The sequence below is a fragment of the Reyranella sp. genome (genome assembly GCF_017305915.1).
Lineage (GTDB): Bacteria > Pseudomonadota > Alphaproteobacteria > Reyranellales > Reyranellaceae > Reyranella.
The window spans coordinates 54,176-109,582 of record NZ_JAFKJN010000015.1 but is presented as its reverse complement, the minus strand read 5'-3'; the positions used below and the strand labels follow the sequence as shown (position 1 = coordinate 109,582).

54 protein-coding genes, 1 tRNA gene and 1 pseudogene (2 of these 56 only partly in view) are annotated in these 55,407 nt (G+C 67.1%); 33 read left to right on the top strand and 23 right to left on the bottom strand.

What is annotated here, in order from left to right:
* Both J0J01_RS13990 and J0J01_RS13985 read left to right on the top strand, forming a co-directional pair.
* On the top strand, positions 1-437 hold the 3' portion of the coding sequence (locus J0J01_RS13990) for a LysR family transcriptional regulator (RefSeq protein WP_296381534.1). It extends 499 nt beyond the left edge of the window; 437 of the gene's 936 nt are visible here — the last part of the coding sequence; the start codon falls outside the window, past its left edge; its stop codon occupies positions 435-437.
* Between the two features lie 41 nt (positions 438-478).
* Positions 479-1,069 carry a nitroreductase gene (locus J0J01_RS13985; protein WP_296381532.1) on the top strand — a complete coding sequence of 197 codons (591 nt, stop codon included), beginning with the start codon at positions 479-481 and terminating at the stop codon, positions 1,067-1,069.
* Positions 1,070-1,339: 270 nt separating this feature from the next.
* Here the strand turns inward: J0J01_RS13985 and yghU are convergent, their stop codons facing one another.
* Complete coding sequence (yghU, locus tag J0J01_RS13980) at positions 1,340-2,224, bottom strand: glutathione-dependent disulfide-bond oxidoreductase (RefSeq protein WP_296381530.1); 885 nt, start codon at positions 2,222-2,224, stop codon at positions 1,340-1,342.
* A 78-nt stretch (positions 2,225-2,302) separates the two neighbouring features.
* Between yghU and J0J01_RS32715 the strand changes: the two are divergent.
* Both J0J01_RS32715 and J0J01_RS13965 read left to right on the top strand, forming a co-directional pair.
* Positions 2,303-3,408, top strand: a pseudogene (locus J0J01_RS32715) (glycoside hydrolase family 172 protein).
* A 23-nt stretch (positions 3,409-3,431) separates the two neighbouring features.
* Positions 3,432-3,887 (top strand): metallophosphoesterase family protein, encoded by a 456-nt coding sequence (locus tag J0J01_RS13965; protein ID WP_296381528.1) that lies wholly within the window; start codon positions 3,432-3,434, stop codon positions 3,885-3,887.
* 7 nt (positions 3,888-3,894) lie between these two features.
* Here the strand turns inward: J0J01_RS13965 and J0J01_RS13960 are convergent, their stop codons facing one another.
* The 4 genes from J0J01_RS13960 to J0J01_RS13945 all read right to left on the bottom strand — a co-directional run bounded on the left by J0J01_RS13960 (position 3,895) and on the right by J0J01_RS13945 (position 8,309).
* Positions 3,895-5,055, bottom strand: a complete 1,161-nt coding sequence (locus J0J01_RS13960; RefSeq protein WP_296381526.1) for a hypothetical protein — start codon at positions 5,053-5,055, stop codon at positions 3,895-3,897.
* A gap of 123 nt (positions 5,056-5,178) precedes the next feature.
* Entirely contained in the window at positions 5,179-5,613 is a 435-nt protein-coding gene (locus J0J01_RS13955) for a cupin domain-containing protein (RefSeq protein ID WP_296381524.1), read from the bottom strand.
* Positions 5,614-5,634: 21 nt separating this feature from the next.
* A complete protein-coding gene (locus J0J01_RS13950; protein WP_296381522.1) occupies positions 5,635-6,627 on the bottom strand; it encodes a tripartite tricarboxylate transporter substrate binding protein in 993 nt (330 codons plus the stop codon).
* 608 nt (positions 6,628-7,235) lie between these two features.
* Entirely contained in the window at positions 7,236-8,309 is a 1,074-nt protein-coding gene (locus J0J01_RS13945; RefSeq protein ID WP_296381521.1) for a DUF917 domain-containing protein, read from the bottom strand.
* 62 nt (positions 8,310-8,371) lie between these two features.
* On the opposite strand from J0J01_RS13945, the gene J0J01_RS13940 reads away from it, so the two are divergent.
* On the top strand, positions 8,372-9,148 hold the full coding sequence (locus J0J01_RS13940; RefSeq protein WP_296381520.1) for an SDR family oxidoreductase: 777 nt from the start codon (positions 8,372-8,374) through the stop codon (positions 9,146-9,148).
* A gap of 120 nt (positions 9,149-9,268) precedes the next feature.
* Here the strand turns inward: J0J01_RS13940 and J0J01_RS13935 are convergent, their stop codons facing one another.
* The gene (locus J0J01_RS13935; RefSeq protein WP_296381517.1) at positions 9,269-10,240 is read right to left on the bottom strand and encodes a hydroxyacid dehydrogenase; all 972 of its coding nucleotides are present in this window, start codon (positions 10,238-10,240) and stop codon (positions 9,269-9,271) included.
* A gap of 63 nt (positions 10,241-10,303) precedes the next feature.
* Here J0J01_RS13935 and J0J01_RS13930 point away from each other — a divergent pair, with 63 nt between their 5' ends.
* Positions 10,304-10,864 (top strand): hypothetical protein, encoded by a 561-nt coding sequence (locus J0J01_RS13930; protein WP_296381515.1) that lies wholly within the window; start codon positions 10,304-10,306, stop codon positions 10,862-10,864.
* Between the two features lie 4 nt (positions 10,865-10,868).
* Here J0J01_RS13930 and J0J01_RS13925 read toward each other — a convergent pair whose 3' ends face one another.
* From J0J01_RS13925 to J0J01_RS13915, 3 genes are all read right to left on the bottom strand, one after another.
* Positions 10,869-11,342, bottom strand: a complete 474-nt coding sequence (locus J0J01_RS13925) for a DUF6644 family protein (RefSeq protein WP_296381740.1) — start codon at positions 11,340-11,342, stop codon at positions 10,869-10,871.
* Positions 11,339-11,728 (bottom strand): DUF6152 family protein, encoded by a 390-nt coding sequence (locus tag J0J01_RS13920; RefSeq protein WP_296381513.1) that lies wholly within the window; start codon positions 11,726-11,728, stop codon positions 11,339-11,341. The genes J0J01_RS13925 and J0J01_RS13920 overlap by 4 nt, the downstream gene beginning before the upstream one ends.
* A gap of 307 nt (positions 11,729-12,035) precedes the next feature.
* Positions 12,036-12,170, bottom strand: coding sequence for a hypothetical protein (locus J0J01_RS13915; protein WP_296381512.1), 135 nt, complete (start codon positions 12,168-12,170; stop codon positions 12,036-12,038).
* A gap of 107 nt (positions 12,171-12,277) precedes the next feature.
* Here J0J01_RS13915 and J0J01_RS13910 point away from each other — a divergent pair, with 107 nt between their 5' ends.
* From J0J01_RS13910 to J0J01_RS13880, 7 genes are all read left to right on the top strand, one after another.
* Positions 12,278-13,186: a LysR family transcriptional regulator gene (locus tag J0J01_RS13910; RefSeq protein WP_296381510.1), complete on the top strand. Its 909-nt coding sequence runs from the start codon at positions 12,278-12,280 to the stop codon at positions 13,184-13,186.
* 50 nt (positions 13,187-13,236) lie between these two features.
* A complete protein-coding gene (locus J0J01_RS13905; RefSeq protein WP_296381507.1) occupies positions 13,237-13,614 on the top strand; it encodes a hypothetical protein in 378 nt (125 codons plus the stop codon).
* A 131-nt stretch (positions 13,615-13,745) separates the two neighbouring features.
* Complete coding sequence (locus tag J0J01_RS13900; RefSeq protein WP_296381506.1) at positions 13,746-14,468, top strand: TMEM165/GDT1 family protein; 723 nt, start codon at positions 13,746-13,748, stop codon at positions 14,466-14,468.
* Positions 14,465-14,671 (top strand): hypothetical protein, encoded by a 207-nt coding sequence (locus tag J0J01_RS13895; RefSeq protein ID WP_296381504.1) that lies wholly within the window; start codon positions 14,465-14,467, stop codon positions 14,669-14,671. The genes J0J01_RS13900 and J0J01_RS13895 overlap by 4 nt, the downstream gene beginning before the upstream one ends.
* 103 nt (positions 14,672-14,774) lie before the next feature.
* Positions 14,775-15,032: a hypothetical protein gene (locus J0J01_RS13890; protein ID WP_296381502.1), complete on the top strand. Its 258-nt coding sequence runs from the start codon at positions 14,775-14,777 to the stop codon at positions 15,030-15,032.
* Positions 15,029-18,199, top strand: coding sequence for an efflux RND transporter permease subunit (locus J0J01_RS13885; RefSeq protein ID WP_296381501.1), 3,171 nt, complete (start codon positions 15,029-15,031; stop codon positions 18,197-18,199). Before J0J01_RS13890 ends, J0J01_RS13885 begins: the two co-directional genes overlap by 4 nt.
* An 11-nt stretch (positions 18,200-18,210) precedes the next feature.
* Positions 18,211-19,362: an efflux RND transporter periplasmic adaptor subunit gene (locus J0J01_RS13880; RefSeq protein ID WP_296381499.1), complete on the top strand. Its 1,152-nt coding sequence runs from the start codon at positions 18,211-18,213 to the stop codon at positions 19,360-19,362.
* 21 nt (positions 19,363-19,383) lie between these two features.
* Here the strand turns inward: J0J01_RS13880 and J0J01_RS13875 are convergent, their stop codons facing one another.
* From J0J01_RS13875 to J0J01_RS13865, 3 genes are read right to left on the bottom strand one after another with little or no spacing between them, the layout of a single operon-like run.
* Positions 19,384-19,731, bottom strand: a complete 348-nt coding sequence (locus J0J01_RS13875) for a class I SAM-dependent methyltransferase (protein ID WP_296381498.1) — start codon at positions 19,729-19,731, stop codon at positions 19,384-19,386.
* Complete coding sequence (locus tag J0J01_RS13870) at positions 19,721-20,614, bottom strand: class I SAM-dependent methyltransferase (RefSeq protein WP_296381496.1); 894 nt, start codon at positions 20,612-20,614, stop codon at positions 19,721-19,723. Before J0J01_RS13870 ends, J0J01_RS13875 begins: the two co-directional genes overlap by 11 nt.
* 56 nt (positions 20,615-20,670) lie before the next feature.
* Complete coding sequence (locus J0J01_RS13865; protein WP_296381495.1) at positions 20,671-21,654, bottom strand: tripartite tricarboxylate transporter substrate-binding protein; 984 nt, start codon at positions 21,652-21,654, stop codon at positions 20,671-20,673.
* Between the two features lie 111 nt (positions 21,655-21,765).
* On the opposite strand from J0J01_RS13865, the gene J0J01_RS13860 reads away from it, so the two are divergent.
* Positions 21,766-22,656: a LysR family transcriptional regulator gene (locus tag J0J01_RS13860; RefSeq protein WP_296381493.1), complete on the top strand. Its 891-nt coding sequence runs from the start codon at positions 21,766-21,768 to the stop codon at positions 22,654-22,656.
* Between the two features lie 45 nt (positions 22,657-22,701).
* Here J0J01_RS13860 and J0J01_RS13855 read toward each other — a convergent pair whose 3' ends face one another.
* Positions 22,702-22,926 (bottom strand): hypothetical protein, encoded by a 225-nt coding sequence (locus J0J01_RS13855; RefSeq protein WP_296381491.1) that lies wholly within the window; start codon positions 22,924-22,926, stop codon positions 22,702-22,704.
* 228 nt (positions 22,927-23,154) lie between these two features.
* On the opposite strand from J0J01_RS13855, the gene J0J01_RS13850 reads away from it, so the two are divergent.
* From J0J01_RS13850 to J0J01_RS13815, 8 genes are all read left to right on the top strand, one after another.
* Positions 23,155-23,439 carry a metal/formaldehyde-sensitive transcriptional repressor gene (locus tag J0J01_RS13850; RefSeq protein ID WP_296381490.1) on the top strand — a complete coding sequence of 95 codons (285 nt, stop codon included), beginning with the start codon at positions 23,155-23,157 and terminating at the stop codon, positions 23,437-23,439.
* 8 nt (positions 23,440-23,447) lie between these two features.
* A complete protein-coding gene (gene dmeF / locus J0J01_RS13845) occupies positions 23,448-24,572 on the top strand; it encodes a CDF family Co(II)/Ni(II) efflux transporter DmeF (RefSeq protein ID WP_296381488.1) in 1,125 nt (374 codons plus the stop codon).
* A 278-nt stretch (positions 24,573-24,850) separates the two neighbouring features.
* Entirely contained in the window at positions 24,851-25,621 is a 771-nt protein-coding gene (locus J0J01_RS13840; RefSeq protein ID WP_296381486.1) for a hypothetical protein, read from the top strand.
* Between the two features lie 517 nt (positions 25,622-26,138).
* Positions 26,139-27,047, top strand: a complete 909-nt coding sequence (locus tag J0J01_RS13835) for an adenylate/guanylate cyclase domain-containing protein (protein WP_296381484.1) — start codon at positions 26,139-26,141, stop codon at positions 27,045-27,047.
* Positions 27,048-27,375: 328 nt separating this feature from the next.
* Complete coding sequence (locus J0J01_RS13830) at positions 27,376-28,824, top strand: efflux RND transporter periplasmic adaptor subunit (RefSeq protein WP_296381482.1); 1,449 nt, start codon at positions 27,376-27,378, stop codon at positions 28,822-28,824.
* On the top strand, positions 28,821-31,964 hold the full coding sequence (locus J0J01_RS13825) for a CusA/CzcA family heavy metal efflux RND transporter (protein WP_296381480.1): 3,144 nt from the start codon (positions 28,821-28,823) through the stop codon (positions 31,962-31,964). Before J0J01_RS13830 ends, J0J01_RS13825 begins: the two co-directional genes overlap by 4 nt.
* Positions 31,961-32,137 carry a hypothetical protein gene (locus tag J0J01_RS13820; RefSeq protein WP_296381479.1) on the top strand — a complete coding sequence of 59 codons (177 nt, stop codon included), beginning with the start codon at positions 31,961-31,963 and terminating at the stop codon, positions 32,135-32,137. Before J0J01_RS13825 ends, J0J01_RS13820 begins: the two co-directional genes overlap by 4 nt.
* Complete coding sequence (locus J0J01_RS13815) at positions 32,134-33,567, top strand: TolC family protein (protein WP_296381477.1); 1,434 nt, start codon at positions 32,134-32,136, stop codon at positions 33,565-33,567. Before J0J01_RS13820 ends, J0J01_RS13815 begins: the two co-directional genes overlap by 4 nt.
* Positions 33,568-33,737: 170 nt before the next feature.
* Here the strand turns inward: J0J01_RS13815 and J0J01_RS13810 are convergent.
* Positions 33,738-33,824, bottom strand: a tRNA-Leu gene (locus J0J01_RS13810).
* A gap of 347 nt (positions 33,825-34,171) precedes the next feature.
* Here J0J01_RS13810 and J0J01_RS13805 point away from each other — a divergent pair.
* From J0J01_RS13805 to tldD, 5 genes are all read left to right on the top strand, one after another.
* The gene (locus J0J01_RS13805; RefSeq protein ID WP_296381475.1) at positions 34,172-35,488 is read left to right on the top strand and encodes a sorbosone dehydrogenase family protein; all 1,317 of its coding nucleotides are present in this window, start codon (positions 34,172-34,174) and stop codon (positions 35,486-35,488) included.
* Between the two features lie 41 nt (positions 35,489-35,529).
* A complete protein-coding gene (locus J0J01_RS13800) occupies positions 35,530-37,068 on the top strand; it encodes an AMP-binding protein (RefSeq protein ID WP_296381473.1) in 1,539 nt (512 codons plus the stop codon).
* A complete protein-coding gene (locus J0J01_RS13795; RefSeq protein ID WP_296381471.1) occupies positions 37,068-38,303 on the top strand; it encodes an MFS transporter in 1,236 nt (411 codons plus the stop codon). The genes J0J01_RS13800 and J0J01_RS13795 overlap by 1 nt, the downstream gene beginning before the upstream one ends.
* Positions 38,304-38,425: 122 nt before the next feature.
* Entirely contained in the window at positions 38,426-39,394 is a 969-nt protein-coding gene (locus J0J01_RS13790) for a zinc-binding dehydrogenase (protein ID WP_296381469.1), read from the top strand.
* A 241-nt stretch (positions 39,395-39,635) separates the two neighbouring features.
* Positions 39,636-41,096 (top strand): metalloprotease TldD, encoded by a 1,461-nt coding sequence (gene tldD, locus J0J01_RS13785; RefSeq protein WP_296381467.1) that lies wholly within the window; start codon positions 39,636-39,638, stop codon positions 41,094-41,096.
* A gap of 40 nt (positions 41,097-41,136) precedes the next feature.
* Here tldD and J0J01_RS13780 read toward each other — a convergent pair whose 3' ends face one another.
* The 3 genes from J0J01_RS13780 to J0J01_RS13770 form a co-directional block, all read right to left on the bottom strand.
* On the bottom strand, positions 41,137-41,691 hold the full coding sequence (locus tag J0J01_RS13780; RefSeq protein WP_296381465.1) for a hypothetical protein: 555 nt from the start codon (positions 41,689-41,691) through the stop codon (positions 41,137-41,139).
* Positions 41,692-41,859: 168 nt separating this feature from the next.
* Positions 41,860-43,446 (bottom strand): ABC transporter substrate-binding protein, encoded by a 1,587-nt coding sequence (locus J0J01_RS13775; RefSeq protein ID WP_296381463.1) that lies wholly within the window; start codon positions 43,444-43,446, stop codon positions 41,860-41,862.
* A gap of 95 nt (positions 43,447-43,541) precedes the next feature.
* The gene (locus J0J01_RS13770) at positions 43,542-44,528 is read right to left on the bottom strand and encodes a 2-dehydropantoate 2-reductase (RefSeq protein WP_296381461.1); all 987 of its coding nucleotides are present in this window, start codon (positions 44,526-44,528) and stop codon (positions 43,542-43,544) included.
* Between the two features lie 50 nt (positions 44,529-44,578).
* Here J0J01_RS13770 and J0J01_RS13765 point away from each other — a divergent pair, with 50 nt between their 5' ends.
* Positions 44,579-45,634 (top strand): amidohydrolase family protein, encoded by a 1,056-nt coding sequence (locus tag J0J01_RS13765; RefSeq protein ID WP_296381459.1) that lies wholly within the window; start codon positions 44,579-44,581, stop codon positions 45,632-45,634.
* Positions 45,635-45,708: 74 nt separating this feature from the next.
* Here J0J01_RS13765 and J0J01_RS13760 read toward each other — a convergent pair whose 3' ends face one another.
* From J0J01_RS13760 to J0J01_RS13750, 3 genes are all read right to left on the bottom strand, one after another.
* A complete protein-coding gene (locus tag J0J01_RS13760; RefSeq protein ID WP_296381457.1) occupies positions 45,709-46,281 on the bottom strand; it encodes a hypothetical protein in 573 nt (190 codons plus the stop codon).
* 72 nt (positions 46,282-46,353) lie between these two features.
* On the bottom strand, positions 46,354-47,718 hold the full coding sequence (locus J0J01_RS13755; protein WP_296381456.1) for a glutamate--cysteine ligase: 1,365 nt from the start codon (positions 47,716-47,718) through the stop codon (positions 46,354-46,356).
* Between the two features lie 142 nt (positions 47,719-47,860).
* Positions 47,861-48,649: a 16S rRNA (uracil(1498)-N(3))-methyltransferase gene (locus J0J01_RS13750; RefSeq protein ID WP_296381452.1), complete on the bottom strand. Its 789-nt coding sequence runs from the start codon at positions 48,647-48,649 to the stop codon at positions 47,861-47,863.
* 18 nt (positions 48,650-48,667) lie between these two features.
* Between J0J01_RS13750 and ubiA the strand changes: the two genes are divergently transcribed.
* From ubiA to J0J01_RS13730, 4 genes are all read left to right on the top strand, one after another.
* Positions 48,668-49,594, top strand: a complete 927-nt coding sequence (gene ubiA / locus J0J01_RS13745) for a 4-hydroxybenzoate octaprenyltransferase (protein WP_296381451.1) — start codon at positions 48,668-48,670, stop codon at positions 49,592-49,594.
* Complete coding sequence (locus tag J0J01_RS13740) at positions 49,594-50,283, top strand: 50S ribosomal protein L11 methyltransferase (RefSeq protein ID WP_296381448.1); 690 nt, start codon at positions 49,594-49,596, stop codon at positions 50,281-50,283. Before ubiA ends, J0J01_RS13740 begins: the two co-directional genes overlap by 1 nt.
* Positions 50,284-50,319: 36 nt before the next feature.
* Positions 50,320-51,072, top strand: a complete 753-nt coding sequence (locus J0J01_RS13735; RefSeq protein WP_296381446.1) for a hypothetical protein — start codon at positions 50,320-50,322, stop codon at positions 51,070-51,072.
* A gap of 181 nt (positions 51,073-51,253) precedes the next feature.
* Positions 51,254-51,709 carry a CreA family protein gene (locus tag J0J01_RS13730; RefSeq protein ID WP_296381444.1) on the top strand — a complete coding sequence of 152 codons (456 nt, stop codon included), beginning with the start codon at positions 51,254-51,256 and terminating at the stop codon, positions 51,707-51,709.
* Positions 51,710-51,740: 31 nt separating this feature from the next.
* On the opposite strand, the gene J0J01_RS13725 is transcribed toward J0J01_RS13730, so the two are convergent.
* On the bottom strand, positions 51,741-52,493 hold the full coding sequence (locus J0J01_RS13725) for a hypothetical protein (RefSeq protein WP_296381442.1): 753 nt from the start codon (positions 52,491-52,493) through the stop codon (positions 51,741-51,743).
* A gap of 14 nt (positions 52,494-52,507) precedes the next feature.
* On the bottom strand, positions 52,508-53,245 hold the full coding sequence (locus J0J01_RS13720; protein WP_296381440.1) for a hypothetical protein: 738 nt from the start codon (positions 53,243-53,245) through the stop codon (positions 52,508-52,510).
* A gap of 54 nt (positions 53,246-53,299) precedes the next feature.
* Between J0J01_RS13720 and J0J01_RS13715 the strand changes: the two genes are divergently transcribed.
* Entirely contained in the window at positions 53,300-54,817 is a 1,518-nt protein-coding gene (locus J0J01_RS13715) for a UbiD family decarboxylase (protein WP_296381438.1), read from the top strand.
* Positions 54,818-54,942: 125 nt separating this feature from the next.
* Here J0J01_RS13715 and J0J01_RS13710 read toward each other — a convergent pair whose 3' ends face one another.
* Positions 54,943-55,407, bottom strand: partial view of an LLM class flavin-dependent oxidoreductase gene (locus J0J01_RS13710; RefSeq protein WP_296381436.1) — the 3' end only. It continues 603 nt past the right edge of the window; 465 of the gene's 1,068 nt are visible here — the last part of the coding sequence; the start codon falls outside the window, past its right edge; its stop codon occupies positions 54,943-54,945.

Genomic DNA, 55,407 nt, shown 5'->3' with positions numbered 1-55,407 from the left:
AGCACTCCAAGTCGGTGCACTCGCTGGAGCTCGCGAAGGACCGCATGGTGTGCGTCATGCGCAGGGGCCATCCGGCCGCCGCGGCCAACCGGCTGACGACGCGCGCCTTTCTCGGGCTGAGGCATCTGCGCATCGTGCAGTCGGCCGGCGACGTGCGCTTCGTCGAGGAAGCGCTGTTCAAGAACGGCCTGCAACGCAAGGTCATGGCAACGACGCCGCACTGGCTCGCCGCCTCCTATCTGGTGGAGACCAGCGACCTGGTGACCGCCCTGCCCGAAAGCATGGTGCGACGGCTGAACGTCGACGGCCGCTTCGCCGTCCGGCCGCTGCCGGTCGGAGGGGCTGAGTTTTCGTGGCGGCTGTACTGGCATCGCCGCTTCGATGCTCGGCCGGGCCATCGCTGGATCCGCAGCCTATTCGAGCAAATCCGCAAATGATAATCACTTGCATCTGACGAAACGGCACCCATAATCAGGGAATGGACCATACCCTCGAACGGCCGGTCGCCTCGTCGACGGCCCTGCACCTTTTATTGAGTCGGCAATCGTCGGGCGCGCTGGTGGAGCCGGCCCCGTCCGGCGCCGATCTCGACCTCATCCTCGACGCCGGCTTGCGTGCGCCCGATCACGGGCGCCTGCGGCCCTGGCGCTTCGTCATCATCCGGGACGACGCCAAACCGGCGTGGGCCGAGCGGGTCGCCGAGGCGATCGAACTGCGCGATCCCGAGAACGCCCCGGCGATGATCGAGAAGTATCGCGCCTGGGTGCAGCGCACTCCGCTGATCGTGGCACTCGGCGCGGAGATCCAGGCCAATCACAAGATCCCCGAGATCGAGCAGCTCCTGTCGGCCGGTGCCGCGGCGATGAACATGCTGAACGCCGCCCATTTCCTGGGCTACGGCGGCATGTGGGTGACCGGCGCCAATGCCTACGATCCGCGCGTCGCATCGGCGCTGGGCTTCGAGGCGCCGAGCCGCCTGGTCGGCTTCCTCGCGCTCGGCACGCCGCGGCCGGGGCCGAGCCTCGCGCGGCCCTCGCGCGACGTTCATGTCAGGGAGTGGCGCGGCTAGCTCACGACGACGCATCGGCCTTGCGCGACGCCAGCGCCATGGCGATCCCCCCGACTTTGCCCGGCGTCCCAATGATCATTTCGCCACCGGGAGGCCGCGAGAGCGATCAACGTCAAGAGGCAGGCAGGTGCCTTCATTCGAGGCTGGAACGCGTCTGTCGTCCTCACCCGTCATCCTGGGGACGATGACAGACGCGTTCCCGAGCCTCCTGTCCCCGGACTATCTTGCCCGTCCCAAATGCAGGGCTCCTGCCGCAAGGAAGTGGCGCCGCTAGGACGCCGCTTTGTTCGCGGCCGCTTCCAGCTTGTCCTGGGTGCGCAGCTCGAAGTCCGACGCGTCGTGGCGCTCGCGCAGCTGCTGGCTGGGATCGCCCTGCATGCGGTTGACGATGCGGCCGCGCTTGACCGTCGGACGTGCGCCGATCGCATCGGCCCAGCGATTGACGTTCTTGTACTCGTGGACGGCGAGGAACTCGGCCGAACCGTAGAGCAAGCCCTTGGCGAGGCCGCCGTACCACGGCCATACGGCGATGTCGGCGATGGTGTAGTCGTCGCCGGAGAGGTACTTGGTCTCGGCCAGCCGCCGGTCGAGCACGTCGAGCTGCCGCTTGGTCTCCATCGCGAAGCGGTCGATCGCATACTCGATCTTGCTCGGCGCGTAGGCATAGAAGTGGCCGAAGCCGCCGCCGAGATAGGGCGCGCTGCCCATCTGCCAGAACAGCCATGACAGGCACTCGGCGCGCGCCTCGCCCTCCTTCGGCAGGAAGGCGCCGAACTTCTCGGCCAGCCACACCAGGATCGCGCCCGATTCGAACACGCGGATCGGCTTCGATCCGCTGCGGTCGACCAGTGCCGGGATCTTGGAGTTGGGATTGGCGGCGATGAAGCCCGAACCGAACTGGTCGCCCTCGCCGATCCTGATGATCCAGGCGTCGTACTCGGCGCCCTTGTGGCCGAGCGCCAGCAGCTCCTCGAGCATGATGGTGACCTTCTGGCCGTTCGGCGTGCCGAGCGAATAGAGCTGCATCGGATGCTTGCCGACCGGCAGCTCCTTGTCGTGCGTGGGGCCGGCGATCGGACGGTTGATGTTGGCGAAGCGGCCGCCGTTGGCCTTGTTCCAGGTCCAGACCTTCGGCGGCGCGTAATCGGTGCTCATGGTCGAATTCCTTTGCCTGAGACTGAGTTGACCGCACTATGGCCCGCGCGGTGACGCCTGTTCAAATAGGGAGAACGAATGACGTCATTCAATGGGCTCGGGCTGCATCTCGGCATCCTGTCGCGCCTGTCGAACGCGAAAACCCGTTCGATCAGTCCGGAGAATTTCACCGGCGAACCCGGCCAGGGCGGCCGGGCGACCGAGGGCACCGGCGCCCTCCCGGCGCGCTCGCTCGGCCAGGGCTGGAAGGTGTCGCCGTCGATCGACATCGCCCCCGGCACCACCGCGGTGCTGGCCGATATCGAGGGGCCCGGCGCGCTGCAGCACATCTGGATGACCATCCGCGGCGGGCGCTGGCGCTTTCTCATCCTGCGCATGTTCTGGGACGACCAGACGGTGCCGTCGGTCGAATGTCCGGTCGGCGACTTCTTCGCCAACGGCTGGGAGCGCTATGCGCCGGTCAACTCGCTGGCCGTCTGCGTCAATCCGGGGCGCGCCTTCAACTGCTACTGGGAGATGCCGTTCCGCCGCCGCTGCCGGATCACGCTCACCAACATCGACGAGGTCGAGACGCGCCTCTACTACCAGGTCGACTACACGCTGACCGACGTGCCGGACGACGCGGCGTATTCCACGCAAGCTTCCGCCGCTCCAATCCGCTGCCCAACAAGACCGACCACACCATCATCGACGGCATCCGGGGCACGGGCCACTACGTCGGCACCTACATGGCATGGGGCAGCAACAACACAGGCTGGTGGGGCGAAGGCGAGGTCAAGTTCTTCATCGACGACGACCGGCAGTTCCCGACGATCTGCGGCACCGGCACCGAGGACTATTTCTGCGGCGCCTACAACTTCGACATCGGCGTCTGCGAGCCCGACCAGCCGCACGCCTACACCGAATTCTCGACCGCCTATGCCGGCCTCTGCCAGGTGATCCGCCCCGACGGCGTCTACAGATCGCAACAGCGCTTCGGCCTGTACCGATGGCACATCATGGACCCGGTCCGCTTCGACAACGAACTGTGCGTCACCATCCAGGCCCTCGGCTGGCGCCCCGACCGCGAGCGCCGCTACCTGCCTTTGCAGGACGACATCGCCTCCGTCGCCTTCTGGTACCAGACGCTGCCGAGTCAGCCGCTGAAGCCGCTGCCCGACCGCGATTATCTCGAAGTCATCTAGGCTGGGAGCGTTACGGGCCGACCATGATGATCGGCATCATCTCGGATACCCATGGTCTTCTCCGCCCCGAGGCGTGCGCGCGACTCGCGGGCGTCGACCATATCATCCATGCCGGCGACATTGGCCGCCCCGAGGTGATCTCAGGCCTCCGTGAACTCGCGCCGACAACAGCGATAAGAGGAAACGTCGACAAGGGTAAGTGGGCGGACGACCACGCGCACACCGAATGGCTCACGCTTGGCGGCCGGGTCATCTATGTGCTTCACAACCTCAACGAACTGGACCTCGATCCGGCGGCTGCCGGCATCGACGTCGTCGTCTCAGGTCATTCCCATCGTCCGAAGATCGAGACCGTCGCCGGCGTGCTCTACCTCAATCCCGGAAGTGCCGGGCCTCGCCGGTTCACCCTGCCGATTGCCCTCGCGACCCTCGAACTGACCGGCGATGCGCTGCGGCCGCACATTCATCACCTTGGCTGAGCGCTCGTCACGGCGCGCGGATAATCGCGAGGCCCGCCTTGCCTTCCCAGCGGTCGGCGTCCCCGAACCGGCCCATGTAGAGGTTGCCGTGCGAATCGCGCACGTCGCTTCCGGCGTAGAGGGCCGGTTCCAGTCGGCCCACGAGGGCGACCGAGCCGGTGGCGATCTCGTAGGCGTAGAGATTCGCGTCCTTCGAACGGTGCTGGCGAGGCACCCCGTAGATCTTCTTCTCATCGTTGGAGAGGGTGATGCCGTACAGCTGGTCGATGCGCTCGCCGGCGTCGTATTCGGCCTTGGGCAGCAAGTGCCCGAGATGTGTGATGACGTCGCTGCCGGTGTCGAGCCGGTAGAGCTCGCCGTTGACGGTGGAGAGATAGATCGTTTCGCCGTCACGGCTGCGGGTCTGCCCGTTCCAGAAGCCACCGGTGGCGCTGTAGGGCGTCGGTTTGTGGGTACCCGCCTTCAGATCGTAGACCCAGATGCTGTGGCTCTCCGCCCGCTGCGCCGGATCCTCCGTGCCGCGATAGGTGAAGATCTTTCCCTGCCTGGTCGCGACGATCTCCCGGCTCAGCGGATTGCCGAGGCGCCACGGAATCCCGGGCACGGTCCTTTCCACCCGTCCTTGCGCGTAGTCGAAGAGAACGATGTCACTCGTGGGATGGGCCAGCCCTGCCAGCAGCCCGTACCCGGGCACGGCGGCAAGGGCGACGATTCCGGTGTGCCTGGTCAGCACGCCCCCCGGGAGAAAACGGCTCTCCTCCTCCAGGGCATCGGCTGCCACGTCGTAGGCATAAAGATGCGCGCCGCGATACGTCGCAAGCGCGTCGATTGGCCCCTTCAAATCGTGGAAGCCCTGCGAGGCCATGTAGATCTTGCCGTGCGCCTCCACGAGGTGCGTGTGGCCTTTGGGAATTTCTTCGTTGCGCTGGAGATTGCCCGCCGCTGCGGCAACATCCATGAAGGTCCCCAGGAAGCGGCGACCGCCGGCCGAAGGCTCGTAGCGGAAGACGGCAAAATCCTCCCGCCCGTCCGGCCGCTTGCCGGTGAAGCCGATATAGACCCGCCCCTGCCGATCCAGGCCGATCGCGTCCCAGCACTGCTCCAGGACCATGCCGTGCGGTGCGAGGTCGTCGAACGTGATCGTCTGCTGCATCGGCAGGCGTCGCATGTGGCTTGCGTCCTGGGCTCGCACCGAAGAAGCAGCGACGGTGGCGAGTGCCAGGACAGCACTGCAGACCGCGGCGGCGGCTCTGTTCACCGGTGCCTCAAGCGATGGCGCTGCCGGCGATCTCTAGGCCTTGAAGCCCGCCGGCGGGTCGCACGGGCGGGTGCCCAGCTCGCCCGGGATCGAGACTTCGAGGATCTCCATCTCGTCGGCGGTGCGGATCTCGTTGTGGCGCAGGTAGCCCGGGATGAAGAGCGAATCGCCCTCCTCGACCTTGAGCGTGCGGCCGTCCTCGAACTGCAGCTCGACCCAGCCTTTCAGGATGTAGATGAACTGGCCGTCGCACTCGTGATAGTGCCAGCCGGTCGGCTCGCTGAGGCCCTGTGTCGCCTTCATGACCTGGGCGCGCATCGCGCCGGCGCTGCCGGCGGCCACGCCGAGATCGCGGTAGCTGAAGAACTCGCGCCGGCCCTTGACCAGCACCGGCTCGGCGATGCGGGCATGGGCAACCTTCTGATCGGACGTCCGGGTCGCTGACTGGGTGACTGAGTCGGGTGCCATGGCTTCCTCCTGGGTTGGGTCTCAGAGCTTGATGTCGGCCTTCTTGATGATCTCGGCGAACGACACGCGCTCGCGCCCGATCGTGGCGGCAAAGGTGGCAGAATCCTGGAAGCTCGCATAGTTGCCGCTCGTCACCAGCTTCTCGTTCACTGCCGGATCCTTGACCGCCTCGCCGATCGCGGCCGAAAGCTTGTCGATCGCGACCTGCGGCGTGCCCTTCGCGGCCAGGATGCCGTACCAGGCGTCGCCGCCGATCTTGCCCAGGCCCTGCTCCTTCAGGGTCGGCACGTCGGGCTTGCCCGGCCAGCGCCGCTCGCCCAGCACGGCGAAGCATTTCAGCCGGCCGGCCGCGATGTGCGGCAGCGTCGTCGGGTCGAACTGCACCTGGATCTGGCCGGACAGCAGGTCCTGGGTCGCCGGCGCGCTGCCCTTGTAGGGCACATGCACCATCTTCACGCCGGTCTCGAGGTTGAATATCTCGCCGTAGAGCTGGGTGATGGTGGCGAGCCCCGCCGAGCCGAAGTTGATCTTGCCGGGATTGGCCCTGGCGTAGGCGATGAACTCCTGGAGGTTGTTGGCCGGCACCTCGGGGTTGATGCCCATGCCCATCCACGAGGTCGCCGTCCGCGCCACCGCCACGAAGTCCTTCGCCGGATCGTAGGGCAGCGGCGGCAGGTGCTGGGTGATGCAGACCATCGCCGTGGTCGTGGTCAGGAAGGTGTAGCCGTCGGCCGGCGAATTCTTGACGTGCTCGGCGCCGATCGCGCCGCTGGCGCCGGCCCGGTTGTCGAACAGCACGCTCTGGCCGAGCAGCGCCGCGGCCCGCTCGAGCACCAGCCGAGTCGTGATGTCGGACGGCCCGCCGGGCGGATAGGGAATCACGATCCGGATCTGCCGGTTGGGCCATTCGCCCTGTGAGGCGCCCTGGGCCGCGACGATGGCCGGCGCGGCCAGCACGCCTGCCGACGCCGAGAGGAAGAGACGACGGTTGATCCGGTCCTTGGCGACACCCATGACGGCCGGGCCTCCCTATTTGCTTTTGCCGTCGATCATACACGCCCTCGGCCTCAACGCGCGCCATCGTCGTCGGGGCGGTACAATCGAGGAACAGCGGCGCTCGCGTGGCGCTTTCGGGGCGCTCGCAGGGTGATGTTGATGCAGCCATGCCACACCGTGCGACCAACCCGCACGCCGAGGCACGCCGACAGGTCATCGCCCGTTGTCGTCCATAATGATGAAGCGTAAACCTGAACGCATGACCAAGCGTACGCGAGACCGGATGACGGACTTTGCCCTTGTCGGGCTGGTGATCCTCGCCTGTCTCGGCAGCGCCGCGGTCACCCTCGCCGGAAAGCTCTGACCGCCCGAAAAGGCCTATAAGGCCTGCTCCTACGCGATTGCCCCCCGCTAGCCGTAGCCCAAAAGGCGGCGAGCGGAGGATCGACAGCGACGGTCCATCGACCTTCAGCGTCCACACCCGATCCGGCGGACGCCCGGACGCATCCGATGCTGATTCCATAAGGTTTTTTGGCGAGAATCCGGGAATCCGGCCCCACCCCCCAGGCCGAACGCGTGCGGACGCGGCGGACGAGAGAATGCAAATACCCTCGGGCACCGGAAAATTAATTCCGCGGCGTCCTGTAATCGAAGTCGTAACCGAAGGCGCGCGGGCCGGTGGCGGCGAGGCCCTGCGGCGTCAGGAAGAAGTCCGGCGCCGGCAGCACGATCACGCTGACCCGCTGGCCGTAGCGGATCATCTCGGTGCCGATCGCCTCGCCCGACTCGCTGTCGAGGACGCAGATGATGTCGGGCGTGGTCGCCACGACCGCGCCGTCGCGCCAGGCGGCGGCGAACTCGTTCTGGAATTCGAGCGTCAGCATCGCCCCTCGATCGCCGTCGAGGCCCAGCAACCTCGAGCTGCCGCGCAAAAAGCTGTCGGTGGTGCGCCGCTCGATGTCCTGCACCTTGCCCCCGAACAGCACGCGGCCCCGCTCCGCCTCGACCAGCGCGGCGACCGGATCGCCGTGGCGGTGCCGCGCCTCGTGCACGGTGCGGCCGATGCGGAGCGCCCGGCTCGTGCTGTGCAGGATGCCGTGCTGCTTGATCTCGGCTCCGGTGCGCGGCGCGCGGCAGGTCGCCGAGACGGCGCCGATCTCGCCCAGCACCTTGCGCGCGATCCGGCTCATCCACTGCGGGTCGGCGGCGCGCGGGATGATCACCTCGGTGTCGCGGATGTCGGCCATCGCCAGCGGCAACGCCGGCAGGCCGGCGATGGCGAAGCTCATCATGCTGGCCTCGGGAAAGGCACGCCCCATCGAATCGGCATCGACCACGGGCAGGCCGGTCACCGCCGCGACCATCAGCGGCTGCAGGGCGTTGGTGCCGCCGATCTCGACCGACATCACCGCGCGGAACCGGCAGTCGAGATGGCTTTGCAGCGCCAGCATCGGCCTGGCCGCAAAGTGCGGGTCCGACAGCCGCTCGCGGCCGACCAGCGGCGCGCCGACGCTGGCGACGATCGCCACCGGGTCGTCGTCGGCCAGCTCTGCCGGATCGAGCAGCGCGACGCGCGTGCCCTGCTCGTACAGGCGCTGCAGGTTGAGCAGGGCGAGGTAGGGATTGCCGCCGCCGCCGGCGCCGAGGATCCAGGCACCCGTCGCCAGCGGCTCGAGCTCGTCGCGTGAAAGGAGACGCATCGCCTATCGTAGTACCGCTGCGCGCTTTCGTTCGGCAAGCCGGTGGGGCTAGAACAGTCGTCATGTCCTCGACCCTCTTCGACCGTTTTCGCCTGACAGGCCGCACCGCCCTGGTCACCGGCGCGCGCCGCGAAATCGGCCGCGCCATCGCGACCGCCCTGGCGAGCGCCGGCGCGCGGCTCGCGATCCATCACGCCGGCACCGCCGAGGAGGCAGCCGACGCCGGCACGGTCGTGCGCGACATCGAGCAGGCCGGCGGCACGGCGCGCGCGTTCGGCCAGGACTTCGCCGTCGATGAGGCGGGCCGGCGCCTGGCCGATGCGGTCACCGCCTGGGCGCCGGTCGATATCCTGGTGCTGAACGCCTCGATGGAGTTGCCGGAGGCGTATCAGGGGATCACGCGCGAGCGGTTCGACCGGCAGATCGCCGTCAATCTGCGCAGCCCGCTGGAACTGCTGCAGGCCCTGGTGCCGCCCATGGGCACCCGCGGCTGGGGCCGTGTGGTGACGATCGGCAGCGTGCAGCAGGTGCGGCCGCATCCGCAGATGATGGTCTATGCCGGCACCAAGGCGGCGCAGCTCAACTGGTCCTGGAACCTGGCGCGCCAGTTCGGCGGCCAGGGCGTCACGGTCAACAACCTGGCCCCCGGCGCCATCCTGACCGCGCGCAACCGCGCCCAGATGGCGACGGAAGGCGAGGCCCTGGTGCAGCGCATCCCGGCCGGCCGGCTCGGCCAGCCCGACGATCTCGCGGGCGCGGCGCTGCTGCTGTGCTCGGACGCCGGCGCCTACATCAACGGCGTCAATCTCTACGTCGATGGCGGCCGCGCGATCGCCTAGAGCGATTTCCGAGCAGATGGAACCGCTCGCGGTTCCATCTGCTCGGAAATGCGCGCCCGGGCGTTGCTGGTTTCAGCGGGCACATTCCGTTCGGCTGCTTCCAGCCGAACGGAATGTGCTCTAGCCCGCTTTCAGCACCTCGACATTCACGATGGCGTCGCGATCCGGTTTTCCGGCGAGGAAGTCGATGACATTGCCGGCGGAATCCCAGGCCATGCGGCGCAGGCCCTCGGACGTGCTGGCCGCGACGTGCGGCGTGACGATCAGGTTGTCGAGCGCCAGCATCGACGGCGGCTCGACCATCGGCTCGACGCGCAGCACGTCGAGGCCGGCCGCCGCGAGATGGCCGGAGCGCAAGGCCGCTTCCAGCGCCGCCTCGTCGACCAGCGTGCCGCGCGCCGTGTTGACGAGCACGCCGCCGGATTTCATCTGCGACAGGAAGGTCGCATCGACCAGGCCGCGCGTCTTGTCGTTGGCGGGAATGTGAACCGTCACGAAGTCCGCCCGCGCGAGGCCGGCGTCGCGCTCCTTGATCGCCTCGTAACCCGCGCCGCGGATCGTGCCGGCGGGGATGTAGGGATCGTGCACCATCACCCGCATGCCGAAGGCCGTGGCGAGCCGCGCCACCCGCGTGCCGATGCGGCCGAAGCCGACGACCAGGACGCTGCGGCCGCCCAGCTCGACGGTGGCGGACTGGCCGCGCACGCGCCAGTCGCCGCGCCGCACCGCCGCCGACACCGGCACGACGTTGCGCGCCAGCGAGAGCATCAGCATCAGCGCGTGCTCGGCGACCGAGGCGGCGTTGGCCTCGGGCGTGATCATCAGCGCGATGCCGCGCCGCGTCAGCGCCGGCACGTCGACCAGGTCGTAGCCGACGCCGTGCCGGCAAACGACGCGCAGCCGCTCGGCGTGCCTCAGGAGCGCATCGTCGACCACCGTGCCGCGCACGATCAGGCCGTCGGCATGGCGCAGCCGCTCGGCCAGCGACTCGTTGCTCGGCTTGCCGGGATGGTCGAGCGTCACGCCCGGCGCCGTCGAGAGGCGCTCGATTCCGTCGGCATTAATGGGATCGGCAACAACGATATGGGGCATGGACGCACTCTCTCCTGATGCCGACAATGCTAGAGCGAAACGACGACCCGGGAGGGAAGAAAGATGACCGACACACCGACCTTCGGCCGCTATGCGGAGATTCCGGTCGACAAGATGACCGCCGAGCAGAAAGACGGCTACCAGGCGATGATGGAATCGCGCGGCCGCCTGCCGGGCCCGAACAAGATCTGGATCCACAATCCCAAGCTCGCCAAGGTGATCGGCCCGTTCGGCGCGCATTTCCAGCCCGGCCGCTACTCGCTGACGGAGCGCGAGCGCGAGATCGCGGTGTGCGTCGTCACCAGCCACTGGCGCTCGGCCTATCCGACCTCGGCGCACGAGCGGATCGGCAAGCAGGTCGGGCTGCCGGCCGACAAGGTCGACGCGATCCTGAGCGGCCTGCCGACCCATTTCGACGACGCGCGCGAGCAGGTCGTCTACGAGATCGCGATCGCGCTCACCCAGGGCCGCTGGGTGCCGCGCGGCCTGTACGAAAGAGCGGTCAAGGCGCTGGGCCACGTCGGCATCACCGACGTCATCACCCTGATGGGCCACTACAGCAGCGTCGCGATGACGCTCGCCTTCTACGACGTGCCGGACGGCGCACCGGGCATGACGCGCTGATCGGCTAGACGAAGCCGATCCAGCGGCCGGCGACCAGCACCGACAGCCACAGCAGGATCGAAGCCGCCGCGGCGAGACGCACCGTCGGCGGCAGCACGCCGCCCGCGACGGCGGCCGCGAAGCGGTGGTTACCGTGCTGCAGCGCCACGTTGGCGAGGGCTGTTGCGAGCAGCGCCGCCTTGCACAGGAACGCGGTGTTGCCGACATACTCGGCGGGCTTCACGGAGAACAGCCACAGGCCGGTGACGATCGCCAGGCCTGCCCCCGTCGCGGCGACGCGCGACAGGAAGGGCGCGATCACCGCGAGCGGCACGGCGCGGAACAGCCCGAGCAGGCAGAGGTCGAGCGGCAGGATGGCGCCGACCAGCAGCCCGACGCCCAGGATGTGCGCGGCGTTGACGAAGAGGTATGCCGTCCCCGAATCGCGCAGCAGGACGGCGCCCGGCCAGGCGCCGAGCCAGTCGACGAGCGGCATCAGTTGGTGCGGATGCGCTCGGGGTACATGTCGTAGTTCTTGCCGGCGACCGTGATGCGCACCGCCTTCATGTGCATCTTGGTCTTGTCCTTGTCGCGGTTGCCCAGGACGACGATCGCGTCGCCTGCCTTGGAGGAGGTGGCGGTGAAGCCCGAGCGCTCGGTCTGCCCGGGATTGCCGAGATCGACCAGCCAGACCACGCCGTCGCCCGCCTTCACCTGGAGCTGCGGATGCGGCGGCGCCATCGAAATCGATACGACCGTACCGGCGAGCGTGCTCTGCTCGTCCTCGGCCCACGTCCAGCCGTGATGGGCCGTCGCGGGCCGAGCGACGGTCGCACCGGCGGCGACGAGCCCGAGCTGCACGATTTCACGCCTGTTGAATTGCATCTCGACCTCCATGGAAGCCAACGCCTAGAGCACATTCCGTCCGGCTGGAATCAGCCGGACGGAATGTGCCTCCTGCAACGACTATCACCCGTGCGCGCATTTAGCCTGGGCGAAGTCTACAAAGGTTTTGGCTTGGCGCCACGCGCACGCCACCAGGGCTCCCTGACGTGAGGAACGGGGAGCCCGTAGGCACCGCCAGCGCCCGCACGATCGACCAGCCGCCGGTCCAGTCGGCGCCGATCGTCGACATCGCCTCGCCGCCGACCCGATCTGCACAAGGTCGCGATCGCCGACGAGTACGGCTTCCCTACGACCGCCGGGGCAATCGGCTGAACGGCGCGGGCTGCGTGATCACGCCGCCCCAGACGCGGCCCGGCGCGACCGTCATCCAGAACGGCGGCCGGTCCCAGCCGACGGCGCTCCGTCGCGTTCCGGCTGCCACGATCCAGCGTCGCCGACGGCGAAGCGCGCGAGATATTCGACGACTATATGACGACATGCAGCTTACCGACGGGCTAGTCTGGCGGCCGCGCTGTTTCCGGAAGGCAGATGAACTGGCGACGCCTCGATCTCAACCTGCTCGTGGTCTTCGACGCGGTCATGCACGAGCGCAGCGCCACGCGCGCCGCGGAGAAGCTCAACATGAGCCAGCCGGCCGTCAGCCAAGCGCTCGGCCGCCTGCGCTCCGCGCTGGGCGATGAGCTGTTCGTGCGCACGCCGGAAGGCATGGAGCCCACGCCGCAGGCGACCCGCCTCGCCCCCTCCGTCCGCCAGGCCCTGACCGACCTGGGCGCTGCCCTCGAGAGCGCCCGGCCCTTCGAGCCGCAGCAGGTCGAACGCAGCTTCACCGTCACTGTCAACAACTACGCCGCCCTGGTGGTCGCTCCGCCGCTCGCCGCCGCCGTCGCGCGCGAGGCTCCCGCGGTGACGCTCGAGCTTCGCCCCAGCGGCACGCTCGACATCGCCGAACGCCTCGACCGCGGCGAGATCGACCTCGCGCTCGGCAGCCTGGCCGCACCGGCCGAGCGCTTCTCCGACATGCGCCTGCTCGACGACCGCTTCGCCTGCGTGCTGCGCAAAGGGCATCCTGCGATCGACGACACGGGAGTGATCGCGGCGCGCGACTTCGCCGGCCTCACGCATCTCGAAGTTTCCTCGACCGGCGAGGGCACGCGCTTCGTCGACGACGCGCTGGCCAGGCTCGGCCTGGAGCGCCGCGTCGCCCTGCATGCGCCGCTGCTGGCCACCGCCGGGATCCTCGCGCAGTCGGACATGGTCGCGGTGCTGGCCGGGCGCGCGGCGCGCGTCTTTGCCGCCGAGGCACCGTTGCAGGTCCTGCCGCTACCGATCGCCTCGCCCAGCCTGACGATCGCCATGCTGTGGCACCGGCGGGTCGAGGACGACGCCGCACACCGATGGCTGCGCGGCCTCGTCAGGCGCGTCACGCGAAACCTCTAGTTCCCCGAAGCCTGTCGCCAGCTCATTCGGGCGACGCATGTCGCCATAGGATGATTGGATTTCACGCCGCGCCGGCGCTCGCCGAGGCTGTGTCGCGACAGCGATCGCTGTCGATGCACAACAGCAAGGATCATCACATGCCCACCAAACGCATGCATTTCCTCGTGGCGCTCGTCATCGCACTGCCCGGCGTCGCCCTGGCCCAGACGCAGCGCGAAACTCGGTCCGCGGACGGCGAGTACTGCAAGGCGCTCGCCCGCAAGTACAACAGCCTGCTGCCCGCGATCGCTGCGCCGGTTGCCGAGAACGCGCTGATCGCCTCGGACTGCGCCAGCGATCCGACCCGTACCATCGCCACCCTGGAAGCGAAGATGAAGGCCTCCCACTTCGACCTGCCGCCGCGACAGGAGTTCGCGGCCGGGCACTAGCCCTGGCCGCCGCAGGCGGGCGCGTCGCCTCCCCTGTCGCGGCGCCCGCCTGCCCCCGCCATTCGCCCGGCAAATCGCGCCATGACGTTCCTTCATGAGCTTCGGCACGGGCTTCGAGCTAGGACATCACCATGACTTCCTGGGCCACCGCCTCCCCGCCCCTCGCCGCCGCCTTCCTCGGCTCGCTGGTGGAAGTGGTCGAGGCTTTCACCATCGTCCTCGCCGCTGCCACTGTGCGCGGCTGGCGGCCGGCCGCGCTCGGTACGCTGGCCGGCCTCGCGACGCTGGCCGCGATCGTCGCCGCCCTTGGACCGGTGCTCGACCAGGTGCCGCTGCGGCCCCTGCGACTTCTGATCGGCGTGCTGCTGCTGCTGTTCGGACTTCGCTGGCTGCGCAAGGCGATCCTGCGCGCGGCCGGCCGGATCGCCCTGCCCGACGAGGATCTCGCCTATGAGCGCGAGACGCTTCAGCTCGCCGGCGGCACCGCCGTGCTGGCGGGACTCGCCGCCTTCAAGGCCGTCGTGCTCGAAGGGCTCGAGGTCGTGTTCATCGTCATCGCGGTCGGGGCAGGCCACGGCCTGCTGCTGCCGGCCAGCCTCGGCGCGCTCGCCGCCTGCGCGCTGGTACTCGCGATCGGCGTGCTGCTTCGTCGGCCGCTCGCACGCGTGCCGGAGAACACGCTGAAGTTCTCGGTCGGCGTCCTGCTGTCGGCGTTCGGCGTGTTCTGGACCGGCGAAGGATTGGGCGTCCACTGGCCCGGCAGCGACGCTGCGGTCGTCGCGTTCGCGCTGCTGTTCCTTGTGCTGGGACTTGCGCTGTCGCGGATGGCGCGGCGTGCAGCGGTGACGGCATGACGACGCTGCTGGCCCGCATCGGCCGCGAGATCGCCGGCCTGTTCGTCGACGACGGTGCCTTCGCCTTGTGCATCCTGCTCGTCGTCTGGGCAGGCGCCGTCGCCGCGTATTTCGAAGCGCCATCGCTCTATGTCGGCCTCCTGCTGGTGATCGGCATGTCGGCCGTGCTGTGCGAGAGCGTATGGCGTGCCCTGCGACGCTGAGGATCATTCACGCTGCGTCCCCGACGCCATGTTGAATGATGCCATGCCGAAATCGAATTGAGACTGCCCTTTCCGTTCCCAAGTGATCGCTCACATAGGTCGCATGATGAACGATGGTCGAATTCCCTATCGCTGGCAGGACCATGTGGTCACGCCGCAGCGCGCGGCGTCGAACCTGATGGCGACGGCGCTGATCGTCCTCGTGCTGGGCGCGGCCGTGCTCTTCGCCGTCGTCGGCGCGGCAGACCCGCCGCCCCCGCCGCCGCCGGCGGGCGTGCACGTCGCTACTGAGCGGACACCACCGCGCTTGCAGCTCGCCAAGCTGCCTGCGCGACCGCATCCAACCCGGGACTGGATGTGACCGGCATCGTCCAACTGGCGCTGCGCCGGCCCTACACCTTCGTGGTCATGGCCATCCTGATCCTGATCATGGGCGTCGGGGCCGCGCTGCGCACGCCGACCGACATCTTTCCCGACATCAAGATCCCGGTCGTGGCTGTGGTCTTCAGCTATACCGGCCTGCCGCCCGACGACATGGCCGGCCGCATCGTCACCTACTACGAGCGGGCGCTGACCACGTCCGTCAACAACATCGAGCATATCGAATCGCAGTCGATCCCGAGCTACGGCGTCATCAAGGTGTTCTTCCAGCCGTCCGTCGACATAAACGCAGCACTCGCCGAGGTGACGGCAATGTCCCAGACGGTGCTGAAGCAGATGCCGGCGGGGATCACGCCGCCCCTGATCCTGAGCTTCAACGCCTCGAGCGTTCCGATCCTGCAACTGGCGCTCTCGAGCGACCGCCTGTCCGAGATCGAGCTGTTTGACCAAGCGACAAGCTTCGTCCGCCCGCAGCTTGCCTCGGTCGGGGGAGCGGCGATCCCGCTGCCCTATGGCGGCAAGGTTCGCCAGGTGCAGGCCGACCTCGACCCGCAGGCGCTGCACACCTATGGCATCTCGGCCAACGACGTGATCGCAGCGCTCTCGGCGGAGAACCTCACGATCCCGGCCGGGACGCAGAAGATCGGCACCTACGAATACAGCGTCGCGCTCAACAATTCGCCGTCGGCCCTCGCCGATTTCAACAACCTGCCGATCAAGACCGTCAGCGGCACGGTCATCTACATGCGTGACGTGGCCCACGTCCACGACGGCAGCCCGCCGCAGACCAATGTCGTGCACGTCGCCGGCAAGAGCGCCGTGCTCCTGTCGGTCATCAAGTCCGGCGCCACGTCGACGCTCAGGATCATCGACGGCGTCAAGAGCCTGCTGCCCGGTGTCAAGCAGACCCTGCCGGCCGGACTCAATCTGGCGGCTGTGGGAGATCAGTCCGGCGTCGTGATCGGTGCCGTCTCGAGCGTGGTCCGCGAGGGCGCCATCGCCGCCTGCCTGACCGCGCTCATGATCCTGCTGTTCCTCGGCAGCTGGCGCTCGACCGTCATCATCGCGGTGTCCATTCCGCTCTCGGTGCTGGCCTCGCTCGCCGTGCTTTCGGCGCTCGGCGAGACGATCAACGTGATGACGCTCGGCGGCTGGGCGCTCGCAGTTGGCATCCTCGTCGACGAGGCGACGGTCACCATCGAGAACATCAACTGGCATCTCGAGCAGGGCAAGGCGATCGAGCTCGCGATTCTCGACGGCGCGCAGCAGATCGTCGTGCCGGCCACCGTGTCGATGCTTTGCATCAGTATCGCCTTCGTACCGATGTTCAGCCTGGGCGGCGTGGCCGGCTACCTGTTCCGTCCGCTGGCCGAAGCGGTCGTGACCGCGATGGTCGCGTCCTACATCCTGTCGCGTACCCTGGTTCCGACGATGGCGAAGTATCTGCTGCGTCACCAGCCGGCCCACGAGAGCGCCGCGAGCCATAACCCGTTCGCTGCCCTCCAGCGTCGCTTCGAGCTGGGCTTCGAAGCGGTGCGCTCGGTGTATGGCGGCCTGTTGCAGCTCGGCCTGCGCCACCGCGGGCGCCTGATCGCGGGCTTTTTCGGCTTCACGCTGCTGTCATTCGGCCTGGCGCCCTATCTCGGCGCGGATTTCTTTCCCGAAATCGACACCGGCCAGATCAAGTTGCATCTCCGGGCGCCCACCGGTACGCGTATCGAGGACACCGTCAAGCTCGCCGACCGGGTCGGCGCGGCTGTCCGGCAGGTCATTCCGCCCTCGGAGCTCGACGGGATCGTCGACAACGTCGGGCTCAGCGTCAGCGGCATCAACATGGCCTACAACAACTCGGGCACTATCGGCGTCGGCGACGGCGACATCCTGATCAGTCTGAAGCCGCAGCATGCCCCGGTCGCGGGCTACGTGAAGCGCCTGCGCGAGGAGCTGCCGCGGCGCTTCCCGGGTACGTCCTTCGCCTTCCTGCCGGCCGACATGGTGAGCCAGATCCTGAACTTCGGCGCCCCCGCTCCGATCGACCTGCAGATCGTCGGCAGCGACCTGCAGGCCAGCCGCGCCTACGCCAACACGCTCCTGTCACGCATCCGGACCGTCCCTGGCATCGCCGATGCACGCCTCGAGCAGGCGTTCCAGCAGCCGACAATCGGCGTCGACGTCGATCGATCCTTGGCCGGCCTGGTCGGCTTGAACGAGAAGGATGCAGCCAACGCCCTCCTCACCACCCTTTCAGGCAGCACCCAGACTGCGCCGACCTACTGGCTCAATCCCAAGACCGGCGTGTCGTATCCCGTCTCCGTGCAAACCCCGCAGCGCGACATCGACACGCTGAGCGGCCTGCAGAACATGCCCGTTACGTCGAGCACCAATGCCGGCACCGATCCACAGCTCTTGGGGGCGCTGGCGACCATCCATCGCACCGAGAGCAACGCGGTGGTCTCGCACTACAACGTCCGACCGGTCATCGACATCTTCGCCACGGTCCAGGATCGCGATCTCGGCGCGGTAGCCTCCGACGTGCGGCGCGCCATGGCCGAGACCGCGCACGATTTGCCCAAGGGAGCCAGCGTCGTGCTGCGTGGCCAGGCGCAGACCATGACCGGCGCCTATGGGCAACTGTTCACGGGCCTCGCCTTCGCCGTCGTGCTGATCTACCTGCTGATCGTCGTCAATTTCCAGTCCTGGGTAGATCCCTTCATCGTCGTGATGGCCCTGCCGGCCGCCCTCGCCGGCATCGTCTGGTCGTTGTTTGCGACGGGCACGACGCTTTCGGTGCCGGCCCTCACAGGCGCCATCATGTGCATGGGCGTGGCCACGGCCAACAGCATCCTCGTGATCTCCTTCGCGCGCGAGCGGCTTGCGGCGGGCGCCGATGCAGTCACGGCCGCGCTGGAAGCCGGCACGACGCGCATCCGTCCCGTGCTGATGACGGCGCTCGCGATGATCATCGGCATGCTGCCGATGGCGATCGAACCCGGCCAGAATGCGCCGCTGGGCCGGGCCGTCATCGGCGGCCTGCTGTTCGCCACCTCAGCCACGCTTTTCCTGGTTCCCACCCTGTTCAGCCTGGTGCACGGCGGCAAGCAACGCGGCCACCATCCCCTGCCGCTCGCCTTGCCGAGTCCCGCCTGATGGAGCGACCGATGTCCCCTACGTCAGCCGGAACACCAACCAGCCGACGCCTGCTACTGGCCGGCGCCATCTTCCTGCTCGGCGCCGGCGGCATCGTCGCCACCGGCCTCGTACAGCGCTCGCAGGCAAGGCAGCAGGTGCAGAACTGGACGCAACAGCAGCTCGCGCCGACCGTCGCGCTCGCCCGCATCGAGCATGGTGGCGCGACACGGCCGCTCACCCTGCCGGCCACCATCCAGCCCTTCTACCGGGCGTCGATCTTCGCCCGCGTCAACGGCTACCTCGCCAAGTGGAACAAGGATATCGGCGCTCACGTCAAGCAGGGCGAGGTGCTCGCGTCGATCGACACACCCGACCTCGATCAGCAGCTCGCCCAGGCCATGGCGGCATTGGCAAGTGCCAAGGCGAACTATGACATCGCCGTGGTCACCTCGAACCGCAACAACGCCTTGCTGAAGCAGCACTACGTCGCTCAGCAGGTCGCGGACGTCTCGGCAGCCGACGCCAGCGCCAAGAAGGCGCTCATGGACGCCGATGCCGCCAATGTGCGGCAGCTCGAGACCATGGAATCGTTCAAGCAGTTGGCGGCACCGTTCGATGGCGTCGTCACGGCGCGCAACACCGACATTGGCGCGCTGATCGGCTCCGGAAACTCGGGCCAGCCAATGTTCGAGCTCGCCGACCTGCATCGCGTGCGCGTCTATGTGCATGTTCCCCAGGCGCTGTCGGGCTATGTGCAGGCGGGACAGAAGGCGACCTTCGATATGCCGCAATATCCCGGCCGCACCTTCGAGGCCGAGGTGACCACCATGTCCAACGCGATGGATGCGAAGTCGCGCACCATGCTGGTCGAGCTGCAGGCCGACAACGGTGACGGCAAGCTGTTTGCCGGCGTCTATGCCCAGGTCCATCTCGAGCTGCCGGCCGATCCGAACATGGTCCGGTTGCCGGCGACAGCGCTGGTCGTCGGCGGTACCGGCGCGCATGTGGCGGTGATCGATGGAGACGGCAAGGCGGCGCTGAGGGCAGTGACGCTGGGCCGCGACTTTGGCGACTCAGTCGAAGTGACGGCGGGGCTCGCGCCTTCCGATCGGGTCATCGACAATCCGCCGGAGACCATCCGGAACGGCGACCCCGTAAGCCTTGCGCCGAGAGCGCCATAGAGCAGACGCCGCCGTCCGGCTTCAACGCTTCATTTCCCGCAGGCCCTGCAACGGATCAAGGAACAGCATCAAACCCATCCGGCAGACCACTGCGTCGAATCGGGCGTTTTCGATGTCGGTTGCGAGCACAGAACCGCGAGGTCCCACCCGCTGGGCGATGTCGAGCGTCTGGCCGCCGGCACCGGCGGCCACGTCGAGCACGTGAGCGCCGGGTTTCACGCCAGCCATGCCGAGCATTGCCGACGTCGCCTCCCCAAGCCAGCGCCTGATCAGCGGTGCACTGTGGCTCCAACCGCGCTCCAGCTCGGTCAACTGCCTGCGCGTCGCGACTCGCCCGGCAGTGTCGCCAGCGGAAGGTTCAGCGGTCATGTCGCGGGCGCTTGCCGACGGTAAATCGTGCGAGATGGGGCGGTGTGAACGACTTGATCTCTTCAAAGCCGGCGTCGCGCATTTTGCTCTCCACATCCTCGTTGCTCCAAGGATGTCCGCCCGACCGCACGACCTTCAAGGCGGTCAAAGCTTGTCCCAGCGAATCGGGTGGGGATGCGAAGAGCCCGAACACCAGCCAACCACCGGGTTTCAGCGCACGGCGAATCGTCGTCAGCGCTGTCGCAACGACTTCAGGCGGCAAGAAGGGCGCCGCGAGCCAGGCCAGGGTGAACGCATCGCGATCGGAAACATCCTCCAGTCGTTGCTCGCGAAGCTCTATTCGACTCGCCATACCGGTATTCTCGAGGTTCTGCCGCGCCAGATCGAGCGACGGCTCCCAAGGGTCGATACCGACGACGCGCAGCGCAGGCCAGGTGCGCGCTGCTTCGATCGCCAGCCAACCGACTCCGGTTCCGACGTCGAGAAGTGTCCCAGGTCGCCGCAATGTATCGTTGAACTCCGGCAACCGGGGGGCCAGCTCGTCGATTGCATGGACCACGCCACGCGACATCTGTCCGTAGGATTGCAGGATGACGGGGTCCTTGAAGGACCAACCCGGCGGGCGGCCCGGATCGTCGATCAGGTCAAGAGCCTGACGAAAGAACGCATTGATCGACGCCAGGACGATTGCCGGCTGATCTCCCGACAGACCGTCAAGCAGGCCGGGTTCGATATTCCCTATGACGTCCCGCAAGCGCGCACGGACGCGGGGATCGGCCGGCATGCCGGATTGCCGCAGTTGCAGTTCGGCAGCGATGGCTGCAAGCGTCTCCACGGACGCATTCAGGCGCTGCGCAACGGCGAGCAACGATTGGAAGCTCATGAATTATCCCTGGCGCATCCGAGATGACGTCGGATCGGTTGATATGGCGTGTCGGATCAGTCTGCAGTTTTGATGCCGGCGATGCGAACGACGTCTCTCCACACGACCAGCTCTCCCTTCATGCGTGCCGCGAAGGCTTCGGCCGAACCGTTGATCGGCGTGTACCCGAGTCCTTCCAGTCGCTCCCTTACGTCCGGCAACGACATGATCCGAGCGACCTGCCGATGCAGTCGGTCAACGACGTCCTTGTCGGTCCCCTTGGGAACCAGTAGTCCGTTCCAATAGCCGATCTCGTGGCCCGGAACGCCGGCTTCTTCGAGCGTCGGAACATCCGGAAACGCCGCAGACCGTGTCTTGTCGGCCAGGGCCAGCAGGCGCAGCTTTCCTTCCTTCGCGAGCGGAGCGACGATCGGAAGGGTGAGAAACAGGATCTGGGTATGCCCCGCTACCGTTGAAGCCGCGGCCGGCGGGCCGCCTTGAAACGGTACGTGGGCGACGTCGAGCCCTTCGGCGATTTTGAACAGCCACTCCGCCGCCAGATGCGGCGACGACGCATATCCGGGCGAAGCATAGTTGTACTTGCCGGGGTCGGCTTTCACGAGGGCGATAAGCTCTTTCAGTGTTGCCGCCGGGACCGAGGGATTGATCGAAATCGTCTCTGGGGCGGCGACGAGCAACGTCACGGGCATGAAGCTATCGGGAACGTCATACGAGATCTTTGCGTTGGTAGCCGCCTGAACGACGAAGTTCTGGTTGACGATGACCATCGTGCACCCGTTCGCCGGCGCCCTCGCAGCGGCGGCTGTGCCGATCATCCCGCTCGCCCCTGGCCTGTTCTCGACGTAGGATCGGCTACCCGCCTCCGACAGCTTCTGCGCGAGGATCCGCGCCACGAGATCGTCCGGCGAACCGGCCGGATAGGACACGATGATTTTCACTTGTTGCGGACATATCTCGGCGTTCGCCGGCAACCAGCAAATGGGAAGGATTGCGGCAAGCGAGACCAGTCCCAGGCACAGCAGCCGTAGTGTTTTTCTCATCGCAATCTCCGCGCAACGGGCGACGGCGAGCCGGCGAAACCTACGCGCCAACGAATGACTGGGGGAGCCGCAACATTGAGAAACGAGGCGGCAGAAGTGCATAATCGGAACATGTTCGACTGGGCCGACCTCAAATACTTCCTGGCAGTCGCGCGCAACCACAGCACGATCGCGGCGGGAAAGGCGCTTGGCCTCAGTCAATCGACCGTTCATCGACGGCTCAGCGAGCTCGAGCGGCGGATCGGACGGCAATTGGTGGTGCGTCAACCGAGCGGCTACCGGCTGACCGAATTAGGCGAGGCATTGCTACCCTACGCCGAACGCGTCGAGGTCGCCGTTACCGACTTCGAGCGTCGGGTAACCGACACCGCCCTGGACCTGACCGGCGTCATCCGGGTCACCTGCCCGGAGCCGATCGTTTACCGGATGACGCAATCGAAGCTCATCGACCGTTTCCATGCGCGCCATCCCAAGCTGCGGGTCGAGTTCGTGACCAGCGATCGTTATTTGGACCTGTCGAAAGGCGAAGCGGACGTCGCCTTCCGGTCAGGCGATACGGACGACGAGCTGGTGGGCCGCAAGATCGCCGACTCGATCTGGGCGGTCTATGCCAGCCGCGCCTATATCGAGCACCACGGCAAGCCGGAACGAATCGAGGATCTGTCTCTTCATCATCTGGTGGGCTTCGACGACACGCTGAGCAACCATCGCGCCGCGAAGTGGCTCAGGGATGTGGCGCCGCAGGCCAAGATGGCGGCGCGCGCCAACAGTGTCCTTGGCCTTATCTATTCCGTGAAGTCCGGCCTCGGGGTCGGGCCGCTGCCGGCCGCGCTGGGAGATGCGGAGCCGGATCTTGTCCGGGTGCTGGGGCCGGTTGCCGAGCTGTCGCGAAGCTGGCGCCTGCTGGCGCACCCCGATCTCAGGAGAACGCCGCGCATATCCGCATTCTTCGACTTCATCATCGAAGAACGCGAGTCGATGAAATCGTATCTGACAGGCTAATCGCCATGCATTTGGGTGCGACGACGGCCGCGAACGGGCAATGAGTTAGAGCAAGCCCTCGCTCTGCCCGGTTTGAGGCCGGTACGCCGCGTCCGGTTCCCAACTGCACACCAACCGGCCGTCAGAACTGCGATGCCAACGGCAAACGAGCTTCGTTGCCGCCATCGGCAGACCGTCGAGGCCGAGCAGGCACACCAGGTCTCGGGTGACTTTTGACGAATTCGCCGGCCGGGCTGCAGCCGGGCGAACGTTGCGAAATGCGGCGATCATCTTCCGCGCCTCCTTCTTCTCAGATCGATTGGTTCGACCCGGGAGGCGCAAGGGATCAGGGGCTCGGCGTGCCGATGCCCCCGGGGTCTCTCGATCGTCCCGGGCAGTTGCTAGGTCGGGGGTTCATCGAATCCCTTGCTACGGTTGCTCTGGCCCGCCGCCTCGAACGGGTTCGACAAGGGGCAGGTGTCGGGATATATACCCCCCTCCAGGATAGGATCAAGCCCAGTGTCGCACACCACGCAAGAAAAAGAGAAGCGCAAGCTGCTCATGAGACTCCGGCGCATTCGTGGCCAGCTCGATGCCGTCGAGCGGCGGATCGAAGAGGAGGCGACGTGCGCCGCCATTCTCCAACAGGCCACCGCTTGCCGGGGCGCGCTGGATGGGTTCATCGCCGAGGTGATCGAGGACCACATCCTCGAGCATCTGGTCGATCCGTCGGCGAAACAGGGCGATCCGCGCTCTCAGGCGGCGGAAGAGCTGGTCGAAATCATCCATTCCTACCTGACCTGAGGTCTGCCATGGCTGAGACCGACAACGGCAACCCCTCGGCGTTCCATAGCCACGTCTTCCTCGGTGAGGGGCACGAGAGGAGCGAGCGCAAGACCTGGGCCGTGATCTGGCTGTGTGGGGCCATGATGCTCGCCGAGATCGTCGGCGGCTTGTTGTTCGGCTCGATCGCGCTCGTTGCCGACGGCCTGCACATGAGCACGCACGCCGGTGCGCTTCTGCTGGCCGCCCTCGCCTATACCTACGCCCGCAAGCATGCTGACAATTCCAACTTCACCTTCAGCACCGGCAAGCTCGGCGATCTCGCAGGCTTCACCAGCGCCATCATTCTCGCAATGATTGCCCTGCTGATTGCCTACGAATCGGCCGGTCGACTCTTCGAGCCGGTCCCGATCCACTTCCGCGAGGCCATTCCGATTGCCTGTCTCGGCCTGGCGGTGAACGTCGCCAGCGCCTGGCTGCTCAGCAGCGGCGGACATCACCACGGCCACAGCCATGCACGCCACGAGCATGACCATGACGAAGCGCACCGCATTGCAGTTGAAGCGGGCATCGTCAGCCTTGAAGTGTTCGAGGACGGCGTGCCGCCGCGTTTCCGGCTCCGCGTCGTGAGCGGCGGCGCTCTCACCGCGCAAGCAACGTCGATTGAAACAGTGCGCCCTGATGGTGAGCGGCGGCTCTTCACGATGCAGCAGCAAGACGGCTATTTGGAATCGGTCGAGGAGATTCCCGAGCCGCACGCCTTTACGGCATGTCTGCGGATCGGCCGGCGTGACTATCCTGTCATCTTCGAAGAGCACGCGCACGGCGCGGCGCATCGTGACAACAACATGCGCGCCGCCATCATCCACGTCATCGCCGACGCCGCGGTTTCCGTGCTGGTGATCGCGGGCCTGCTGCTCGCGCGGTCTTTTGGTTGGCTCTGGATGGACCCGCTTGCGGGCATCATTGGCGCTGGCGTTATCGCAAGCTGGTCGTACGGCCTGATCCGGGACACCTGCGCGATCCTACTCGATATGATTCCGGACCGGCGTCTGGCGGACACCTTGCGCCAAACCGTCGAGAGCGACGGCGACAAACCGATCTCCATCTTTGGCGTCTGGGGCCGGGGCATCTGGGCGCGATCGTCTCGGTAATTACCATGCACCCGCGCGATGCCGACTACTATCGCGGCCGACTCGCACGCTTCAAATCGTTGTCGCATCTCACCATCGAGGTCTCGCATCGGCAGCGACCTGGAATAGTATACTGCGGGGATAGGTAGGATGGTCAGGCGAGGCCATTCTTGTATTCACACCTTCTCCGACATGCCTGCGCCGCGAGCTTGCTTCTCGTCAGTTGCTTGGCAGTCGCTGTGCATGCCCATGCTGAACCGCCCCGCTCGGCCGCGCCTGCGGGGCCGGACACCGAGCATATGTTCGGCTTCACCGAGGGCAGCGACATCGGACGCCGCGGCGATCTCGAAGGCGAAGTGGAAACGGTTGGCCGCTTCGGCCGGCAGGCAAGCACCTACAGTGCGGTCTCGACGACACCGACCGTGAAATACGGTGTGACCGACCAGTTCCGGATCGCCCCGGCGGTGACCGTCTCCAGCTACGCGATCTCCGGGCTCGACGGTAGCGCCGACCAAAATCGACTGAGCTTCGACGCCGTGTCGCTGGAGTTTCGCTATCACCCGCTCGACCGGGCCTCCGCGCCGGTCGGCCTGACGTTCGTCGCCACGCCGTTTGTCGGCTTCACCAACCCGGCCGATGGCGTCCCCGCTGACCGTTTTGGCGCCCTGTTCATAGCGGTGGCGGATCGCGCCCTGATCCCGGGACAGCTCTATGCCGCTCTCAATCTCAGTTACCAGCTCGAGCGCGATCGCGAGCAGGCAAGCGGACTCGCCATCGACGGCTCCATTCTCGGCTTCAACGCAGCGGCATCGCGGCGATTGTCATCCTGGCTCTATCTCGGCGGCGAGGCACGCTATCTCCGCGCCTTCAGCGGTCTCGCGCTCGATGCCCTGGCCGGGCAGGCGCTCTATGTCGGTCCGACCTTCTATGCGCCGGTGGTCAAAGGCGTCACGCTGTCAGGGGCCTGGGACGTGCAGGTCTGGGGACAGGCCGCGGACGTCGGCCGCGGTCTCGACCTCACCAACTTCGAGCGCCATCAGGTCAAGCTTCGGCTGAGCTTCGATCTCTGACCTTCGCTGTTCGCACCCAGTTTGCACCTGGCACTATTCCGCTCTGTCATGCCGCGCACTGACATACTCGTTCACCGTCGTGGATGAAACGCCCGCCCGCTTGCGTTTCAGCGCTGGTGCCCCCGGTCGGACTCGAACCAACACTTCCGTGAGGAAACCGTCGAGGCCGAGCAGGCACACCAGGTCTCGGGTGCCGCCGGCAACGACTCGGATGTCGGTTCGTTGGACGCGATGCGAACCTGTAGCGGAGGCGATCCATGTGCGAAGGAATGGCCGCTGATTGCCGTGGCGGGCCTGGTGACGGCCCGTCGGAGCCTCTACGCACCGTGGATACCCTGGTTGTTGACCAGCCTCGAGGTGGTATGGCTGGTCCACTGCCTCGTGATGCTCGCCGAGGCGACAGGGCAGCCCCTGCATCTCGCCCTCGACACGCCGGCCGCGTCGGTGATCTTCGTGACCCTTGCCGCCGGCGCTGTGCGACACCGGCCGCTGCTGATTCTATACGGGTGGGCTGTTCGTGGCTCTCTGGGTCGCGCTTCTCCTGGTGGCGCCCGCCATCGGCGTCGGCGTCAATGCCTGGACTTCCGCCACGTTGACGGCCGCGCTTGGGCGTCTGGCGATCGTCGGTCTGGTGACCTTCGCGCTCTCCATCGCCGTCATGCGGGCGCGTCGGACGTTGACGCGGTCACTGACCGAAGCCCATTTGCGTGCAAATCTCTCTCGATATTTCAGTCCGCAACTGGTGGACGAAATCGCGAATGCCGGCGATGCTCCGTCGTTCCGGCCTCAGAGTGCCGCGATCCTGTTCGCGGACCTGCGCGGCTTCACCGGCCTCGCCGAGAACGTGGCGGCCGACAAGGTCGCGTATTTCCCGAACGACTATCGCCGCCGCATCTCTGAACCGATCACCAAGCATCACGGCACGATCGACAAATTCATCGGCGATGGCGTGATGGCGATCTTCGGCGTGCCGCAGCCGCGCGCCAACGATGCGCGCAACGCCGTGCTCGGCGGCCTGGCGGTGGTTTCCGCCATCGAGCAGTGGAGCGCCGAGCGGGTCGCCAATGGGCTTCCGCCGCTGCGCGTCGGTGTCGGAGTCCACTACGGCGACGTGATTGCCGGGCCTTTGAGGGACGCGCAGCGGCTCGAATACACGGCCATTGGCGATACCGTGAATATCGCCGCACGTATCGAACGTCTCACTGCCGATCTCGGCGAATCGTTGCTGATCTCGGCCGATGTCCTCGCATCGGCACCTGATTTGGAGACGAACTTGGCATGGGTCCCGCTATCCGCACATTTTCTGCGGGGACGCAGCCAGCCAATTGAGATCTACCGGCCGGATTGGAAGACCATCGAGTCCTCTGGCCAGATGCAGGTCGCCTGGCCGTCAGGTGCAAAAAGGCGAGATGGCGCAAGCAGTTAGACCTGCAGTCTCCTTGTTGCGCTTCGACCGTCGGTTACATCAACGTGATTGGCAGCAGTCGCCAACCGGCGCAATATGGGCCGGATGAAGGGTGTCCGCCGTCTGGCCGCATTCCTGGGGTGCCTCGCCGCGATTTCGGCGATGCTCCCGGTGGCGGCGTTTGCCTGGACGAAAGCCGCCGATGCCATGCCCCAGCGTATGGCGATGTCGCAGCCTTGCCCTCACTGCCACGATTGCGACCCCTGTCAGACCGCGGATAACGGCTGCTCGCAGGTCTGCGTGAGCCCGCTGTCGACGCTCGGATCCGTTGCCCTGCCGGTGGTCGATCGTGGCGACAGCGCTGTGCCCGGTCGCCTGGTCGTGCTGCACGGCCTGTCACGGCCGCCAGACCCTTTCCCACCGCGATCCTGATTTCCTGATCGTTGTCGAGGTGGAGCGCCGTGTCTTCGGACACTGCGCTGTGCGCGCCTATGCGCGCTGTCGAAAGGGAAGTCGCATGTCGAACGAATCGCAATCAAGGCGAAGCCACGTCCTGCCATTGACGCTGCTCGCGCTGGCATTGGGGGCCGCGGGCGGCGCGGGAGCCGCCCTGTGGATGTTGAAGGGCAGCGGGCCAGGCGCTCCGATGCCCTCCGCCGAGGCCATGGCCCCGCCCCCCGCCGGCCCCTCCACCGGTCCGTGCAGCGGCAAGCCGGCCAAGTTCTATCGCAATCCGATGGGTGCCCCCGATACCTCGCCGGTCCCGAAGAAGGATTCGATGAACATGGACTATATCCCCGTGTGCGAGGACGAGGGAGCACCGCAGGACAGCAACGTGATCAAGGTGAGCCTCGACCGAGTGCAGCGGCTGGGCGTGCGCACCGAAACGGTCGAGGAGCGAGCCCTCGTCCGCACCGTTCGCACCTTCGCTTCTGTGCAGTACGACGAGCGCCGTCAAACCCTGATCGCGCCCAAGTTCGGCGGCTGGATTGAGAAGCTGTTCGTCAACGCCACCGGCGACCTTGTAAAGGCAGGTCAACCGCTGTTCGAGGTCTACAGCCCCGAACTGAACGTCCTGCAACAGGAATTCGCCCTGTCGCACGGTATGGGCGGGGCCGGCGCCGCCGATGGGCGTCTGCGCAACCTCGACTACCCGCAAGCCGAACTGGACAAGCTGCGCCGCGGCGAGAAGCCGTCGCGCATCATCACCTTCCCTTCGCCCGCGTCGGGCACGGTGGTCGAAAAGATGGCCGTCGAAGGTATGCGCTACCAGCCGGGCGAGACACTGTTCCGCATCATCGACACGCGCACCATGTGGGTGCTGGCCGAGGTCTACGAGCAGGATCTGGGTTACGTGAAGGTGGGCGATATGGCGAAGATCACGGTCAATACCTGGCCAGATCGGCCGTTCATGGGCAAGGTGATCTTCATCTATCCCAATGTCGGCAAGGAAAGCCGCACCGCCAGGTTGCGCATCGAGGTCGCCAATCCTGACGGCCTGCTGCGCGCCGACATGGCAGCCACCGTCGAGATCGAAGCGCCTCTGGGACGCGTGCTTGCCGTGCCTGAGTCCGCCCTCATCGACAGCGGCCGCCGTCAGATCGTCCTGCTCGAACGCGGCGAGGGCCGCTACCAGCCCGTGGCGGTAAAGCTCGGCGCGCGCGTGCCGGGTTACGTGCAGGTGCTCGACGGGCTGGCGCCCGGTGAACGCGTGGTCACCTCCGCCACCTTCCTGATAGACGCCGAAAGCAACCTGCGCGCAGCGCTCGGGACGTTCTCAGCGGGAGAAAACAAATGATCGTGAGCGTCATCCGCTGGTCGGCACGCAACCTGCTGTTGATCCTGATCTGTACCGTGGCCGTGGTCGCCGGCGGCTTTTATGCCGTCGGCCGCGTCTCCCTCGACGCCATCCCCGACCTCTCCGACACGCAGGTGATCGTCTACACCGAGATGCCGGGTCAGGCGCCGCAGGTAGTCGAAGACCAGGTCACCTATCCATTGACGACGGCAATGCTTGCCGTGCCGCACAGCCGGGCTGTGCGCGGCTTCTCGTTTTTCGGCGTGTCGTTCGTTTACATCATCTTCGAGGACGGCACCGACATCTACTGGGCGCGCAGCCGGGTGCTCGAATACCTCAATTCAGGCACGCTGAAGCTGCCGCCGGACGTGAAGCCGTCACTGGGTCCCGACGCTACAGGTGTCGGCTGGGTTTACCAGTACGTTGTGGTCGGCGCCAACCGAACGCTGGCCGAGCTGCGTTCGCTGCAGGACTGGTACGTGCGCTTCGCGCTGGCGAAGGCTGGCGGCGTCGCCGAAGTGGCGAGCGTCGGCGGCTTTGTGCGGCAATACAACGTCATCGTCGATCCTGCGAAGCTGCGCGCCTTCGGCGTGCCGCTCGGCCGTGTCATCGACTCGATCCGCGCCTCCAATCGCGAGGTCGGTGGCCGGGTCGTCGAGATGGCCGAGGCTGAGTTCATGGTGCGCGGCCGTGGCTATGTCAAAAGTGCTGCAGACCTCGAGCAGATCGTGCTGCGGACCGAAGGTCCGGCGCCCGTGCTCTTACGCGACGTTGCCAGGATCGAGCTGGGACCGGACGAACGGCGCGGCGTCACAGAACGTGACGGTGAAGGCGAGGTCGTGGGCGGTATCGCCTTGCAGCGCTTCGGCCAGAATGCGCTCGATGTAATCGACAACGCCAAGGCAAAGCTCAAGGAGGTCGCGGCCGGCCTGCCCGAAGGCGTGCGCATCGAGACGGTCTATGACCGGTCCGAGTTGATCCATCGTGCCATCGAGACGCTGAAATCGACCCTGATCGAGGAGAGCCTGGTCGTCGCCGCGGTCTGCGTCATCTTCCTGCTGCACGTGCGCTCGGCCCTGGTCGCCATCATCACCCTTCCCGTTGGCGTGCTGATGGCCTTCATAGCGATGCATGCGCTGGGGCTCGGCTCCAACATCATGAGTCTCGGCGGCATCGCCATCGCCATTGGCGCCATGGTCGACGCCGCCATCGTCATGATCGAGAACGCGCACAAGCATATCGAGAGACTGAAGCCGGGCGAAAGCCGCGCCGAGGCCATCATCGATGCCGCGATCGAGGTCGGGCCAGCGCTGTTCTTCAGCCTGCTGATCATCACCGTCTCGTTCCTGCCTATATTCGCGCTCGAAGACCAGGAGGGCCGGCTGTTCAAGCCGTTGGCCTGGACCAAGAGCCTGGCGATGGCGGCTTCCGCGCTATTGTCGGTGACGCTGGTGCCGGCGTTGATGATGCTGTTCGTGCGCGGCCGCATCCTGCCGGAGCACAAGAATCCGGTGAACCGCGTGCTGATCTGGCTCTATCGCCCGCTCATCAACATGGTTTTGCGAGCGCGGCTGCTCACTATTTGGTTAGCTCTGCTGATACTGGGCGCCAGCATCTGGCCGGCGCTGAAGCTCGGCAGCGAGTTCATGCCCAATCTCGACGAGGGCACGCTGTTCTACATGCCCACCACCTTGCCTGGCCTGTCGGTGACCAAGTCGGCCGAGCTACTGCAAACCCAGGACAAAATCATCAAATCGTTCCCGGAAGTGGAGTCGGTATTCGGCAAGGCCGGCCGCGCAGCGACGGCAACCGACCCCGCGCCACTCGAGATGTTCGAGACGGTGATCAACCTGAAGCCAAAGAGCCAGTGGCGCACGGACATGAACATCGACAAGTTGATCGTCGAGATGGACCGTGCTCTGCAGTTCCCCGGAGTCAGCAACGCCTGGACCATGCCGATCAAGGCGCGCATCGACATGCTCTCGACGGGCATCCGCACACCGGTTGGCGTCAAGCTGCTCGGTCGGGACTATACCGAGCTGGAGCAGGTCGCTCGCCAGGTCGAGGCGGCGATCCGGGACGTCCGGGGCGCGACCTCGGTCTATGCGGAGCGCGTGAACGGTGGCTACTTCCTGGACATCGTTCCCGACCGCGCGAAGCTCGCGCAATACGGCGTGCTGGTCGAGGATCTGCAGCAGGCCGTGGCCAGCGCTCTGGGCGGTGAAGCGGTGAGCAACACCGTCGAGGGGCGCGAGCGCTACAGCATAAACGTCCGCTACCCACGCGACTACCGCTCCGATCCGCGCGCGATCGCTCAGGACATCCTGGTGCCCAACATGCGTGGCACGCTGCTGCCGTTGGGACAGGTGGCCGATGTGCACCTGACACAAGGGCCGACCACCATCCGCACCGAGGACGCGCGGCTCGCGGTCTACGTCTTCGTCGACTTCCGTGACCGTGACCTTGGCGGCTTCGTTGCCGATGCCCAGCACGCGGTGCAGGAGAAGGTCAAGTTTCCACCCGGCACGTATGCCGTGTGGAGCGGCCAGTTCGAGTATCTCCAACGCGCCGAGGCCAAGCTCAAGATCGTGGTGCCGGCGACGCTGCTGCTCATCTTCGTGCTGCTCTATGTGAGCTTCGGGCGGATCAGCGAGACGCTGATCGTCATGCTGTCGCTGCCCTTCTCGCTGGTCGGCGGCTTGTGGCTCGTCTGGTGGATGGGCTTCAACCTGAGCGTCGCGGTCGCCGTGGGCTTCATCGCGCTGGCCGGCGTCGCCGCCGAGACCGGCGTCGTGATGCTGATCTACCTCGACCATGCGTTGAAGGAACGACAGCGCCATTGCGAGACGGAAGGACGCGCGCTCGAGCCGGCGGACCTGCGGGCCGCCATCATTGCCGGCGCCGTCGAGCGGGTGCGGCCCAAGATGATGACCGTGACCGCGATCATGGCCGGCCTGCTGCCGATCCTGTGGAGCACCGGCACGGGCTCGGAGGTGATGCAGCGTATCGCCGTGCCGATGATCGGCGGCATGGTGAGCTCGACCGTGCTCACCCTGCTGGTGATCCCGGCGATCTATGGCCTGGTGAAGGGCTGGCGGCTTGAGTCTGCATCGGTCCCTGCCCGGGAGGCCCGCGCATGAAACCCCTGGTCTTGATCATGCTGTTCACCCTGCTCGCGGCCTGCTCCGACGCGCCGCCGCACGTGATCTCGCCCTCGGCTGGCCCCGACGACCCGGCAAGTCCCGCGGCGAACATACCCTATAGGCCCGTAATGGCTGGCACCACCTACCACGGCATCGGGAGCAAGCCATGAGACGCTCGATCATCCCGGCGCTTGTCGCGGCGACGCTGGCGGCCGGTTGTGCACAATTCTCACCCGACGGCGGCATGGGCGACGTAGCCGATGGCGTGGCGCGCGAAGCCGGTCCTGGCGCCGGCAAGAGCGTGGTTAAGATCACGAGCGCCGAGCAGGCGCAGCGCGTCAAGGAGCAGGTCGCGGCCCTGTTGGCTGGGCCGCTGTCGACCGATGCGGCCGTGCAGGTGGCGCTGCTCAACAATCGCGACCTGCAGGCGGCCTACAACGACCTCGGCGTCTCGGAGGCCGACTACGTGCAGGCAAGCCTGCCGCCCAATCCTGGCATATCGCTGATGGGCGTCACCGGTACCGGCGTCGCCAACTTCGAGGTCAGGCTGATCGAGGACATCTTGAGCCTGATTACCCTACAGCGCCGCACGGCGATTGCCGCCGAGCATTTCGCCCACGCCCGACACCAAGCGATCTCCACGACCCTGCGTCTCGCAGCCGATACGAGGCGTGCCTATATCCGTGCCGTGGCTGCCCAGCAGCAGGTCGGCTTCCTCGACCGAGCGCGGGCCACGGTGGACGCCGCGGTGCGGTTGAATGCACGGCTGGGCGAAGCGGGCGGCGGCGACCAACTCGACCAGGCTGAGCTCGCCGCCTTCTACGCCGAGTTGAGCGCCAAGCTCGGCCAGGCGCGGCTCACGGCGCGGCGCGAACATGAAACCCTGATCCGCCTGATGGGCCTGTGGGGAGGCGACACCGGCTTTACGCTGCCGCCGGAGCTGCCTGCCCTGCCCGGCGAGCCCGAGTCGCTGGCAACCGTCGAGGTCGAGGCGATCAACCGCCGGGTCGACCTGATCATTGCCCGCCACGACGTCACTGCCTTGGCCAAGTCACTGTCGTTGACGCAGGCCACGCGCTACGTCTCGATGCTCCAGCTCGCTGGAATCTTCAACAGCGAATCGGCCAATCCCCTGACCAACTCGAACACTGCGATCAACCGCGGCGGCGGCGGTCTCGACCTGCAGCTGCCGATCTTCGACACCGGCGAGGCGCGCGAGCGCAAGGCGCGCGAGACCTACATGGGCGCACTCAATCGCCTGGCCGCCAAGGCCGTCAACGCCCGGTCTGAGGCGCGCATCGCCTACGAGGCCTATCGCGGCACCTACGACATCGCGAAGTTCTATCGCGACCGCGTGCTGCCGCTGCGCAGCGTCGTTTCGAGGGAGATCCAGCTGCGCTACAGCAACGGCGTGCTGGCCGGCGAAGGCCTGCGCGTCGACTTGTTCAAATACCTGACCGACGCCCGCGCGCGCATCGGCGCCGAAGCGGCGGCAGTCGATGCCAGGCGGGATTTCTATCTCGCCGCCGCCGACCTGCAGGCGGCGTTGTCGATCGGCGTCGGATCGGCGGGCTCGACGTCGTCGCCTGCCATGCAATGAGAGGCAACGCTCATCGAATATACCCGCGGGAGGGTCGTGTCTTATCGCAGCCGGAAGCACCTTCGTGCTGCACCCAATTTGCACCAAGCACGTTTCTGCCCTGTCACGAAGTGGCTCGACATACTCGTCCAGCCTTCGAGATAAACGCTGGCCCGCTAGCATTTTGGCGCTGGTGCCCCCGGTCGGACTCGAACCAACACTTCCGTGAGGAAACCTGATTTTGAGTCAGGCGCGTCTACCAATTCCGCCACGGGGGCACTGAAGGTGCGCCGGGAATAAAGCCGAAGCCCCGCGCGCGGTCAACGACGGCAGCTGGCGGCTGGCGCTTTTCGTGCTGCCGACGGCCGCCGGCGCCGAGGTCGTGCCGGGCCTGCCGTAGCAGCGCGGCTTCTACGTCAACGCCCGGGCGACCTGCCAGACGGCGCGACGCTCATCCTCGTGACCAGGGACGGAATGAACGTCTCGCGGCGGGATATCCAGGCTCCGCAAGGTCGACAAGATCGGCCCGACGACCTTCCGCTTGAAGAACCCGGCCGGTGGTAACTTGCTGCTGCGGGGCGGCGCCCATCCGCTATAGTCTCCGCACTACAGCGGAGGCACGGTCTTGAGCTTCTCGTCCCTGTTCGCGCGCCTGGTCGCCGTGGTCGGCGGCACGGCGCTGCAGTACCGCCGCCTGACCGAAGGCGCGCCGACGCCCGCCTGGGGCGGCGCGCCGATGATTCCCGAGGCCCGGCCGCAGGGTGCGATCCCGACGCTGAAGATGCCGACGGCGCGCGGCTGGGATCCCGGGCACCTGCCGGTCGCGGCACCGGGGCTCAAGGTCAACGTGTTCGCCGACAAGCTCGACCATCCGCGCTGGATCGAGGTGCTGCCCAACGGCGACGTGCTGGTCGCCGAGGCGACGAGCGCCGATCGCCCGCCGCGCTCGGTCTACGACTACGCCATGGTCGCGACGTTGCGGCGCGCCAACGCGATGGGAAAGAGCGCCAACCGCATCACGCTGTTGCGCGACAGCGACGGCGACGGCGTCGCCGAGACGCGCGAGGTCTTCCTCGCCGGGCAGAACCAGCCGTTCGGCATGGCGCTGGTCGGCGAGACCTTCTATGTCGGCAACACCGACGGCGTGGTCGCCTTCCCGTTCAAGCTGGGCGAGACGCGCATCACCGGCCAGAATCGCGACAAGGGTCGCCCGCTGGTCAGCTTCAAGCCGGCCGGCCACTGGACGCGCAGCCTGCTGCTCAGCCCCGACAACAAAAAGCTCTATGCCGGCGTCGGCTCGCTCACCAACATCGCCGAGCAGGGCATGGATGTGGAGGAAGGGCGCGCCGCGATCTACGAGCTCGACCTCGAGCGCGGCACGCACCGCATCTTCGCCTCGGGGCTGCGCAATGCCGTCGGCATGGCGTGGGAGCCGAGCACCGGCGTGCTGTGGACTGTCGTCAACGAGCGCGACGGGCTGGGCGACGAGACGCCGCCCGACTATCTCACCTCGGTGCAGGACGGCGGCTTCTACGGCTGGCCCTATTGCTACTGGGGCCAGACGGTCGACGACCGGGTGCCGCAGGACGCCGCGATGGTCGCCAAGGCGATCACGCCCGACTATGCGCTGGGCGGCCACACCGCCTCGCTCGGCCTGTGCTGGGTGCCGGCGGGCACCCTGCCCGGCTTTCCCGAAGGCATGGCGATCGGCCAGCACGGCTCGTGGAACCGCAGCACGCTCTCGGGCTACGCGCTGGTGTTCATCCCGTTCAGCAACGGCAAGCCGTCGGGCCCGCCGCGCGACATCCTCGCGGGCTTCCTCGCACCGGATGAGAAGGAGTCCTACGGCCGCCCGGTCGGCGTGACGCTCGGCCACGACCGCAAGTCGCTGCTGATGGCCGACGACGTGGGCAACGTGATCTTCCGCGTGGCGGGAGCGTAGCGCTTGCGGGTACACGCCGGCTTCGCTCATATGCCGCCGACATGCATCCGTACATCCACGCCCAGACCCATCCCGAGAAGCCCGCCTACGTCATGGCGGCCACCGGCGAGACGGTGACCTACCGGCAGCTCGACGATCAATCCAACCGCATCGCGCAGCTTTTCCGCTCGCTCGGTCTCAAGGCCCGCGACCACGTCGCGCTCTACCTCGAGAACAACCCGCGCTTCTTCGAGATCTGCTGGGGCGCGCAGCGCGCCGGGCTGGTCTACACCGCGATCAGCTCGCGGCTGACCGCGCCCGAGATCGAGTACATCGTCAAGGACTGCGGCGCGAGGCTGTTCGTCACCTCGACCTACCTCGCCGACAAGGCGGCCGAGCTCGCCACCCTGCTGCCGGACGTCGATCGCTTCATGATTGGCGGGACGGTCGCCGGCTATCGCTCGTGGGAGGAGGCCGTTGCCGCGCAGCCCGCGACACGCATCGCCGACGAGACCGCAGGCCACGACATGCTCTATTCGTCCGGCACGACGGGCCGGCCGAAGGGCGTGCTGCCGGTCGTTCCGGCGCAGCCGATCGACGCCGACAATCCGCTGCAGCAGATCACCCGCGCGCTCTACGGCATGGGCGAGGACACGATCTACCTGTCGCCGGCGCCGCTCTATCACGCGGCTCCCCTGCGCTTCAACATGTCGGTCATGAAGCTCGGCGGCACCTCGGTGATCATGGAGAACTTCGACGCCGAGGAGTTCCTGCGGCTGGCGCCGAAATTCAAGATCACGCACACGCAGCTCGTGCCCACCATGTTCGTGCGCTTCCTCAAGCTGCCCGACGAGGTGCGGCTGAAGCACGACGTGTCGTCGCTGCGCTGCGCCATCCATGCCGCCGCACCCTGCCCGATCCCGGTCAAGGAGAAGATGATCGAATGGTGGGGCCCGATCATCTGGGAGTATTACGGCGGCACCGAAGGCAACGGCCTCACCCTGTGCAACTCGGCCGAATGGCTGGCGCACAAGGGCACCGTCGGCCGCGCCGTCGTCGGGCAGCTCAGGATCTGCGACGATGCCGGCCACGAGGTGCCGCCCGGCGAGCCAGGCACGGTGTACTTCGCCGGCGGGCGCGTGTTCGAGTACCACAACGATCCTAGGAAGACCGCCGAATCGCGCAACCAGCACGGCTGGACGACGCTTGGCGACGTGGGCTACGTCGACGCCGACGGCTTCCTGCATCTGACCGACCGCAAGGCGTTCATGATCATCTCCGGCGGCGTGAACATCTATCCGCAGGAAGCCGAGAACCTCCTGATCAACCATCCCAAAGTCATGGACTGCGCGGTGTTCGGCGTGCCCAACGAGGAGTTCGGCGAGGAAGTGAAGGCCGTCGTGCAGCCACGCGACATGTCCGACGCCGGCCCGCAGCTCGCCGAGGAGCTGCTGGCCTATTGCCGCCAGAACCTCTCGACCCTGAAGTGCCCGCGCACCATCGACTTCGAGGCCGAGCTGCCGCGCCATCCGACCGGCAAGCTCTACAAGCGCCTGCTGCGCGACCGCTACTGGCAGGGCCGCACGAGCAAGATCATGTGATGGCGGCCGACACGGACCGGGAGCATCAACCCGCCGTCAGCCGGCTGATGCTCTTCTTCGCCATCGTCTATGTCGTCGAAGGCATCGGCCAGGCCCGGGTCGGCATCATCCTTCAGCCGTTGACCAGCTTCCTGAAGCTCGAGGGCTGGACGCCGCTGCAGGTCACCGCCTATTTCGGCGCGCTGAACTTACCCTGGGTGATCAAGCCGGTGTTCGGGCTGGTCTCCGACTTCGTGCCGCTGTTCGGCTACCGCCGCACCAGCTACCTGATCCTGGCGAGCACCTGCGCCGCCGTCGGCTACGCCGGCATCGCGCTGCTGGAGCGGCCGTCGGAGTTCGCGCTGTTCCTGCTGCTCACCTCCTACGCCATGGCGACCGCCAGCACGCTGTGCGGCGCGTTGCTGGCCGAGAACGCGCGCACCTTCCAGCAGAGCAGCCTGTTCGTCGGTCAGCAATGGCTGTGGTTCTACGTCGCGATCATGCTGAGCGCCTTCGTGGGCGGCGAGCTGGTCGAGCATCTGTCGGCGTCGGCGGCGCTGACGGCGGCCGCAGCCGTCGCCGCCGTGGCACCGATCGCCGTCATCCTGGCCACGCCGCTGCTGCTGGAGGAAGCCCGGAGCAAGGTCGACCGGGAGACGTTCCGGGTCACGCTGACCGGCATCGTCGCGGCACTGCGCTCGCGCCCGTTGTGGCTGGTGGCGGCGTTCCTGTTCCTCTACGCCTTCGCGCCCGGCTTCGGCACGCCGCTCTACTACTACATGACCGATCGGCTGCAGTTCTCGCAGACCTACATCGGCACGCTGGGGTCGATCGCCGCCGCCGGCTGGATCGCGGGCGCCCTGCTGCATCGCTGGCTGCTGCGGCGGATGAGTGCCGGGCCCCTGCTCTGTCTCAGCATCGTGCTGGGCACGGCCTCGGCGGCTTCCTTCCTGCTGCTGACCGACGAAACGAGCGCGGCGATCGTCAACTTCGCCAACGGCCTCGCCCAGATGATCGCCACCATCGCGTCGCTCACCCTGGCGGCGCAGCACTGCCCCCGCCGCGCCGAGGGCTTCGCCTTCGCCGGACTGATGTCGGTGTCCAACCTGGCCGACATCTGCTCGATCAATGTCGGGGCGTTCCTGTACGAACACGTCTTCGACAGCCGGTTGGCCCCGCTGATCGTCGTCTCCGCGGCAACGACGGCGGTCGCCGCCGTGCTGGTTCCCTGGCTGGCGAGACGGAGGCTGCCATGATCGACGGTGCCGTCGCGGCGGACATGGATGTCGGCCTACATGGTCATGCCAACGGTCCCGACGCCGTCCTTGAGGGCGACGCAGCTCATGGTATGGGTGGTCGCCTGACTAGGGAGACCACCATGAAAGCCGCCGTCGTCACCGAGAACGGCGTCCAGTACACGGACGCGCCCAAGCCCTCGCCCAAGGCCAACGAGATCCTGATCAAGGTGAAGGCGGCGTCGCTCAACCGCGCCGACCTCGCGGTCGCGTCGGGCAACCGCCACGGCACGGTCGGGGGGCCGGGTACCATCGTCGGCCTGGAATGCGCCGGCGAGGTCGAAGCCGTCGGCGCCGACGTCAAGGACTTCAAGCCGGGCGACCGCGTGATGAGCTCGGCCGCCGGCGGCTTCGCCGAGTACGCCGTGGCCGACTCCGGCCGTGCCCACAAGATCCCGGCCAACAACATGAGCTACGAGCAGGCCGCCGGCATGGCCGTCGCCATCCAGACCATGCACAACGCGCTGGTCGGTGCCGGCCGCCTCAAGAAGGGCGAATCGGTGCTGATCCAGGGCGCGAGCTCCGGCGTCGGCCTGCTCGGCATGCAGATCGCCAAGCACATGGGCGCGTCGATCGTCATGGGCACCTCGACCAACGAAGGCCGCCGCAGCAAGCTGAAGGAGTTCGGCTGCGACCTGGCGCTCGACACCAACGATCCCAAGTGGCCGGAGAAGGTCAAGGAAGCGACCGGCGGCAAGGGCGTCGACCTGATCGTCGACCAGGTCTCGTCCGTGATGAACCAGAACATGGCGGCGGCGGCGATCCTCGGCCGCATCGTCAATGTCGGTCGCCTCGGCGGCATGAAAGGCGAGTTCGACTACGACCTGCATGCGCTGAAGCGCATCGACTATATCGGCGTCACCTTCCGCACCCGCAGCCCCGAGGAGGTGCGCGCCATCGTCAAGGCGGCCCGCGCCGACCTGTGGCCGGCGATCGAAGCGGGCAAGCTCCACCTGCCGATCGACAAGACCTTCCCGCTCGCCCAGGCCGCCGAAGCGCTGGCCCACATGAAGGCCAACGCGCATTTCGGCAAGATCGTCCTGGTGGTGTGATCCTCACGCGAGCTGGCCGATGCGCTCGCCCTGAAGGGGTCCGCGATGCTCGACAGCCCGGTCAGCGGCACGCCGAGCGCACCGCCTCCTCGCTCGCCAGCGCGGCCACCACGACGTCGGTAGTGCGCACCAGCACGGCCGATATTGCCCAGACCGAGGATTCCGACGGTTCTCATGGCCCGACAATGGCACGGCGATACGCTTGCGCACACGGCGACCAGCGCCCATTTTGGATGGACGCATGAAAGGTAATCGCATGGCAAAGGGCATCAACCATCTCGCGACCGCCGACGGCCTGTTCTTCGGCAAAGGCGCACTCGACCTGCGCAAGACCGGCAAGACGGTCGACGAGGCGCTCAAGGGCTGCGACGATGGCGAGCTGTTCCTCGAGTATGTGCAGAGCGAGAGCCTGGCGTTCGATGACGGCAAGCTGAAGAGCGCCGCCTACGACACCACCCAGGGCTTCGGCCTGCGCGCGGTGTCGGGCGAGGTCACCGGCTTTTCCCATGCCTCGGCGCTTGACGAGAAGGCGCTGAAGCGCGCCGCCGACACCGTGAAAACGGTGCGCGCCGGCAAGGATGGCACGTCCGACGAATCGCCGCACGGCACCAACCGGCTGCTCTACGCCGACGACAACCCGATCGACGGCGAGGCCTTCGAGAAGAAGGTCAAGCTGCTGCAGGAGATCGACGCCTACGTCCGCGGCAAGGAGCCGAAGGCGCGCCAGGTCACGATCTCGCTCGCCGGCTCCTGGCAGGTGGTCGAGATCATCCGCGCCGGCGGCTGGCGCGCCGCCGACGTGCGGCCGCTGGTGCGGCTCAATGTCAGCGTCGTCTGTGCCGACGGCTCGCGCATGGAGGCCGGCAACAGCGGCAGCGGCCGCCGCGCCGCCTACGGCGACATCTTCCATACCGACTACTGGAAGAAGGAAGCCGATGAGGCGATCCGCCAGGCGCTGGTGAATCTCGAATCGGTTGCCGCGCCTGCCGGCGAAATGCCGGTGGTGCTGGGCTCGGGCTGGTCGGGCGTGCTGTGGCACGAGGCGGTCGGCCATGGCCTCGAGGGCGACTTCCATCGCAAGAAGACCTCGATGTTCACCCACCTGATGGGCGACATGATCGCTTCGCCGGGCGTCACCGTGGTCGACGACGGCACGATCTCCGACCGTCGCGGCTCGCTCACCATCGACGACGAGGGCACGCCGACCCAGCGCAACGTGCTGATCGAGAACGGCCGCCTGGTCGGGCTGATGCAGGACCGCATGAACGCCCGCCTGATGGGCGTGAAGCCGACCGGCAACGGCCGGCGCCAGAGCCACGCCTATGCGCCGATGCCGCGCATGACCAACACCTTCATGCTGGGCGGCGACAAAGACCCGCAGGAGATCATCGCCTCGGTCAAGAAGGGCCTCTACTGCGCCAACTTCGGCGGCGGCCAGGTCGACATCGTGTCGGGCAAGTTCGTGTTCACGGTCACCGAGGGCTACCTGATCGAGGACGGCAAGATCACCAAGCCGGTCAAGGGCGCGACGCTGATTGGCGCCGGCTCGGAGGCGCTGACCAAGGTCGGGCTGGTCGGCAACGACATGTCGCTCGATCCCGGCATCGGGACCTGCGGCAAGGACGGCCAGGGCGTGCCGGTCGGCGTCGGCCAACCGACGCTGCGGATCGATGCGCTGACGGTCGGCGGCACGGCAACCTGAGCGGCGTAATCCTCCCCATATGAATGAGGAGGAATTCCCCCTACTCCCTGAGCCGCGCCTCGCGGATGAAGGAGTCGATGTCGGCCTCGGTGATCTGCTGCCCCGGCGGCACGCAGCGCGTGGCGTAGAGCACCCACTTGGTGCCCTGGGCATTGCCCGGCCCGACCTTGCGGATGCCGACGCAGGCTTCCCTCGCCGTGCTCTGGAAGGAGACGAAATCGGCGTCCTTGTACTGGCGGATGGCCGACATCTGGACGCTGCCCTTGGCCTGCGGGCTGCGCAGGCGGAGCGCGTCGGCCAGTTCCTGCTTGGAAACCACGCCGGTGTTGGGGTTCACCGCCTCGGCGACGTAATAGTAGTACTTCACGTCCTGGACGGTGCCGGCGGCGTTCCAGAAACGGAAATGGCCCGGCCCCGTGGAAAAGGCGTCGCGCGTCAGCTCGGCGGTGGTGCGGCAGCTCAGCCCCGCGGTCGGCCAGATGCGCGACTTGGCACAATCGACCTCGGCCCAGTCGATGCCCCCGACCTGTGCCAGAGCGGCTATCGGCGTCAGCGCCGATGCCATCGCCCCAAGCACACGCGGCAATCGCAACATTCCCGGCATCCTCGCGCAATAGAGGTAGCCGACAGGAAAGCGCAGCACGACGCTTGGGGCAAGTCGGTGACCGGCCGAGTGTGTATCGTCAGGTTCGCGGTTGTTTCGAGCGCAAAAAGAACGCGGTCACCGATCGTTCATTCGGAGGCCCGCGGTCCCCGAAGACAGCTACCTCTCTAGCCAAATGTCCTCGAACCGCCAGTTGTTGTAGATGCTGTTGACGTGCAGCGTCACGTTCTTGACCTGCGGCCACCAGCAGCCGGCGGCGCGGCCGTAGGCGATGATCGGCTTGGCCATCTCCTCCTGCAGCTTGCGGTCGATGTCCCAGACCATCTTCAGCCGCTTCTCCGGATCAAGCTCGCGCGACTGCGCCTCGAACAGCTTGGTCATCTCCGGGTTGCAGTAGCCGTTGTAGTTGCGCAGCGAGCCGCAGCCGTAGGTCTCGAACAGCGCGACGTCGGGATCGTCGACCGCGATGCCGCTGAGATTGAGCGCCACCGCATAGTCCTTCTTGAACACGCGGCTGTAGTAGACTCCGGTCTCGATCACCTCGAGCTCGCCGTCGACATAGACGTGCTTCAGCTGGTCGATCAGGATCACCGCCGGATCGCGGAAGGTCGCGATGTTGCGTGTACTGACCTTGACCTTGAGTCGCTTGTCGGGCCCGTAGCCCGCCTCCTTCATGAGGGTGCGCGCTTCCTCGCGAGCCTTGTTGACGTCGCCGTAGCCCGGCACGCCTTTCAGCATCTCGTCCGGCATGCCCCAGACGCCGTCGGGCGGCGGCAGCATGATGCCGCTCGGCTTGCCTTCGCCCTCGGCCAGGATGTCGATGAAGGCCTTGCGGTCGAGCGTCAGCCCCAGAGCGCGGCGGATCTTGGGATTGTCGAACGGCGGCGCCTGGGCGTTGACGATCAGGTTCGAGCTGACGCCGGTCTCGCGCATGGTGCAGATCGCCTTCGGCGCATCCGCCTTGATGTTCTTGAGCAGCGGCACCGTGACATCGGTCGGGAAGGTCATGTCGAACTTGCCGGCGATGAAGCTCAGCATGCGGGTCGAGCGGTCGGGGATGATGGTGAACTCGATGCCGTCGAGGTACGGCAGGCCCTTCTTCCAGTAGTCGGGATTGCGCACCAGCTTGATGCTCTCGTTCATCTTGAACTCGGCCAGCTTGAACGGCCCGGTGCCGATCGGCCGGCGCCGCATCTGGTCGACCGGCACGTGGCAGGCATAGATCGGCGTGTAACCCGAGGCGAGCAGGCCGAGCAGCGCGGGCTGCGGCGCCTTCAGGCGGAAGGTCACCTGGGTGTCGCTGTTGGCCGTCACGCTCTCGACGTTGCTCCACCAGGCGCCATGCGGATTGCGGCGCAGCTTGCTCTCGCCGCTCAGCAGCAGGTCGAAGGTGCAGGCGACGTCCTTGGCGCTGAACGGCTTGCCGTCGTGCCACCGCACGCCCTCGCGCGTGGTGAAGACCAGGGTCTTGCCGCCGTCCTTCCATTCCCACTTCGTCGCCAGGTCGGGCACGATCGACTGCAGGCTGTTCTTCGGCACGTGCTGGTCGAAGATGACGAGGTTGTTGTAGACGGACATGAAGGCCGCGGGGACCGACACCGTCGCCTCCTCGTGGATCGAGGCGCTCGGCGGATTGTCCATGTGCTGGATCTTCAGCACGCCGCCGTGCTTCTGGGCCAATGCGGGAAACGCGAATGCCAGAGCCGTCGCAGCGACGGCGAACGCAACACGACCTCTTCGGGCCATTGTTTCCTCCCAGACTCCGTTCGACCTCAAGCACCTCTGTGGTTACGCACGCACGCTTAAGCGACGCGAATTGCACATCAACTGTGATGAAGAACTCAGGGCGTGTACAGCCCCTTGGCTGCGGCCAGCGAAACGCCGAACGCTTCGATGGCGTCGAGCGTCGGGGTCGGCACGCCGGCCGAGCGGGCGAAGGCGACCGGCGCGCGGATGATCGACTCGATCTCCATCGGCCGGCCGAGGTCGTAGTCCTGCAGGATCGACGGACGGTGATCGAAGTAGACGCGCTTGGGCCCGTAGCGGACGTCCGGGCTGTCGTCGAGCACGATGCCGTGCGCGGCGGCGACGGCCAGCGCCTCGGCATGCGCGCGGCGGCAGAGCTGGTTGACGATCGGCGTCTTCTGCACCAGCGAGGGCTGGCCCAGGATCAGGCAGACCGCCGAGCCGGTGAGGTTGGCCATCAGCTTGTGCCAGATGTCGTAGCGGATGTCCGTGGTGTCGGGCGAGCCGATGCCGGCGCCCTTGAGCGCCGCGCGCAGCGCGCCGACCCGCTGGCTCTGCCGGTCGTCGATCTCGGCGACCCACAGCGTGTTGCGGTCCGGAATCTCGTTCACGATCACGCCCGGCTCGACGACATGGTTGGGCGAGGTGATGGCACCGCCCAGCGTGCGCCCGGGACCGACGGCCTTGAGCAGCGCGCCGCCCGGATCGAGCCGCGACAGGTCGGGCGCCGGCGGCCGCGACTTGGGGAGGCCGTAGCCGTACCACCAGGGAATGCCGTTCTGCGCGAACACCACCGGCGTGTCGGGGCCGAGCAGCGGGCCGACGCTTTCCGCCAGCGCCGGCAGACCGGTCGCTTTCAGGGTCGAGATCACCGCGTCCTGCTGGCCCAGCTCCGACGGATCGTCGCTCGCATGGACCTTGACGGTGATCTTCCTGTCGCCGGCGATCAGGGTCAGGCCCTTGGCGCGGATCGCCTCGAGATGGGCGCCGCGCACCACCACCGAGACCTCGTTGCCCGAGGCGGCCAAGCGCGCCGCGAAATTGCCGCCGATAGCCCCGGCCCCATAGACGCAAATCCGCATGAAACAGTCCCCTCTTGCGCTATCGTAGGCCAAAGCCCGGGAGGAAAGACATGGCAACACGCGAATATCGCGGCCTCGCCTACCGCAACAATGCCGATCTCGCGGCCTGGCTCGCCAAGCGGCCCGCCGAGAAGGCACTGGAACCAGACCTGCCGATCATCGATCCGCACCATCACCTCTGGCACACCGAGGCGCGCGGACTCTACTTCCTGCCCGAGCTGCTGAAGGATTTGGGCGGCGGCCACAACGTCGTCTCGACGGTGTTCCTCGAATGCCAGGCGATGTTCCGCGCCGCCGGCCCCGAGGCGATGAAGCCGGTCGGCGAGATCGAGTTCGTGGTCGGCCAGGCGGCGCAGATGGCCTCCGGCCAGTACGGCAGGACGCGCGTCTGCGAGGGCATCATCGGCTGGGTCGACCTGCTGCTGGGCGCCAAGGTGCGCGAGGTGCTGGAGGCCGAGATCGCCGCCAGCGGCGGCCGCTTCCGCGGCGTGCGCTACGGCACCTCGTGGGACGAGGGCCTCGCCGGCAGGTTCGTGTCGCGGCCGATGACCCAGCATCGCCTGCTTGATCCCAAGCTGCGCGAGGGCTTCGCGGTACTGGGCAAGCTCGGGCTCACCTTCGATTCCTGGCACTTCCATCCGCAGTTGCCGGACCTGATCGACCTCGCCCGCGCCTTCCCCGACCAGACCATTATCTGCGACCATGTCGGCGGCGCGCTCGGCGTTGGCCAGTATGCCGGCAAACAGGCCGAGGTGACGGCCGCCTGGAAGAAGAGCATCGCCGAACTCGCCAGGTGCCCCAACGTCAACATGAAGCTCGGCGGCCTCGGCATGACCTCGTTCGGCTTCGGCTTCGAGTTCGAGGACGCGCCGCCATCGTCGGAGACGCTGGCCGAGACTTGGCGGCCCTACATCGAGACCTGCATCGAGGCGTTCGGCGCCAACCGCTGCATGTTCGAGAGCAACTTCCCGCCCGACAAGCAGAGCTGCGGCTACACCGAGCTGTGGAACGCCTTCAAGCACCTGACGAAGAACGCTTCGGCCGACGAGAAGCGCGCGCTCTACAGCGGCACCGCGGCGCGGGTCTACAAGCTGCAGCAGCTTTAGTTGTCATCCCGAGCGTAGCGAGGGATCCACCCTGGCTCGCATAGATCCCTCGGCTTCGCCTCGGGATGACAAAGTCACTTCTTCTCCGGCTCGACCGGCGTCGTCTTGGTCTCGCGGGTCTCCGCGAGCTTCAGCGACTCGAGGAAGCGGTTGGCGGCGGTCTTGCTCGCCGCGTCGTTGTTCTCGACCGTGACCAGCAGGCGGAACAGCCGGTCCTTGGCGATGTAGGTGCGCATCATCACGCCGGAGCCGCCCTCGCCCTCGATGTCGAGGGCGTAGCCGTCCCAGCCCTGCAGGGTGATCGGCTCGTCGCGCAGATACTTGTACTTGGGCTTGGCGAAGGCCTTCTCGGAGTCGCCGCGGCCGAGCTCCCGGGCCATGTCCTTGCCGTCGCGGCTGGAGAACCAGCCGGGATCGTAGTCGACATAGTCGAAGTTGAAGATCTGCTGCCCGGGCTTGGATTCCCAGGCGACGCGCGGCGAGGCGTGGCCCTTCTCCTTCTCGTCGGCGGTGGTCTTGTTCACCGGCGCCGGCATCTCCAGCCGGAAGCGCAGGTCGGGCGCCACCACGGTCTGCCATTCGCCGCTCTGCGCGCGCGCGACGGCAGGCAGGGCGGCCAGGGACGCCAGAACGAAACGACGCTTCATGCCGGCGGAGACTAAAGCGATTTCCGGGAAGATGGAACCGTGAGCGGTTCCATCTTCCCGGAAATGCGCAACTCAGTAGGCGTAGTCGCGGAACAGCGGCGCGAACGAGCGGCCCCATTCGCCTTTCCACTTGGCGAGCAGCTCGTCGGCCGGAGCGAGGCCGCTGGCGACGGCGCGATCGAGCGGCGCCAGGTAGATCGTCTCGTCGTTGCCGTGGGCATCGAGCTGCCGGCGCGCGCGCAGGCCAGTATGGGCGATTTCGACCACCTCGCGTGCGAGATCCGACAACGGCCGGCCCTGAAAGCGCGTGGCGAGGCCGTTGCGCGGCGTGTGGCTGCGCAGATAGTCGTGGTCCTCGACCGTCCAGTCCTTGACCACGTCCCACGCCGCGTCGAGCGCGCTCTGGTCGTACAGCAGCCCGACCCAGAAGGCCGGCAGCGCGTTCAGCGCCGGGATCGGCCCGGAATCGGCGCCGCGCATCTCGAGGTAGCGCTTCAACCGCACTTCGGGGAACGCCGTGGTGATGTGGTCGGCCCAGTCGTTGATGGTCGGCAGCTCGCCCGGCCGCGCCGGCAGCTTGCCCTTCATGAAGTCCTTGAAGCTCTGCCCGGAGGCGTCGATGTACTGGCCGTCGCGATAGACGAAGTACATCGGCACATCGAGCATGTAGTCGGCGTAGCGCTCGAAGCCGAAGCCGTCCTCGAACACGAACGGCAGCATGCCGCAGCGGTCGGGATCGGTGTCGGTCCAGATGTGGCTGCGGTAGCTCTTGAAGCCCGCATCCTTGCCCTCGACGAACGGCGAGTTGGCGAACAACGCGGTGGCCAGCGGCTGCAGCGCCAGCGACACCCGGAACTTCTTGACCATGTCGGCTTCGGACTCGAAGTCGAGGTTGGTCTGCACCGTACAGGTGCGCAGCATCATGTCGAGGCCGAGCTTGCCCTTCTTGGGCATGTACTCGCGCATGATCTTGTAGCGGCCCTTGGGCATCCAGTGGATATCCTCGCGCTTCCACTCCGGCGCGAAGCCCAGCCCGATGTAGCCGGCGCCTATTTCGCCCGCGACCGCTTTCACTTCGCGGATGTGCTGGGCGTTCTCCTCGGCGGTCTCGTGCAGGGTCTCGAGCGGCGCGCCCGAGAGCTCGAACTGCCCGCCGGGCTCGAGCGTGACGCTCGCCTTGCCGCGCTGGAGCGCGATGATGGTGTTGCCCTCGGTCACCGCCTCCCAGCCGAAGCGGCGCAGGCCTTCCAGCATGGCGCGCACGCCGCGCTCGCCGTCATAGGGCAAGGGCTTCAGCGTCGCCGTGTCGAAGCCGAACTTCTCGTGCTCGGTGCCCATGCGCCAGTCGGCACGGGGCTTGTTGCCGGCAGCAAAGTAGTCGATCAGCTGCCGCCGATTTTCGATCGGCGCGCCGCCACCCGACGGAGGTGCGGACATGCGTGACTTCTCCCGATTCACCTCGCGCCGTTCGAAGCGGCGGAGGCGGCGCCGTCGCATGAGCTTTCCTCACGCGAGCCAGCGGCTGGTTCATGGTGTTCGGAATCCCCTCTCCCATACCGGGAGGGGCGCGCGCAAGACTCTAAACGGCACCCCTGGATGAGCGATAATCGCTGGACAAACGCGGTGTCGGCTGCCGCCAGTCTCCGACCGACGCCTGCCAGCAGGCGAGGGCTGCAAGGGCCGCCGTATCGGCGCGCAGGATGCGCGGGCCGAGCCCGACTGCCGTCACATCCTTCATGCGACGCAGCGCCGTGAGCTCGTCCGCCGCGAAGCCGCCCTCCGGCCCGATCACGATGCCCCAGGGCGCCGCCCGTGCCGCCTTGTCGAGCTCGCCCAGCGCCTCGGCGATCGGCCGCCCGCCGCCGGTCTCGTCGGCCATCAGCAGCCGTCGTCCGGCCGGCCAGTCGGCCAGCAGGCGCGCGAATTCGACCGGCGCGCGGACCTCGGGCACCGACAGCCGCTCGGTCTGCTCCGCCGCCTCGACGGCGTTGGCGCGCAGCCGCTCGACATTGACCCGCTCGACGATTGTGTGGCGCGTGATCACCGGCTGAAGCGCCGCGACACCGAGCTCGGTCGCCTTCTCGGCGATCCAGTCGATGCGCGCCCGCTTGACCGGCGCGAAGCACAGCCAGAGGTCGGGCTCGGCCGCCTGCGGCCGCGTCTGCGCCGCCACCTGCGCGGCGGCACCCTTCTTGCCGCGCAGAGACAGCGTGGCCTGCCACTCGCCGTGCCGGCCGTTGAACAGCAGCAGCGGCGCGCCCGCGTCGCGGCGCATGACGTGGCGCAGGTAATGGGCCTGCGCCTCGGTCAGCTCCGTATCGGCGCCTGCGGACAAGTCGGCTTCCGTGAATAGACGCGTCGCGCTCATGTGGGCCATGATGCCGCCATGAGCGCAGGCCCGACAACCCGGGGCTTCACCGATATCGACCGCCAGCACTGGACGCTGCGCCATCTGCCGGCATGGATGCGTCCCTACGGCCGGCTGGCGCGCTGGGACCGGCCGATCGGCACCTGGCTGCTGCTGCTGCCCTGCTGGTGGTCGACGGCGCTGGGCAGCGGCGTGCATTGGGGCAATATGCTCGGCTGGATGGGGCTGTTCGTCATCGGCGCGCTGGCCGCGCGCGGCGCCGGCTGCACCTGGAACGACATCGTCGACCGCGAGATCGACGCCAAGGTCGAGCGCACCCGCGACCGGCCGCTGCCCGCCGGCGAGGTCAAGCTCAAGGGCGCGCTGATCTGGATGATGCTGCAGTCGATGGTCTGCGTCGCCATCCTGTTCAAGCTCAACAAGACGGCGGGCGGCATCGCGCTGCTGTCGGTCGCCCTGGTGGCGATCTATCCGACCATGAAGCGCTTCACCTCGTGGCCGCAGGTCGTGCTGGGGCTGGCCTTCACCTGGGGCGCGCTGGTCGGCTACGCGGCGGTGACCGGCACACTCTCCTGGGCGACGGTGGCGCTGTACTGGGGCGGCGTCGCCTGGACGCTGGTCTACGACACGATCTACGCCATGCAGGACCAGCGCGACGATTCGATCATCGACGTGCACTCGACCGCACGGCGCTTCGCCGACCGGCCGCGGCGCTGGCTGGCGCTGTTCGCGCTGCTGGCGCTGGCGGCCTGGGCGATCGCGGGCCACCTCGCCGGGCTGAAGCCGATCTACTATGCCGGCCTCCTGGCGATCGCGCTGCACTTCGCGTGGCAGATCGTCTTCCTCAAGCCGGACGACCAGGCCGATTGCCGCGACAAGTTCCGCTCCAACAAGTACGTCGGCCTGATCCTGACGGCGGCGATCGTCGCGGCGAACCTCACCTGATGGCGCGGCTGCCGGCCGACCCCGAAGGCTTCATCCGCGCCAACACCGCCCTCGAGCGGCCGGCCATGGTGCCGGAGTTCCAGCTCTGGCTGGCAAGCGAATACGTGCCGATCTGGCAGGCCACCGAGGACTGGCTGGAGCAGCACAACGTCGATCCGCCTTACTGGGCCTTCTGCTGGCCCGGCGGCCAGGCGATCGCGCGCTACCTGCTCGACAACCCCGACACGGTGCGGGCCAAGCGGGTGATCGATTTCGCCGCCGGCTCGGGCGTGTCGTCGATGGCGGCGGCGCGCGCCGGCGCCGCCTCGGTCGTCGCCAACGACATCGATCTGCTGTCGCTGGTCGCCGCACGGCTCAACGCCGAGGCCAACGGCCTCGCCGTCGCCATCAGCGCCGACGACTGGCTCGCGGCGCCGGAGGCGGCGCCGATTGCGGACGTCGTGATCGCGGGCGACGTCTGCTACGAGCGCGAGATGTCGGTCCGGGCCCTGGCCTGGCTGCGCCGCCACGCCAACGCCGGCCGCCTCGTCCTGCTGGGCGACCCCGGGCGCAACTACTTTTCGGCACAGGGCTTGCAGGAACTGGCCCGCTACGACATCCCGACCTCGCTGCAGCTCGAGAACCGCGGCATGCGCGAGACGGTCGTCTGGCGCGTGCTGCCTCACGCCGAGGGCGTTAGAATACCTTAACTGTTCTTTCACAAGCGCTTCGAGGTAAAGCGGGACATGCCCCCCAAGACAGAAGAACCCTCGCTCAAGCCTGCCGACTTCGCCTCCCTCTACGAGGGCTTCAAGGCGCCGGTCTCGCGCTTCGACTGCGGCCGCAAGTGCGCGCCGCTGAACGGCGGCGAGCCGGTCTGCTGCTCGACCCAGAACGCCGTGCCGGTGGTCTTCAAGGCCGAGTTCGAGCTGCTGAAGGGCCGCACCGACCTGTGGAAGAAGTTCAAGCCCTACGACTACGCGACCAAGCAGATCGTCGCGGAGCTGACCCACGACTGCATGGCGATCGAGTGCAAGGGCGGGCGCTTCTGCGAGCGCGACAACCGCACCATCGCCTGCCGCGGCTTCCCCTTCTATCCGTACCTGACGCGGCAGAAGGAGTTCGTCGGGATGGGCACCTACTGGGTGTTCGAGGACCGCTGCTGGATGATGTCCAACATCGAGATCGTCGACCGCGCGTTCGTCGAGCAGTTCGTGGCGACCTACGAGGCGCTGTTCGCCAAGGACCCCACCGAGTTCAAGACCTACGTCGACTTCTCGGCCTCGGCCCGCCGCGTCTACTCGCGCTGGAAACGCGAGATCCCGCTGCTCGGCCGCACCGGCGAGCTGCTGATCGTCGAGCCGTCGAGCGGCGAGATCCGCAAGGGCAAGAAGAAGGACTACCCCAAGATCGCGCCGTTCGATTCGGAGAAGAACTACCGCGCCGCGATCAAGGAGGCCGAAGGCGAGGTGCCGAAGGAAGGCCTGCGCGCGGCGTAGCGCAGAGCCGCTCTTGTGGGCAATGGAACGCGATTCGAGCCCTGATTTTGGCTCCTCGATTCCCGTTCCATTGCCCAAAAAGCCCGTTCGCAGAGGCGCTTGCCCACAGACTTCGGTGGACAAAGCCGTACTCTGGCGTTCAGCGCGACGACAACCCATCTACGGTCGAAGGAGTTTGCCGATGCGCCGTTCGTGGCTCGCGCTGCTGCTGATCTTCCTCGCTGTGCCGGTGATGGCCGAGGAGATCGGCTCCGTCGGCTATCGCTTCAAGTGGCTGGGACCCAACGACAAGATCGTGGTCCAGGCGTTCGACGACCCCGAGGTGCCGGGCGTCACCTGCTACATGAGCCACGCCCGCACCGGCGGCCTCAAGGGCGCGATCGGGCTCGCCGAGGATCCCGGCGAGGCCTCGATCGCCTGCCGCCAGGTCGGCCCGATCGACGTCGCCATGCTCGACAAGCTCAGGAGCCCGCACGAGGTGTTCAGCGAGCGCGCCTCGCTGATCTTCAAGAGCACCCAGGTGACCCGCTTCTGGGACGCCAAGCGCAAGGCACTGGTCTACCTCGTCTACACCGACCGCATCATCGAAGGCAGCCCGCGCAACTCGATCAGCGTCGTGCCGGTCGGCGCGCGGTAGACTCAGGGGACCGCGGACCTCCAGGTCCGCATCATGATTGTGAGCGGACCTGGAGGTCCGCGGTCCCCTGAAAAAGAAACGTCCCAAGCAGCACCCACCGTGCCGCCTTCGGGCCGCCGGCCAGCGGCGTGGTGTAGTGCCAGAATGGCAGGCGATAGGCGGTGACCGTGGCCGGCGCCGCGACCGAGACGATCTCGCTGAAATGCCCGCCGCGGGCATAGACCAGCCATTGGTGGGCCACGCCCGAACACAGGCTGAGATGCAGGTCGATGTAGCCGCGGCGCGCGTCGGCATTCTCGGGATGATGGTCGTTGTGCGGGCCGGCATAGTCGCCCGGCCCGTAGCGCAGCACCTGCAGGCCCCAGCCCGACCGCAGCCTCCGCCCCGCCAGCGCCTCGGCGAAAGCGCGGAACGACGGTGAGCGCATCATCCGGGCCAGCCCGATCCGCTCGGCCGCCTTCACGCCGGGCTCGCGGCGGCTGTCGAAGAACACCGTGCGGGCGCGCGTCGTCTTGGGCAACAACTCGCCATAGTCGCGGCGCATGTCCCAGATCGTCTCGGGCAGAGCCGGCTTGTCGAGCGGCTCGAGCGTCGGCGTCAGCGCCTCTTCCAGGACGCGACGCACTCGCGCCGCTTTGGCGCGATCGAGCAGGTCGTCGGCCGCGAGGAAGCGCCGCTTCGGATCGGCGAGCGCGCCGCACAGCGGGTGCGTGCCGGCGAGCACGCGCCGGCCGGCACGGCTCAGCAGGTCCTCGAACTCGGCCGGAATCGCGCCAGAGGTCATCGCGCCGGAGGGCATCACGCGAGATGGCGCTCGGCTTCGGCGAGCCAGGCGCGCTCGTCGGCATCGAGCTTGCCGCGGCGGCGGCTGTAGGTGCGCACCGCCTCGGCGAAGGCGACGTTCGCCGCCTGCGTATCGCCCAGCGTCTTCATCAGCAGGCCGTAGCGCACCTGCGCCTCCGGGCCGAGCGCGTAGCCGATCAGCGAGCGGTACTCGTCGGCCGCCTCGCGCGTGCGGCCGAGCCCTTCGAGCGAGCGGGCATAGAGCATGTGGCCCTCGCGCGATTCGTAGTTCGGGTTCTCGCGCTGCAGCAGGTCGAGCGTGTCGAGCGTGCCCTGGTAGTCGCCCTGGCCGAACAGCGCCCCGGAAAGGCCGATCAGCAGCGCCGGATCGCCGGCCAACGGGCCGACCAGCGCCGAGCGGTAGAGGGTCTCGGCGTCCTTCCATTGGCCGCGCTTCATTCGCTCCTCGGCGAGGTGGCGCTTGTTGTCGGCGGTGTCGGCGATCTCGAGGTTATCGGCGTGATGGCGCATCGCCCTGTCGGGATCGAGGGTGTCGACCAGCCGGCCGGCCGCCTTGCGCGCGGTGCGGCTGTTGCGCATCTCGGGCAGCACCTCGAACAGCAGGTAGGCGGCCGAGCCGATGCCGGGCAGGAAGATCAGGATCATCAGCCAGTAGTTGATCCGGCCGGTCTTGATCGCGTGAAAGATGCAGCCGGCATAGAGGGCGAGACCGAGAAGGCCCAGGATGGGCATGCGAGGCTCCCGTGTGCTGGTTGCCTCTATCACAGCCGCCGTCTAAGCAACACCATGGCCTATGCGTCCCTGAGGGAATTCATGTCTCGACTGGAACAGGCGGGACGACTGGTGCGCGTCACGGTGCCGGTCTCGCCGGTGCTGGAGATGACCGAGATCCAGACGCGGTTGCTTGCCGAGCAGGGACCGGCGGTTCTTTTCGAGAATGTGACAGGCTTCGACATGCCGATGCTGGTCAACCTGTTCGGCACGGTCGAGCGGGTCGCCTGGGGCATGGACCGCGAGCCGCACGAATTGCGCGCGGTCGGCGAGACGCTCGCCTTCCTGCGCCAGCCCGAGCCGCCGGGCGGCTGGCGCGAGGCGCTCGACATGCTGCCGATGCTGCGCACGGTGATGGCGATGAAGCCGCGCACTATTGGGACGGCGCCCTGTCAGGAGATCGTGCTTCAGGGCGCCGACATCGATCTCGGCAAGCTGCCGATCCAGACCTGCTGGCCGGGCGAGCCCGCGCCGCTGATCACCTGGCCGCTGATCGTGACGCAGGGGCCCAATCCCCCTAATGGCGGAAAGGGTAGCGACAAGCAGGACAGCTTCAATCTCGGCATTTACCGCCTGCAGGTGACGGGCCGGAACACCACGCTGATGCGCTGGCTGAAGCATCGCGGCGGCGCGCAGCACCACGCGCGCTGGAAGGGCGCGGGCAAGCGCGAGCCCCTGCCCGCCGCGGCGGTGATAGGCGCCGATCCCGGCACCATCCTGGCCGCGGTGACGCCGGTGCCGGACACTTTGTCGGAGTACCAGTTCGCGGGGCTGTTGCGCGGCAAGAAGGTCGAGCTGGTCGATTGCAAGACGGTGCCGCTCAAGGTACCGGCCGAGGCGGAGATCGTGCTCGAGGGCCATGTCAGCCTCGACGACACCGGCGACGAGGGCCCGTACGGCGACCACACCGGCTACTACAACAGCGTCGAGAAGTTCCCGGTGTTCACGCTCAGCGCCATCACCATGCGGCGCAACCCGATCTATCTCTCGACCTTCACCGGCCGGCCGCCGGACGAGCCGAGCGTGCTGGGCGAGGCGCTGAACGAGGTGTTCATCCCCCTCTTCCAGCAGCAGTTCCCGGAGATCGTCGATTTCTGGCTGCCGCCCGAAGGCTGCAGCTACCGCATCGCCGTGGTGTCGATGAAGAAGGCCTACGCCGGCCACGCCAAGCGCGTGATGATGGGCGTGTGGAGCTACCTGCGGCAGTTCATGTACACCAAGTGGGTGATCGTGGTCGACGCCGACATCGATGCGCGCAACTGGAAGGACGTGATGTGGGCGGTCTCGACCCGCATGGACCCGGCGCGCGACATCACGGTGATCGAGAGCACGCCGATCGACTATCTCGACTTCGCCTCTCCGGTGAGCGGCCTCGGCTCGAAGATCGGCCTCGACGCCACCGACAAGTTCCCGGGCGAAACCAACCGCGAATGGGGCCGCCAGATCCGCATGGACCAGGCCGTGATCGACAAGGTCGACGCGATGTGGAGCACGCTCGGGCTGCCGGGCAGCGGCAGGAAAACCTGGCGCTGAGCTGGGGCGCGTCACTCCAGTGGCGCGTCTTCTCTCATGGTCTTTTGGACCGCGCGCATCCTGCGCGCCTCATGATTCATGAGCGCGCAGGGATGCGCGCGATCCGGAAGACGAGCCTCCAGCGTTCATCCCGCCATCGCCGGCAGCACGTGCCTTGTCACCAGGTCGCGGCCGACGGCGGCGTCCTCGGCCGACGCGCCGCGGGTGCCGCCGCTGATCGCGACCTTGTCGAGGCCGAGTGCGCCGAGCTCGCGCAGGCGGGCGATGCAGCGATTGGGCGGGCCGACCACGGCGAAGCGGTCGACGAAGTCGTCGCTCAGCGTGCCGGCCTGACGCGAATCGGCTCGGGTGTGCTGCTTCATGTCGTAGTTGCTGACCAGCGTCGCGAGCTGCTCGCGGTCCCTGGCCGAGACCGGGCCGTTGGCCTTGCCGTGCATCACCGAGAAGCGCGCGAAGGTCGTGAGGCCGCCGCGCACCAGGCCGCGCGCCTTCTCGACGTCGCTGTGACAACCCATGTTGATGTAGGCACCGAAGGCGATCGCGTCGGGATCGAGGCCGGCGTCGCGGCGGATCTTCTTCGCCAGCTCGAT

Coding starts and splice junctions, on each gene's coding strand:
- J0J01_RS13870 (WP_296381496.1), bottom strand. CDS start 20,614: ATGAGCTTCCAATCGTTGCTCGCCGTTGCGCAGCGCCTGAATGCGTCC.
- J0J01_RS13715 (WP_296381438.1), top strand. CDS start 53,300: ATGGCCTATGCGTCCCTGAGGGAATTCATGTCTCGACTGGAACAGGCG.
- J0J01_RS13790 (WP_296381469.1), top strand. CDS start 38,426: ATGAAAGCCGCCGTCGTCACCGAGAACGGCGTCCAGTACACGGACGCG.
- J0J01_RS13770 (WP_296381461.1), bottom strand. CDS start 44,528: ATGCGGATTTGCGTCTATGGGGCCGGGGCTATCGGCGGCAATTTCGCG.
- J0J01_RS13895 (WP_296381504.1), top strand. CDS start 14,465: ATGACGACGCTGCTGGCCCGCATCGGCCGCGAGATCGCCGGCCTGTTC.
- dmeF (WP_296381488.1), top strand. CDS start 23,448: ATGGCTGAGACCGACAACGGCAACCCCTCGGCGTTCCATAGCCACGTC.
- J0J01_RS13760 (WP_296381457.1), bottom strand. CDS start 46,281: ATGAAGCGTCGTTTCGTTCTGGCGTCCCTGGCCGCCCTGCCTGCCGTC.
- J0J01_RS13855 (WP_296381491.1), bottom strand. CDS start 22,926: ATGATCGCCGCATTTCGCAACGTTCGCCCGGCTGCAGCCCGGCCGGCG.
- J0J01_RS13940 (WP_296381520.1), top strand. CDS start 8,372: ATGTCCTCGACCCTCTTCGACCGTTTTCGCCTGACAGGCCGCACCGCC.
- J0J01_RS13735 (WP_296381446.1), top strand. CDS start 50,320: ATGCCCCCCAAGACAGAAGAACCCTCGCTCAAGCCTGCCGACTTCGCC.
- J0J01_RS13730 (WP_296381444.1), top strand. CDS start 51,254: ATGCGCCGTTCGTGGCTCGCGCTGCTGCTGATCTTCCTCGCTGTGCCG.
- J0J01_RS13780 (WP_296381465.1), bottom strand. CDS start 41,691: ATGTTGCGATTGCCGCGTGTGCTTGGGGCGATGGCATCGGCGCTGACG.
- J0J01_RS13945 (WP_296381521.1), bottom strand. CDS start 8,309: ATGCGTCTCCTTTCACGCGACGAGCTCGAGCCGCTGGCGACGGGTGCC.
- J0J01_RS13955 (WP_296381524.1), bottom strand. CDS start 5,613: ATGGCACCCGACTCAGTCACCCAGTCAGCGACCCGGACGTCCGATCAG.
- J0J01_RS13765 (WP_296381459.1), top strand. CDS start 44,579: ATGGCAACACGCGAATATCGCGGCCTCGCCTACCGCAACAATGCCGAT.
- J0J01_RS13815 (WP_296381477.1), top strand. CDS start 32,134: ATGAGACGCTCGATCATCCCGGCGCTTGTCGCGGCGACGCTGGCGGCC.
- J0J01_RS13910 (WP_296381510.1), top strand. CDS start 12,278: ATGAACTGGCGACGCCTCGATCTCAACCTGCTCGTGGTCTTCGACGCG.
- J0J01_RS13890 (WP_296381502.1), top strand. CDS start 14,775: ATGATGAACGATGGTCGAATTCCCTATCGCTGGCAGGACCATGTGGTC.
- J0J01_RS13875 (WP_296381498.1), bottom strand. CDS start 19,731: ATGACCGCTGAACCTTCCGCTGGCGACACTGCCGGGCGAGTCGCGACG.
- J0J01_RS13860 (WP_296381493.1), top strand. CDS start 21,766: ATGTTCGACTGGGCCGACCTCAAATACTTCCTGGCAGTCGCGCGCAAC.
- J0J01_RS13825 (WP_296381480.1), top strand. CDS start 28,821: ATGATCGTGAGCGTCATCCGCTGGTCGGCACGCAACCTGCTGTTGATC.
- J0J01_RS13755 (WP_296381456.1), bottom strand. CDS start 47,718: ATGTCCGCACCTCCGTCGGGTGGCGGCGCGCCGATCGAAAATCGGCGG.
- tldD (WP_296381467.1), top strand. CDS start 39,636: ATGAAAGGTAATCGCATGGCAAAGGGCATCAACCATCTCGCGACCGCC.
- J0J01_RS13900 (WP_296381506.1), top strand. CDS start 13,746: ATGACTTCCTGGGCCACCGCCTCCCCGCCCCTCGCCGCCGCCTTCCTC.
- J0J01_RS13840 (WP_296381486.1), top strand. CDS start 24,851: ATGTTCGGCTTCACCGAGGGCAGCGACATCGGACGCCGCGGCGATCTC.
- ubiA (WP_296381451.1), top strand. CDS start 48,668: ATGAGCGCAGGCCCGACAACCCGGGGCTTCACCGATATCGACCGCCAG.
- J0J01_RS13740 (WP_296381448.1), top strand. CDS start 49,594: ATGGCGCGGCTGCCGGCCGACCCCGAAGGCTTCATCCGCGCCAACACC.
- J0J01_RS13880 (WP_296381499.1), top strand. CDS start 18,211: ATGTCCCCTACGTCAGCCGGAACACCAACCAGCCGACGCCTGCTACTG.
- J0J01_RS13985 (WP_296381532.1), top strand. CDS start 479: ATGGACCATACCCTCGAACGGCCGGTCGCCTCGTCGACGGCCCTGCAC.
- J0J01_RS13960 (WP_296381526.1), bottom strand. CDS start 5,055: ATGCGACGCCTGCCGATGCAGCAGACGATCACGTTCGACGACCTCGCA.
- J0J01_RS13935 (WP_296381517.1), bottom strand. CDS start 10,240: ATGCCCCATATCGTTGTTGCCGATCCCATTAATGCCGACGGAATCGAG.
- J0J01_RS13920 (WP_296381513.1), bottom strand. CDS start 11,728: ATGCAATTCAACAGGCGTGAAATCGTGCAGCTCGGGCTCGTCGCCGCC.
- yghU (WP_296381530.1), bottom strand. CDS start 2,224: ATGAGCACCGATTACGCGCCGCCGAAGGTCTGGACCTGGAACAAGGCC.
- J0J01_RS13865 (WP_296381495.1), bottom strand. CDS start 21,654: ATGAGAAAAACACTACGGCTGCTGTGCCTGGGACTGGTCTCGCTTGCC.
- J0J01_RS13775 (WP_296381463.1), bottom strand. CDS start 43,446: ATGGCCCGAAGAGGTCGTGTTGCGTTCGCCGTCGCTGCGACGGCTCTG.
- J0J01_RS13820 (WP_296381479.1), top strand. CDS start 31,961: ATGAAACCCCTGGTCTTGATCATGCTGTTCACCCTGCTCGCGGCCTGC.
- J0J01_RS13725 (WP_296381442.1), bottom strand. CDS start 52,493: ATGACCTCTGGCGCGATTCCGGCCGAGTTCGAGGACCTGCTGAGCCGT.
- J0J01_RS13750 (WP_296381452.1), bottom strand. CDS start 48,649: ATGAGCGCGACGCGTCTATTCACGGAAGCCGACTTGTCCGCAGGCGCC.
- J0J01_RS13965 (WP_296381528.1), top strand. CDS start 3,432: ATGATGATCGGCATCATCTCGGATACCCATGGTCTTCTCCGCCCCGAG.
- J0J01_RS13950 (WP_296381522.1), bottom strand. CDS start 6,627: ATGGGTGTCGCCAAGGACCGGATCAACCGTCGTCTCTTCCTCTCGGCG.
- J0J01_RS13800 (WP_296381473.1), top strand. CDS start 35,530: ATGCATCCGTACATCCACGCCCAGACCCATCCCGAGAAGCCCGCCTAC.
- J0J01_RS13930 (WP_296381515.1), top strand. CDS start 10,304: ATGACCGACACACCGACCTTCGGCCGCTATGCGGAGATTCCGGTCGAC.
- J0J01_RS13720 (WP_296381440.1), bottom strand. CDS start 53,245: ATGCCCATCCTGGGCCTTCTCGGTCTCGCCCTCTATGCCGGCTGCATC.
- J0J01_RS13905 (WP_296381507.1), top strand. CDS start 13,237: ATGATTGGATTTCACGCCGCGCCGGCGCTCGCCGAGGCTGTGTCGCGA.
- J0J01_RS13795 (WP_296381471.1), top strand. CDS start 37,068: ATGGCGGCCGACACGGACCGGGAGCATCAACCCGCCGTCAGCCGGCTG.